The following is a 48,152-nucleotide window of genomic DNA, read 5'->3' as shown; positions in this document are numbered from 1 at the left end:
TTGAATGCTTGCGTCCCCGATCTCAACCAACAAGCCGTATCTTGGTACGATGCGGCAAAGGAAGAGGTCGGCACTGTAGTGAGGGCAGCCAGAGAATACAATTTGCGTCCGAGCAATACAACCGAACAAAAATTGATTGAAGCAGCCGATAATGCTGCCAGTCGCTTGGAGGATATTGCTCGCAAGATTGAAAAGTTAATCGCCGATAACAAGAGTCGCAATGCCCGACGAGCGCAGAGAATACTGACTGATATTCGCGAAGATTTGCTAGTAGAAGTTGGCGGTTACAAAAATAAAGTTTATCAATAGCTGAATGCTAGTTTCTATTTGCTATCTGGCTCAATTGCTTGTTCGGGATAAAGTTGCTCGTCATTTGTTACTTTGTACCACCAATAACCATCGGGAATGTCAGGATGACGGCTGCTATCGTCGAGATCGAACCAGCGACGCACAATGTGAGTTGAGCGTTCTTCACCATTCCAGTAGAGAATAACTGACTGATACATCTGAAATTTTGGGGAGCGGACTTGAATTTTTTCTGTGCTATTCATCCCGAATCGAGTTAATAGAATTTTTTAAAGCTTATACTTCAAGCACTTCTTTCTTCTTCTCGCCCTGCGTAAGTGACGATCGCGTTTATCTCCTCTTCTTCTTCTTTAAGTGCTTGGTATAGCTGCCAATTTTGTTGCAGATTCAACCAAAACTCTGGGCTGTTGCCAAAGAATTTCGACAGCCGCAATGCCGTACTTGGTGTCACGCCGCGCTTGCCATTCACCAACTCGTTGACTCGCTGATAAGGAACGTGGATGTTGTTAGCTAAATCCTGCTGAGTCAGTCCTAGTGGTTCTAGAAAATCTAGCAGCAAGATTTCTCCTGGGTGTGTAGGAGGGCGATATTGGGGGATTTTCATCTATTGATACCTCAACTGCAAACATTTAATGATAATCAACAATTTCAACTGAATCCGCTCCTTGTTCCAACCAGACAAAGCAAATTCGAGGCTCAGTCGTTGATGCGAATACTATATTGACCTGCTCGCCCGCCTTGCAGGGCTTCTAACTTGTTACCTGGTGGAACTCTCAAGTCGTTTAAAGATACAGCGGCATTGAGTTGATCCAACTTTCTACGTGCTACAGCCCACAGGTTAATCGGACAAGTTTTTCGTGCTGCTTTTGAGTCACTACCATCAAAAATCTCTTCCGTGCCTCGATCTTTGAATGAAACAATCATGAGCGCGATCGCTGAGTGCTAACATAATAACACGGATAATATGCTAAATGGAGCTAAAGATTACCGATCTCGCGAGTGCTTTTTGGCAGTTTGGGGTTATACATTAATAAATTGAGCAGGTCTTCATTAGATTACGCGACTAAACCTTACTACACCTAGACAGGACAAAAAGACCTGCTCAATTTATTTTTGTAAGGATGCTTGGGCAATTTTGACTTGAACTCATCAATCGATTCCGAATCTTATGCTGTTTGACTTTGAACCGCTGGTGTATCGAGTTGCGAGCATTTCCAAACTCTTCTGGCAGGAGTATATAAACTATTTTGAAGATGCTCGGACGATGGTGAGAGTAGGAACTAGCAAGCTGTTTGCCTTTCCCAGTTTTACTCTAGAAGTTTTTCATCGACTTTACTACGAGAGCGAACCAGAGGAGCTAGACCCACCACCACCCGAAAGTGCTTGGGCAATTTTATTGCATCGGGAGTTTCAACAGCTCATCGGCTGTGACGAGCTGGTGGAGCAGTGTCAAGGCAACCAACTAGCAGCAGGACTGGCAACGGTAGAGTATTGCCGTCAAGTGTACGAGCGACTGCCACCACCCATGCCTCGATTCTCCAATCCACAACAGTATCGGGAGCTAATTAGGCAGCTGAAGCATCAGCCTGAAGTTCCGCCATCTGAGGCATTGAAGCAGATGTTGACTTCTCCTCAAACAACTACTTCCCCAACTGGGTTGCAACTACCCAAAACTCGACAGCAACAGGAACGATCTCTGTGGTTGAGGCAGATGATTGAAGATAGTGGCGATCGCTCAGATGAACTAATCCAACTCATACAACAGGAGGGAAAACAAGCTGTATGGCAAGCCCAACAATATGCAAATAGTCTTGATGAAACGCAAGTACGGCAAATGCTCAGGGCTGCCCTGAACGCCGCCGATGAAAAATTGAGCGAGGCAACTGGGTGGTTGGAGATGCTGGGCTTGAGCTGGGGAAATGAAATGGGTGGAGAACGGAGCGTCTCTAGCGCCGAAAAAATGGCGCTAGCTCAGAAGATAGCAGGTCATGCCAAGCTCAAGCAGATCGCTGTTGTTGCCGGACGTTTGCAACAGACTGCCGAGCGCAAGCGCCGCAGCCAAGCTCTAGATGCTTTTGGGGAAATAACAACGATTCAGTTAGGAGATAACTTGTCACGGTTGTTGCCCAGCGAACTCCAGAAACTCTCTACTCCCGATCTGTTTCCTCTGTTTGCGCTCTCCTATTACGATCGCTCTCTACTGCAATACAAGACGAGAGGGAAGGAGAAGCAATGTAAAGGACCGTTGGTGGTGTGCTTGGATTCTTCTGGCTCGATGGATGGATTACCTGACACTTGGGCGAAAGCAGTAACGGCAGTGTTAGGACAAATTGCTCGCCGAGAGGGACGGCATTTGCGAGTCATCCACTTTGCAACTAGAGTTTGTCGAGTTGATGATTTTCCACCCCACCACCATGATTTTTCTCGACTGCTGGAGTCGATGCTAGCTTTTTATAATGGTGGCGGCACTGCTTGGGAGCCAGCAATATTATCTGCTACCGAATGTATTGAGCGGCAACAACAGTTCAAAAGAGCAGATATTGTCATGGTTACAGATGGCAGATGTGACGTGAAACGGGATTTTTTAGAGCAGTTAAAAATCAAGAAGCAACAGCGAGAATTTAATATTTATGGAGTCTTAATTGGTGGTGCGAGCGATCGGCTCCTTAAGCAGTTTTGCGATCGCATCTGGGTTGTTAAAGATCTTGTTAGTGATGAGGTAGCGATTGAGGAGCTGTTCTTGCTGTAGTCCAGCTTCGACAGCCGCCGTGTACTAGGTGTAATCTTCCCCCCTCCTCAAATCCAATCAATTTTTAGCTTTGCTTTTTACTTCTGGCTCCCCGCGAAGTTGTCTTGCGCCTAGTCGCCCCACTAGAAGAGGATTTGCGTCTAGCAGAAGTAGTGGTAGAAGATCTGCGTTTTGTAGTTGGTTGGGCAGTAGGTTCTGGCTCTGGTTGGGGCGATCGCTCTTCGGGTATGGGTGCGGTTGTTTGGGGTGATGCTTCAGGCTGTGACTTCTGTTTTGTCGTCGTTCTGGTCGCAGTTTTGCCGTTCTTGGCGGGCTTTGAAGTCTTGGCAGTCGTCTTACCTGGGGAGGCAGATTTAGTAGTAGCTGCTGGCTCTACTGTCGTAACTTCCGCCTCTGTGCTTGGTTGGGTAGACGGCTGGCTGGTCTGTTTTGGCGTGGCTTTGGATTTTGGTGTTGCAGCTACATTTGGCTGTTTCTTGGCTTGGCGCTGTGTTGTTGACTTGACAGAAGACGCGCGTTTTTGTGTTGTGGAGTCAGAAGACTTGCTCTTTGGCTTCGATGCTTTAGATCGACTGCTTGATGATGGCATTTGGGGTTCGGATACTTGAGTGGGGAGTTGTAACTCAACAGCGAACGCGCCTTTAGTCTCGGCTGTGACGATCGCGAGCGTCATTTCTTGTTCGCGATCGTGCTGCTCGAATTCGGTTTGGAGGCTGGGTAGTCCCATTTGTCTAGATAGTCGAGGAATTTGGCTCGATTTGAGAAATCTTGCTTCCATCTGTGCGACTTCTCCAACTGGGTAGTAGTTGACTACCAACACCCCTGCTCCCTGAGAATCAGCCATTTCTCGGTAATATTTAGCCAAGCTAGGTAGATCGGCACTAACTAACTGCTTTAACTGTTGCGAAGAATCCATCAAAAAATCAGCTCAACACCAGAAGATTTATCTTACATCTACAATAACTGCCGATTTCATACTTTTGACGCTCTCGTTCTAGAAAAAAGTTGATGGAACAGTCAGCCTGGTTTTTCTGATTGAGGGAACACGGATACGAGAACGAAAGTCATTCGGCTGGTGTTGCAAATAGATACAAAAAGTGTGGAATTTATTCAAGTCGTGGATTGGCAAACCAGACAGAAGTGGGAACTGCCAAGGATGGGAGAGGGGAGTTACCTGCGATGGCTAGTCGAGCGAGGATATGACTTGGTAGAGCAACAGCAGCGCTCGTAGGGGAGAAATTGAGATTTACCGAGTCACAGGCAGTCAAACGCATGCAGTTTACTTCCCGTTTTTAGTGGAATTGGACGTAGAGTGTTTGTTAGTTGAGATTCCAACCGAGAACGAAGTCCGAGAAATCATTGCCAACGTGCGGCAACGCTGGAAGCAATTGTCAGCGGACGTTGAGTGAGGCTTATGTATCTAGTGAATCAGATAGTGCTTTTATGAGTCGCTCTACTAAGGCGATCGCATGTTGCTTTGCATAGAGCGTGCTAGTCGATCGCAATCGCGACCAAATTGCTCCTCAGTCATGCCAGGATAAACGGCTACATAATAAGTCCCTGGCAGCGGACAGTTGAGAGATGCTGGTGCTTCGTTTGGGTGTTGTCTACCGCCGCTGAAGGGAATTATTGTACCGCTCTGAATTATCTGTGGAGGCGCAGCCGAAGGGTTATTGGTGGGATATGCGATCGCTGAGTAAACATGGGTACTCTAAAATAGGGAGGCTTGACACCTTTTTTCATAAATTAGACTGTAAACCCCAGGGAAAGTGTATGGAGATTTCTCAGCAACGTTTGCATAAGCTAGAGATCGGAAAGCTCAAGAATATCAAAGATGTTTGTATCTCATTTGAGGTGAAAAATATAACTGGTATCCTGGGTCCGAATGGTTATGGAAAATCAACCGTTCTTCATGCGTTAGCCTGTTGTTTTCAACCACTGAATGAAGATCGAGAAGACTATAAATTTAGTAATTTTTTTCCACCACATCCTGATGCACTATGGGAAGGTAGTGAGCTACGCATAGTTCACACTTATCGACAAGGTTCTCAACTACATGAAAATGTAGAGAAGCCTTACGGGAAAAGTAGCGATCGATGGAAACCAATATACAAAAGACGACCCACGAGAAACGTTCACTACTTCGGTGTAGATAGTTGTGTTCCACTTATCGAAGCGGAGAAACGGAATGTAAAAATTAATTACTCAACTAGCAAGGTAAGCGAAGATATCATAAATATAATACTAGAGAAGGCATCATATTGCCTTAATAGGCAGTACACAGCTTACAACATTCATGACCCTGGTAGAGGTAAAAAGTTTATTGGTGTTGAAGCTGAGGGAATAAGATATTCTGCCTTGAGTATGAGTGCTGGCGAGCAAAAAATATTTTTACTGCTGGAGAAAATTTTTAGAGCCAACAAATATAGTCTTATCTTAATAGATGAACTCGATCTGCTATTGCATGACTCAGCAATGAAGAATTTAATTAAAGTTATTTCTGAAAGAGTGCAAAGTCATCATCTTCAAGTGGTGTTCACGACCCATAGAGAATCAATTATTGAATTATCAAATCTCATCAATATAAGACATATTTTTGGTACGTCAGAAAAAACCCTTTGCTTTAATGAGACAAAACCGGATGCAATAAATCGATTAACGGGGAGTCAACCTAAGTTAATCGAAGTATTTGTTGAAGACGATCTTGCTGTAGCAATAGTCAAAAAAGTTGCAGGTCAATTAGGTATTTGTAGACATATTTCGGTGCAGAGATTTGGTGCAGCCATAAATTGTTTTACAATTTTGGCTGGACTACTCCTACGCGGTGAAAGTTGCGAAAATAGTGTCTTTCTATTGGATGGAGATGTCTATAAAACTAAACGAGAACAAGATGAACGGTTAAAGGCTGTTTTAACTGGGGATGATGAGAACGCAAAATCACTTCGGCAAGCTAGTTATGAAAAAATAAAATGCTTAAATCTTCCAGAAGATATTAAACCTGAAAAGTATATTCATAGTATCATTATTAAGTTAGATAAAATGACTAGTGATGAATACAGCGAGATTATCGAAGTAGCACAACAAATCGTGGTTGTTGATGATAGTCATAAGTATGTAGATGATATTATAGATAGGCTTGGTTGGGATAGAGGGGCTGGATTATCAAAAATAATTGACTTAGTAAGCTCTACTCAAGAATGGACTAATTATGTTGCCGATGTGAAAGATTGGCTAACCTCAAAAAAAGTATTGGTTCAAGAGATTGCCTAGAAAGCAGTTTAACAAACCACTGTATTGGAACGGAGCTTTAATTTACCTGTTGAGTTGCATGAGTTGCAAAAGTTATCTCCATCTGGTAAGTTTAGTCGTTAGATTGCCTTTACCCTTGCATTGGAGCAGCCGATTTATTTTTTGTTTGGTACAGTAAGGTCTTCAGGTTATCTCTTATGAAGCTACGTGCCTGGTTACAATACTCAGACAGGGAAAAACCTCCTTACAATCCCACCAAAGGTACTACAATCACCATTGAAGGGTTTTGGCAAAATGAGTCAAGTGAATTTGACTCCCTAGATTGGCGACGCGAAGAATGGCTGATTCACTCCGCTCTTGTTCCAGCCGAGCAGCTAAATATGGCTGCTTGTGAGATCGCGTCACCTCACGATCTAACTTTTGAAATGGGCTGGAATTCTAAGGATCGATTTAGTTTTGGGGACTATTCTCAGTATGGAGAGATTCAACTCTACGCACTAGCTCAATTAGTTAAGCATCCGATTAGCCAGGATTTCTCTATTGAGTTAAGTCGTGAGTTTGTTACCTATCATGCTTTGCAAAAAAGAAATCCATCTCAGTACTATCATCCAATAGATAATATTCTAGTTGCTGAAACTAACCTCGATTCTCATAAAACTTACGATCCAACAGCTAGGGTAATCATCCATCGTGATTATTTACGAGATTTTCTAGCAGCGTTAGGCATGGGATTGTTAATCTCTGTAATTGCTGAGCGTTTTGCAAATGTAGCAATAGAAGAAGCACTTAAGTTCGCTCAAATCGAAGACGAGAAAATTGATGAATTCACTTGGATTTCAACAAATATACATACTCCTGAATTTACTCGTCATGATTACTTTCGTGGACGTTCTACTATACGTCGCAATTTTATAATTGAGCCTTATGATAGACCTAAGTTTGAGCGTAGTCCTTGGTATTATTTTGGAGAAAAACTAGTACAGGAATCCGAACTGCCAAGCTTTATAGTCAACGATGAAGGTAAAAGACAGCCTCTGCCGAAGGATACCTATCTTGGAAACTACATTAATAGTGGTATTGGTAACTTTGGATATTTGTATTTTCGCCCAGAGGTTTTACAAAAGTATCTGCATATTCCTGGGTACAGTGTATTTTTTCACATGCGAAACTGGGGAGTAGCCTCCTTACCTGGTGATAGGGGTACGATTGATGTGGGGATTAATTCTCAAGGCTTGGTTAACGCCTTTGCTCCTGATATTGCTGATTTAAGTCTTGCAGAGCAAGCTTACTGGGCATCATTTTCTTCACTACCAAGCGGCGAGATATGTGAAGAGATGTTTCAAACTAGGATGCAACAGAATCCACCCCACTCACCTGGAGTAGTTGATTTGATTCGAGATGCTCGCTCTCAACTTAATGCTCATTTTAAGCATCAAGTCTCTATCGATTTATTTAGCGATACAGAGCCAAGTAAACAAGAGCTACGTAGATTAAGTGTGGGACCAGTCAGCAACCAATTCATAGAGGTTCTTGAACTCGCAAAACTTCTCTATGAATGGGTCATTGAAACAATGCAGATTGAACCGCTTCGTAATACTTTAAGTGCTTTAGGAGGCGCAGTAGACAAGAATTTAAGACAGATAAAACTTCTAGAAAAGATTCTAATGGCTAAAGGATTAAACGAAACACAAACTCGCTCCATAGCGGCTCCTTTGGTTAGTTTAAATAAACTCCGAATAGGTTCGGCACACATTGGTAGTCCTGAACTAGAGCCTGTTTTTCAGTTGATGGGAGCGTCAACTATGCCCGAAACGCCAAGAGCAGGATGGAGTCTTTGTGTTGAAACTGTTGTAAATTGTTTGTGTTCAATTGCCGATACTTTGCAAACATAGTCGGCAATCTAATAACAATTCGGTTGGAGCAGACTGCTGAAAACCACTGGTGTAGACGCAACGGTTTTTTGCAGCTACTTAACCGCACCGCTGACAAGCAAATTACTGTCAATTAAACAATCGAGCTACTTTGAGAAAAGCTGGCAGCATGGCTTTTGTGCTTGCACCTTGTTTTAGTTCAACCTCCAGTTCAATCAACCAAACCATAGCAGTAGCCAAGGCTTTGATAGAGGCAGCTGCAACATTTTTTTAAGGTAGTAGAGACACATCTATTTCCCAGGAGCGCTTCGCGCATTTGAACTGTTCGGTCTAAGCGCGATCGCCCCTACTAACCACAGAAATCAATGTAGACGCTCGAAAAGACAATATCATCAAGCAGTGCCGACACATCCTGACACAGAGATAGCTCTCTGATCTAGTGGTGGAGATTTTTTTTGCAGCAAACGTATTTTTGAGCATCAACCTTTGGCAACTGAGCTACCATAACGCTAGTACATTAGTTTCTTACTATCACACATAGGTTACTAGATCGGTGCGGTTGCTCTTGCTAGTCACAAATGAGTGGTGTCTGGTGGAGATAGCGATCGTCGGTGAGTTGCTGTAGAACGAAAGCAGCCACATCCGCCCGCGAGATATGACTCGCAGTTACACCCGTTAAATCTGTTAAGACCCGATAACTTCCTTTCGCAGGTTGATTTGTCAGGAATCCTGGACGAACAATAATCCAATCCAAATTACTGGAGCGGATCTCCGCTTCCTGGCGGTCTTTGTCGTCATAGATTCGCTTGAGCACTAGCGGCAAAATCAACTTGTCGTAGAGCCATCCGCCATGTCCTTTCATGTCCTCAGCACCAATTCCGGTAATGCAAACTAAACGCTTGACGTTATAATGCTGCATTGCCCCAAGTAGGTTTTTTGTGCCCGTTGAAAACAGCGTCACGGGTTCGAGACTAATTTTCTTCGTTCCTAATGAACTAATAACTGCTGTTGCTACACGGCAGTTAAGAGTGATTTGGCTATCTAGCACGTCACCCTTGACGGTTCGCAGAGCACCGATGGGTAGGAGCGATTGTCCCAGAGCTAACTGTTAGGAGCGACTTTATCTTTAAACAACTTGCCAGCGGCGAAGACGGGAACGCGAGTGGCTCTGATCTGCATTTTCTCACCAGTTTTGGGATTGCGCCCTTCCTTGGCTTGCCGTTGACGTGGTTCAAAGGAACCAAAACCGACTAGAGAAACTTTATCGCCACTGGAGACGACTTCCACGATCGTCTCAGTTATCGCACTGAGGATAGTATCGGCTTCTCTTTTGGTCACATTAGTTTTAGATGCGATCGCATCAACGAGTTCGGTTTTATTCATAGTAATTGTGGCTCAACACACCGCCGCCATTGTAGTGTAGAAAAAAGATGATGGCAATTGTAGCACCGTAAACTTCATACATAAAAGTAAAAATTTTCTGAAATTTGATTTGTTCACTAACATCTGGATGCCAGATTTAGGGGGGAAGATGAGAGGAGCGATCGCGCAACACGATCGCAATTACTCCATGACGATCTGCCACAGCTATGTACAGCTTTCCTCGCTCCCAACGCCGTCGTGCAAGGAGATGGGTATTGATGCTCGACCCCAACTCCAGCTATTAGCAAGTCAAATCTACTTATCGTCTACTTTGCAACGAATGGCATCCGACCTCAATTCTAACAACCACGACTACGGCAATTATGCAGGCAGTTAACAGAGCTTAAGAACAGTTTGAGCAAGAACAATTTCTACCCCAACGCGATTAAATACGGTTAATCGTTTTTAACTTTCATGGCGATAAACTTTCATGGCGATAAAGCGGCTTAGTTTAACTTTCCCCCGCTACTCGCTACTCACATTTCCTAATCTGCAGGAGAGATACTTGGTAGTACAATAAGCTTGCTTGACAAATTTAGCAAGCTCGATATACTTAATATATGAATCAAGAAGTCAGCAAGTTAGGTTCGTTTCTAGCCTCTGCTCGTCAGCATCGAAAGTTAACGCTACGTGCCGTTGAAACTGCAACGGGGATTTCTAATGCCTATCTCAGCCAGTTAGAGACGGGCAAAATTCGTTCACCTTCTCCAGTTATGCTACGTAAGCTCAGCGATCTTTATGGCATTCCCTATACAATCATTTTGGAACTTGCTGGGTATCCAGTGCCGGACAGTGGAAAGCTAGATTCATCACTTACGGATATCGCTGCTAGATTGGGGCCAGTTACTTCTGAAGAAGCAGATGAACTAGCCGATTACCTCAATTATCTGCGATCGAAACAAAACAAGCGAAAACGTTAATTATGTGGTCTTTATCTGCGGCAAAAACGTTCAAAAGATGCCAACGGCAGTGGTACTACAAAAACTGCCTTAGCAATGCGTTGGCAAAAGATCCTCTCCGCCGTAAGACTTACTTGCTGAGTAAGCTGCACAGTATTAGTTCTTGGCGAGGTAGTATTGTAGACTCTGTAATTAGTGAATTTATTGTTCCTACGTTAAGAACAAAACAAATTCCTTCGCTTGCAGCTACTAAACAAAAAGCTACAGAGATGTTTGAGCGACAACTCAAATTTGCTCGACAACATCTCTTATATCAGCCAGGACTTTCTCCCTCTAAAGTAGGCTCTGACTTTGCTGTATTTCATTGTATGGAATACAGTGGAGAGATTCCGGAGACAGAAATAGAAAATGCAAGAGGAGAGATTGATCGAGCATTAGAAAACTTATTTTCTAGACCTGAAGTTTGGTCGGAGCTGATCGGCGCTCAGTATCTTGTTTGTCAGCGTCCTCTGTCATTTTTACATACTGGCGAAACAGTTAGAGCTGTACCTGACCTTATTGCTTTTTATTCTAATAAACCCCCATTAATTATTGATTGGAAAGTTCACTTTTTAGGAGTTTATCGCTCTTGGAAGCAGCTTGGAATCTATGCACTAGCTTTAATGCGGGGCAACCCGCACAAAGATTTTCCAATTTTGTCACAGTGGGAAGTTACAGACCTTCAACTTTGGGAGGTACAGTTACTAACAAATCAGCTGCGACGTTATGGACTGAATGAAATGCGTGTTGCTGAAATTGATAATTTCATGGCTGAAAGTATCAGTGCAATACAGCTAATTGTGGGAGATACAAAAAAGGCAACACTCGATCCAACAGAATTGTTGACAGCCACCTCTCCTGAAACCTGTCAGACCTGTAACTATCAATCAATTTGCTGGGAGTCCGCGTAATGGGTATTGAAAGTAATGTTTTTCCATTCTTAAACCTTTCCGAGCTTTCAACCCAATACCGACTGTATGAAATCAAGGGACTTAAGCGCCATGCTGAGTACTATCAGAATCGGCAGAACTTGATCCATCGATTGAGCAATCAGTTAAAACATCCTGTCACCATCGTAGAACTCGATGAAAAACCCTACTTGGTTGTTGCTGCTGATGCACCAGAACCTCCAGAACACTACCAAATTGTTCGAGGGATCGTGTATTTCGTATCAACGGGTAATATCTTAACCCTAGATTATTCGTTACGTACTCCACAAAATGATGAGATTTGCTTGCGTTTCCTTCACTTCATGGTGCAATCTGCTCTTTTTGGAAATGCACAACTATGGCAACCCAGTGCTGGAGAACCATTTTTTGAAAAGACCCCGCATCAAATTTTTGATTCGCTCTCGCTATTTCGAGGATTTTCAGTGCGTCCAGTCTTGACTGAGAGTGGAGGTATTGGACTCTGCGTAGATATTCAACATAAATTTATCAGTATAGAACCACTACCCAAATATTTAACAGAACAAGCATTTCAGCAATACAAAGCTAAACATTGCATTTACCACTATGGACATCAATGGTATGAAATTCAATTAAGCGAGGTTTCTGATTTAAATGTTACGGAAGCAATGATTTCAGATGAAAATAATTCGATTTCTTTACTTGACTACGCCATTAAGTATTGCCGTAAGCCAATTCCAGAAGACTTGGCATCCATAGCTCAAGATGCAGCAGTCGTGCATTATTTCAATAATCAGAACGTAGATCGGATGGCGATCGCAGCGTTATGCCACTTGGTCTATGACACAGCAAATCCTGTGACTCAGAAGTATCATCCATATACTATCCTAAAACCTCACATTCGCTATTCTGCAATTCATCAACTAGTTGAGAGATATCTTCAACGAATAAAATTTGGTAATATTGTGCTTAAAGTTGCTAGTACACCTGAAAAAACTTCACTGGCAGCGTTTACACTTCCAGATTACCGTTTTGGAAATAACTATCGGTTGTCGTTGCGGGGAACCACTGGAGCAACCCAGACAACTTTGGAGCAAGTTGGACAGAAAAGATTAGAACTGCTGCGTAGTCCAAATGCTGGAGTATTTGTGCAAGAACAATTCGATCGCCAATATCTCTTGCTTCCTCAAACTGTCGGGGATAGTTTTGGGTTGAAGTTTATTCAGGATCTCAAAAAGGCTGTTGACCAACTCTATCCAGCAGGCGGAGGCTACAAACCTCAAGTAATCTATTACCCAGATCGGGGCTTCCGAACCTATGTCGAGCAAGGCAGAGCTATTCTGAAAACCGTGCAGGATTATCAACTTCAGCCAGGTTACGGGGTTGTGATGCTGCATCGCACTCCTACACTCCCACGTCAACACGATCCTCTCTCTGCTCTAGTTGTGAGGGAACTGAAAAACTATGAGCTATACGTGGCTACAATTCACTCAGCTATGGGGCAAGAGTGCTATGAGTTACGGTACAACGAGCATAGTCAGCCATTCTATACTGCTCGCAACCAGAAGCACGGCAAACTACAAGGCTATCTTCGTGCTGTTGCCTTGAATAAAGTATTACTCACTAATGAGCGATGGCCATTTGTACTGGATACGCCATTGCACGCAGATATCACGATTGGAATCGATGTCAAACATCACACAGCAGGTTACATTACGATCGACAAGGATGGAAGTCGAATTCGGACGCTACCACCAATTACTTCTAAACAGAAGGAGCGGTTATCTAGTAGTCAAGTTAAAGCTTGTTTGATTGAGATTTTGACGAAAGAAGTAGAGCAAGCAGCATATCCACTTCTACACATTGTCATTCATCGTGATGGACGGATTTATGAATGCGAGATCGAAGGAGCTAAACAGGCAATTGCAGCTTTGAAGAAACAGGGAATTCTATCTGAAGGTGCTGCTTTGACAATTCTGGAAATCTCTAAATCTGCTCCAGCTTCCCTACGATTATTTGATGTTATCGATAAGAAAAAACCGTTACCTTTCGTGCAAAATCCTCAAATTGGTTACTATTATATCACTAACAATGATGGATATCTCTGCTCAACAGGGCGACCTTTTTTAAAGCAAGGAACAGTTAAGCCTTTACGTGTCAAGTATATCGAAGGTAAGTTACCTTTTGAGCAATGTTTAGAAGATGTTTACTACTTAACAGCTTTAACTTGGACGAAGCCCGATGATTGTAGCCGTTATTCAATCACGACAAAAATTAACGATCGGAGGCTGAGTGAAGACGCTAGTGAATACGATGAAGATGCGTTGCGATTCGATCACCAAGAAGATATAGAGTCCGAAGATATCTCTGACGAAAAGATTGATGGCGAGACAGCCAGCGAGGAAGCAAACATATGAGTACGATTGGATTATATTCTACTTTGTATACTCGACTTGCAGAATGTGCTGAACTTTTGGATCGAACTCTAATTCACCTTAAACAACGACAGCAGGCAGCTATTTCCGATCAGCAAAGACAGTTGGGGCAGATTTTAGTTAGTTTAGCGCAGTCCTCAAAGGGACTAGATGCCCAGTTATTAGCTGTTTTGCTGCAAGACAGTCCAAAAAATAGCCTTTCTGAATGGAGCCAGCTTGGTCAGATACTTTTATCAAACCAAATCACTCAGATTGAGATAATAAAACTCGAAAAACTAGCAAAAATATTGGAGTACGAGCGGGCAAATACCTTTGCTCGGATGAGAGGTAGTAATGCTTGATATCTATCTTTCAGGTGCAATACCACAAATGATTGAGCGAGGGAGAGTGCTAACAGCGAGCATTCCCAGAGATCTTCCCAGAGATTACGATGCATTGCGGGCAACTTGCAAACAGCAAGTTGATGAAGCAATTCATAAATTACAGATGTTGCAATCCATTGTTAATGATGCCTGTGGCTTAGAACACCTGCGAGCATTCAAGAGAATCGTAGCGGAGATGGATCTAATCGAAACAGTTGGAATAGCTTCATTGAGTCGAGCATTAAAGGCAGATCATCGGTTAAATGTTCTAATTGACAAGATTGCGCGAGAAATTCAGTATCCTCGACTTATTCCAACAGTTACAACTCTGTCTCAGAACTACTTTTGCATTTATCCTTCTTTCAATCTGCTTTGTATTCCTTTGCTTGAAGGTAATTTCTTGCTACATTTGCCAGATTTATATCATGAGCTAGCACATCCTTTCTTTACCGAAAAGAACGACCCCGTTTTGGAGCCGTTTCAAAGCCATTACGAGAGCGCAATTATGGAGGTGCTCTATCACTTTGAAAATGAAAAAACCAAAACAGAGTATCGTCGCGGTCCCCAGCATTTCTACGATCTACTTCACACTTGGCAAAAATCATGGATTAAATTTTGGCTAGAGGAGTTTTTTTGTGATTTGTATGGAGTTTACACGTTAGGTCCCGCATTTGTTTGGTCGCACCTACACTTAGTAATCAAACGTGGTGGCGATCCTTACCAATTGTCACTTCTGCGAGTTACATCACACCCATGCGATCATGCACGAATGACTGCTATGCTTTGTGCGCTGAACTTGTCTGGATTTCAGGAGATAACCGAACAGATTCAGCAGAAGTGGGTTACATTTCTCGAACAAATTGAAGCCCAACCAGAACCCGAATACCATCGCTGCTATCCAACTAACCTGATTGAGACAGTTGCAGATAACGCTTGGAATGCGGTGAAAGAAATCCAAGCTCGAATTGCCACCCCTACGACTCAAGATCGCATCCATAGCTTGTTAAATCAGGCATGGCAGCAGTTTTGGCAGAATTCATCAATGTACATTGATTGGGAAAAGCAAGCAATTGAAACACTTTTGGCTGAGTGCGATCGCCAATAGCGACAGGCTTACATGGGATGTAAATAGCAAATAAACAGAAAGTATCTCTAAAGCTAAAATGCTTACATAATAAGTATTTTAGCCATTCGATCTCGGTGACTCCTATTGAAGTTATTGTTCAATTTCAAAATTTAACTACTTGCTTCGGAGCGCGATGTTTTTGTTCGATTCCTACTTATACCCCTACTCCAAAATCTGTGCGTCACTTTCTTCCCCAACTGCACGGTAGTAGGCAGCGATCGCGCTCGATTGTTCCCCACGCAAAGTATAGCGTCGAAAAGCTTTCTCGCTCTGATGTTGAGTCTGTTTCCTAGCGTAAGTCGGATCGACATCCATGAGTAATAACTCAGTGCTGTAGGTGTGACGGAACGAGTGTGGATGAAGCTGGGGAAATGCTGCCAACTCGCCGATTTTTTCTATAGCAAAGTAGATGCCGTGGTAGCTCAATCGCTCTCCTTTACGAGTTGCGTGATGCGACAGAATTAAAGGGCGATCGCTCGATACTTCCTCTCCCTGTTCTTTGCACCAGGATAAATACCTGTTGAGTGCATCGCGATTCTGTTTTCGCAACAGCACTAGTCGCGGCTCGTTTGTCTTCGTGTCTGCCACGAATCAACCTGTCAACAAATGCACTTGCACTACATTGAGACTGACAATTTCTCCCGCCCGCAAGCCGTGACTCAAGATGTGGAGTAAAGCTAGATCCCGCTGTCGGGTCTCGCCCAGATAATCGGTTGCCACCCAAATTCGCGCTCACTTCCTCGGCTGTCAAACTCTGGGCAGGGGGTAGAGGAATCTTCTCTAGATTGACACTAGCAGTTGAATTGATAGCAAGTATGTCAGAATAAATCAAACTTATCTTTCATACCGACGAGTGTACATAGCATCACTGGCTTTCGCTACCAACGATCTTTTTGTCTTGGGTGTTTCTAGGTAGATGCGATCGCCCTCAATCCGCAGCAACCTCCAAGTACAGCCTTGTTTTGCCCAAGCTAAATGTATCTGCTTACCAATAAAATTAGCAAGTTGTTCTTTTGGAATTGGTAGCATTACCAATTGTGCTTTTTGTTGCTGATATCGCTTCATAACTAAATTCTCTCCAATTAAAATAATTCCCTCCTACTAGAGGTAAGAGGGAAAAAAATATTCGGTGCAACCATCACTGTGTTGAATGCAAATAGCTTAGAGAAGGTTTCGGATAATATCGTTTGGCGTTTTTTTATTCCAGCTAGAAATGGGAACGAGGTCGCTGACAGGATATCGTTTAGCTTTTTTATCGTGTAGCAGTATGAGTTGGTTGCGGATGTCTTCTGGGAAGTGTTTTGATTTGTGACTGACGGCATCGCTGTTGAAGGGGCTGCTCCAGAATAGATTCCAGGCTTCAACAATATTTTGTGAATTGCACTGAGGTACTAAATTGTTGCCAAAGCAGATACTTCCTTCTCCCATGACATTAGGTAGGGGAGCTGCGTACAAATTGCCTGCTGGATCGAATGCTCTACCTTTCATTGCCCAAATGTAGTAAGTTCTACCAATTCCTACGAATAGCAAAGCAGGTAAAGTCACGGCAAGTTGCAAAGATTGATTATTTACATTTTGGAGCAGAATGTTGTATTTTTGCGGCGGGAAATAAAGCAAAATCCATTCACCATTTTTACCTTGACCCCATCTGACAATATTATTTGACAACCATCCTGAATCGATAGCTGGCGTGCTGAATGCCGCAGCGACAGCTTCAGGCGAAACTGGTTTGTATTCAACACCATCTTGAGCTTTGCTCACGAAGATGTATTGCCCGCGTAAAATGAGCAAATGTCCTAAAATTTCATCCTCTGGAACGGTATGGGCAATGGTACGAGCGATCGCCATAGCTGATAGCTGCGGTAGTTGCAGCATGGCTGGGGTTGTAGGTACTGTTGTATTAGTTAAATTCTCTGTTCCTACTTCTGAAGTAGCTATAGAAATTTCTGATGCTTGAATCATGGTTTTGATGGAGTAGCGCAGTTCCAGAGTCCAAAGGCGGCTTTTCTATGGGCGACATCGCGCTCAATCCATTCACCTAGTGCTGCGGCTTTGTCCCAATAGCTGTTGGCAATCTTCCATTGCTCGGCTAGAAACATGATATTTTCGTAAGTCCAAGGCAGGCTCTCGCAAACTTCCGTGCTGACATCGCACCAGATACAGCCAGTGCTTTTGTCAATCAGGGCGATCGCGTCGGATAAATAGCACAGAGGATGCGGTTGTTCGGCGCACAGTTGTTGGAACCGCTCTAGATCGATTGTGTCGGCACGAGGCAACTGTTCGGGAGTAAAACCAAACTTCTGTTCCCAAACTTCCAAGTCGTAACCAAATCCGAGCAGCGAGAGTAAGAATTGGTCACAGTCTTCTAGGTCTTCTAGATCTTCATACCACCAATCATTGGTTTTAGGTAGGATTGGTATTTCGTACTCTCTTGAGGTAGTAGTTTCAAATTCCTCCCATAATTCTATGGCGAAAAGTTGTTCGTTGACTAAGTGTAAAAATTCGATTTCTTTGTCGCAGTAAACGCTATCAAACGTGCGTCGATCTAGTGGAATTTTAGATGCTTGCCACTCTTGAGGAAAAACCTGTTGGTAGAGATGGAGAAGTTGAGTTTTACAAGCTAAATCTTGCAGGTATTCGAGAGCATCGGTAATGCTTACAGGGGTGCGGTATTGCAGAATTTGTTGGCTAAAAGATGACAGCGATGCTGATACTACGTGCATACACGATGGATATTATGCAGCCATTGTTTGGCTGCACGTTTAACTTAGATGAGTTTAGGCGTAATTCGAGCAGGGGTAGCAGGGGCACGACACAGGTTTAGATTCGCGCTAGCGATCGCCACTTCCCACTTTTGACCGTTAGTATATGCTGCTTCAATCTGCGGCTGTAAAGCAATCAAAGCAGTTATATCTAAATCTTTTTGCAGCTTTAATTGTTCGATCTGCCAAGCTAGCGACAAAGCCGGATTGAGCTGCGGTGGTGCAGCACAAAGTTCCTGGCAAACTGCTGCAACAGAACCTTTAGTTCCCGCACGTTTGAGCATTTGAATGCGTACCGTATCGCCCTGAGTTTGGCGTTGAATTTCAGCATTTGCCAGTTGGGGCATATAGGCGGCAATGGTGGTGCGGAGAACATCATCGTTGGCTGCAATGGTTTCATCTAGAGGAGTTTCTTGACCTTCGATAACCAAGACGTATTTCATATCGGTGTCCTAAAATAATTTGAGTTGATTTAAGTCAGACGGTCGCGCTACAGGCGCTTGAGGTAAGTCGGGTACGACAACTTGACGAGTCGGAACTTGTTTTGGCTGAGGTTGCTGGCGCGATGAAGCACGAGCTTGCATCTGCGGCAAACTCTCTTTCAGCTTTTCGATCGCTTGCACGAGCGGTAAACTGCTTGCTTCCAAGGCACTGAAAGTCGAGCCGAATAACAAAGGTGGTTCGTCAGCAACGCCAACTGCTACCAGTAGCTTTCTCTGATTTTCATGCAGCGGTAGTATCTGCAAGTTGACAACGATGGTAGTCCGGTCAAAGTCAAACTTATCTTGTGAGGAGGATTCAGATTCGGTTATTTCCGTGTCGGTTATGCTCGATTGAGTGGAAGCAATGGTGTTTAGGCTGCTAGAGGGTACGATGCCATCGCTAGATTCTTCGTCGTCATCGTCCAAATTCAATTGAGCTAATTCTTCAGGATCGTCAACTGTAGAATCGGCAGAACTACTAGCAGAACTGCCAGCGGATTGCTTGTTGTGAGTAGGTGCAGTCATGATAAATGAGCTAATCTGTATAGAGTTTTAATAGTGATGCCAAATTTGTTGAAGGTTTTCCACTTGTATTGGCATTCACCAGGTTTGTATTTAGGTGATAGTTGACTCCATCGCTCCCAACTAGTTAGTAGGGTAGGACTAACACTATGCAGTGCCATCCCAACATAAAGCCAAGTGTCATAACTATCGGCAAATTTGGGATGGATGACTTCCAGCAGAATCAGTGCTTGTTGGATGTTGCTGTCGATACCTGGGTAGAGGCGAGCATATCTGTGACTAACGCAATGCTGGCGAATGCTCGTACTGTTATGAGCATATCGTCTAGTTTTCTCGGCACTAACGAGCATTTTACCAACGATCCAGTCTGGAGCATTGGCAATTTCAACTTCGCTAGGGCTACAACCTGGAAGCCACTGATAGCAATATCCTTGAGGATGCCTAGAAGGTGGGAGTACGGAAGATAGATTTTTCCCTCTCAACTCCAAACATTCTCGTTCGGGGGTATAAATGCGCTTGGACTTGAGATTTTCTGGAAGGAAGGAGAGATGCAAGGGTATACGGTAGAGATATTGCGCTCTATGAGGGCGACCTGACGTGAAAGCAACCGTATTTGGTAAGTAAGCAAGGGCAGCATTTTTGATTTCATCGGGTGAAAAGTTAGCGAATTTAGAGTTTTTATTGTTTTGTGTCGAGAAGTTAGAAGTTAGAACTTGTTTGTATGCACCAATGCCATCGCAATCGACAGCAACCAGAAATTCTTGAGAATTGGCACCACAGATTAATGCAATGCCTGTAGGTGATACTTGGGTGAAGCCTTCTCTTCGGTCGAGTACTCGAACCTTACCTGTAGAAGCAAGTTCCGATTGCAACTGTTTGGGAGTAAACGGTCGTTGTTCCCAGCGATAGCCTAAAGGTCTTTTCCAGTGCGTAGGTACGAGATGCCAGTGTGTTGGCAGAATTTCCAGGGTAGAAATAATGGTATTGATAGCTTTTGCATTCATATCTGAAATGCAACTTTATGCAAATATGGCACAGCCATTTTCGTTGACTGCAATAGTTGCTTCGCTATTTAACAACTGCAAGTTGAATACATCTTCAGCTATTGGTGGCGATCGCACTCAGAAAATATTAAAGCTATTCTACTTATCCTTAGATTGTCTTCATGCTGTGAGCTGTCAACTTCTTCAGTTGTTTGATAGCAATCCACAGTCAGCACAATAGCAATTAAAGCTAATAATACAGTTTTATCAAGGTAATTTAATAACATATGTTCAACAAAAAATGGGTTTTCTCTACATTCTTTTTAGGATAAAGCTCTTTTTTATTAATAAGTTTGATATATCGAGGACAAAAATTGTATTTTCTAGGCTTAAGTTGAAGCAGCTACTAAGTTTTACAAATACTATAAAAGCGTTATCGCTATCGTAGTAGCAGATTAACGCTCTAGTCAAAAGCAAGTGCTATAGTGATAAATCTCTACTTTGAGAAACGACACCATTAGTGCGATCTGCTACTTTAGAATCCAGATAAAATTCACTTTTAGGAGTATAGATTTGTTGAATAACTTGTTGGCGCTGCTGTTGTAGGTCTTTCATAATCTGTTTTAAGGGAATCAAGTCAATACCTTTCTCAGCTTTTGACTCCGATTCAGCTACCTTAGCAGCCACAATTTTAAAATACATCTCTCGCTGTTCCGCAATAGACAGCTTGCCACTATTTGCTCGAATTTTCTGATTTATTTCGTCGTTTCCTTGCATCATGGCATTAGACGAGGGTTGACCTTCCCGTTGAATATTATTCCATTCTTGGGCTAGGAAAGGATGAAGAGTCAGGGCAAGCTCGCCAATACCTTTGATTTCCTGGTTTTCGTTTAATTGTTGAGACCGAGCGGTAGGTATACTGCTACTATTACTATTAGCACTATTAAATAGCTGTTCCAGATCGAACAACTGGGCTTTTTGAGCCATCAGCTTAATATAATTAATGTCTTGTTCTGAAATATTCATTTTGGTGATTTCTTGAGAAATTCCCTCAGATTTTTTTTCAAGCTGGAATTCAACCAGCTCTTGCCGATCGCCATTAACTGTAGTTTTATATAAAGATAAACTCGCTTTGTTATGCTCTGGGTCGCGGCGGCGAACAATCGTTAATTCACCCACAGTCAGTTTATCTGTTTTCGCCTTTTGTAGAATCCCATTCAGCGTCCCAAGCAATTCAACTTGTTTGAAACTTTCTAAAGTAGAGAGCGTTCCCGCAGGTGCGAGGGAACCTAGAGTATTAGCCACCTCTCTAAGGTCGGATGTAGAGAGCGATCGCAGTGTTTTCCTGTCTGCCAAGCGTTCTGCTACCATCACGAATTCCTGCCGTTCTGCTGGTAGCATCTCCTTCGATCGCCGAGTAATTTTAGGCGTGCCATTTCGCTCTAGTTTAAATTCCATCAAAGGCTGTTTGAAACCTTGTAATTCATCTTGACGGCGATGAATCGTAAACTTTTCACCTTGTTTGATAATTGCGAAGGCATCGCTACGATATAAAAGCGAACCATCAGTTTGAATTTGTCCGTATCGTTTTAGTAGTGCCGCAGCTGTCTTAGCAATCCTTTTATTCTCAGATGCAAGGCGCTGACGCTCTAATTTTTGACTGAGAATTTTATAAATAGGAATGTGGAGCTGACGCACCCACTGCTTGGTTCCTCTTTGTATAGTTGGACTGTCGAGTACTTGCTTGTAAGTATATTCAACAGCATTTTTAGGGACAACTGAATTTTGATTTTTCTCTTGGCTTGCTTGCCTTGGCTGACTGGAAACGGTATTTTTTGCTGTAACGCTATCTTGGCTTACTTCTGTCGATTTAACTCGCTCCGAGTTGCGGTCTATTAGTAAATTTGAGGAAAGCTTCTCTAGTTGCTGTTGGTAATTTTTAATTGTGGCAGCACTTTGGAGAAATACGTTAGCAATCCGCTCGTCAATAGATGCTAAATCTTTCGCTGTTTCTCCCAACCGAGCTGAGCTTTCACTAGCAGCTACAGTCTGACTCAATTTTGTTAGCTCTTCCGCTTTCTGGTTGCGCGTTGCCATTAATTCAACCGCTAACACTAAATTACTTTCTAATTCTTGTTTGAGCGACAATAAATCCTGACTATCGAGTTGTTCGGCAGCTGAAGGATTGCTTTGGAATGACGTACCTTCCGGTCGATCTTCTAATGAAAAAGCTGCCCCAGCAGCAACCAGCGGCTGCTGGACGTTGGAAGTGCAGTCAGTCAATGCAGTCAATTCTTCTGGTGTCAGAAGTTGGGTAGCCAGATTCGTCTTGCAGTTCCCCGTTTCGTCTTGGGTGTAGAGGACAACTTCTTTACCAGATTCAGTCGTGCCAACAATTTGCAAACACAGCTGGCGATCGTTGGTTTGACTGACGCTATCGGTCACATCTGTTGCTAACCGTTGGGAAATAGCCTGTAACTGAAATTCGGTTGGTGTCTCTGCCCGATACTGACCTGCCACAGAATCTAATTTCTCCCACTTCCAGGCATCGGGCAGATCCCGATCGCGGGAAAGAACGTAAGTATCGCTGCCAATATCCGCGCGAATACGCTCGAGTTCTTCTGGTTGTTTCGCTTTATTTTCCCTAAGTTTTTCAAAGATGAGTTTGACAATCTCTGTAATTGAATTTGTTATTTCTCTACCCATAGAGTATATCGTTTCTACAGATTTATCTGTAATTCTCGTGTAATAATGTCCTAATTCTGTGGCGCGTTCGTCGTACATGGCAGTGTAGGTAATCTATCTAGAAGGACTGTATTTTTGTATTGAACGAAGACAAGCTGGCGATCGAAGCGAACGACAATCAGCGATGGCTTAGCACTACCTGCTATGAGGGTGGCGCAGTAGATATTATCCGATCGTTCGCGGTTGTAGTAGTAGACGAGAATGGAATCGAAGTAATGGGTTTCAATGCTGGGAGGAAATTGGTGAGACCAACGGGATAGCCTTTGGTACTTTTCGATTTCTCGCTCTAATGGAAGATCGATCATTTGAAATACATTTTGTTGGGAATTAGTAGAGTTGTGTCAAAATAAACCTTGAAGATTTACTAGGGGTTGATTTTTGGTTGGTTGGGATTGCCCAGGAATAGGAAAGCGTTTGTTCACCTCGGCTATTCTGCTCTCCAAATCTTCTTGACTGGGGCATTTTTGAGTGCTTTTTTTTGCAAATCTCGTCCTCAACTTGTACCAATATTTTTGATTTAGTTCTTCCCAATACTCGATGGACTTGGGAATTTTGATTTTTTTCAGGATCGGCACGGAACCTTCTTTCTTATTGCTGTAGGCTGGGTTAATCAAAACGCATTTACCTTGCGGTAGTTTGAGGAATTGTGCGGGTTCAAATAATTTGCGCGTCTTTTCTTGATTGCTAATAGAAGTACTTGTCTTACCCCCACCGCTGGTACGTGATTTTTGTTTGTATTTAATCTCTTCCTCACCTAAATAGGCAGAGAATTGACGCGCTGATTCTTCTTCACCAGGGTTGAAGATAAACTTAGTACCGCAAGCACCAAGAATAGTTTTGGCAATTTCTTTGCTATAGATTTTTTCCAGCTGACCCATATTCTGCCAGCCTAAAATACCGCAAAAACCTTCAGAGCGCGACTCGTTAAGCCATCTATATAGGTCGGGTAAATAAATTGAGGGTAACTCGTCTAGAGCGACAACCAAGGGGTCTTCGCGCCTTTTGGCAATACTGCGGGAGATCACCATGTGCAGAATGCTGGTCATAAGAGGACTGACAGCATCTCGACGTTCTCGGTCGAGTCCGAAGATAATCATCTGCTGGCGCTTCACTTCCAGGGGAAGGGTAGTCTTACCGACAAAACATCCGAGAGTGTTTTTAGCCATGAAGCGAGTGAACATCAACGATGCCGTACCTGCAATTCCAGCTACAGTTTTCTCCGAATCAGCAGACGAAAATAACTGACCGAAGGCAATCTTGATCCACGGATTCAGATTAGCTGACTTCAATCGCTCTACCATCTTTTCGCTAGATAAAATGGCAGCAGCAGTCATGATATCTGCGTAGCTTTGGTTGGGATTATCTTTACTTTCAAATTCTTTAGCCAGCATCAGAATTGCTTGCGTTAACTGGTCGCCAGCCGGACCAAAAAAAGCATCTTCGTTAGTATTCCCAGCTAGCCTAAAGTTTTTATTGATCACCGTAGCTAGCTGTCTTGCAGTTTCGGCATCGCTACTATCTCGGAGAAAATCAATCGGGTTGCAGACTTCTGATTCGGGGAAACCTGGAGCAAAGATGTGTACGTCATATCCCTTTTTTCTGGCATAACTAGCTATTTTAGCAAGGGAAGGATACTTAAAATCATAAATAACAATACCAAACTCTTGCTCGATCGCGGCATAAATCATCGGCAAAATAGCACTTGCCGTCTTACCGCTACCAGGACCACCAATTGCTGCCGTTCCGCGTTGGATATCTGGTATATATAGATTGTTTCGGTCTAGTTTGTTCGCTCCAATCCATAAAGCTGCACTGTCACATCGCGGTTGTTTTGTCTGTTTTACAGCTATTTTTTTGGCATTTGCTATTTCAGCATTGCTACCCCAATAGCTACTAGCAAGCTTTTTCTTATTGCCCTTATCTAGCACTTGTAATGCTACCAGTGTCAAAATTCCCCCAGCTAATATCAATCCTTGAGTAGAGAGGAAAGGCGAGATTAGCTTATCGGTATATTCGTTAACTGCGCGATCGGAATTACTGACAACCTTAACTTCATTAACAAAGCTTTTGTTAGCTGATTGAGTCATATTGTTGAAAAGATATCTTAAATAAAAAAAAGCCTTACAGTTAGTTACTTGCAGCAACTATCACCGAGGAACGCTGAGGGGACGACCCAGTAAAATTGCATCCATTTCTTTGTAATTGAGAAATTGAACCGGACCGATGCCATAGGGACTGCAACCGAGGTCGGGTATGCCGCGCTTGCAGATGCGGAAGAACATGGTAGTTGTAATGCTGCCGTTCGCTTCGTTAACATTCCAAATTACTTGCTTGAAGCTTTTGCCGAAAGGGTGACGACCAGTAGGTTCTTTATGGTTAAAGAGATTGCCCAAAACTCCGAAACCACCCCTAACTTTTTGGCTCTTTCCAGAGATCCATTGCGCTCCAGTCAACTCGCCGCTACCTGCCAATTCAATATGGGTGCACTTAGAATCGCAGGATACGTTAAACCCCTCTCGGTCGCTACCCGAAATCGATCTATGGCGATCGCTTTCTAGCGTCCCCAGTGGTAGGTCAACTTTACCAACAGCAGTAAGATCTGCGGCGGGAATGCCAGGAAACTTGCTAAATGGTAAGAGTGCTAAACCAGGCACTTTGCCGATGATATTATTTTGCCAGTTAGCAAACTTTTGCAGCGCTGCATCTGTCAACCCTGGAATATCTGTGAGTTTGTAGTTGCCCAGATTGATATATTTACCCAGCTCTACATTCCTTAGTATTGGGTAGGTTTCGAGCAGGTTGGCGATCGTTTGGTTGTCCAAGGCATAGGAGCGAGCGAGCTTAGCTACCAGATCGCGAATTGGCGGCACGTCTGCCACTCGCAACTTGCCTAAGCCAGGGATAGCTTCAGTTAAGTCTGCAATTGTCTGCCACTTGGTTAGCTCCAGGCTATCGAGCTTGAGCGTTTTCAGGTTTACGCCTGTCATGCTGGCAATATTGCGGACTGATAGCTCTTCAATGCCAAACTCAGATGCTTCAAAGTCGCCCAATTCCATCACGTCGGCAACGCTTTGTCCAGCTTGCCAAATCCGTATAGCCTTCATGCCCCGACTTTTGATGTTGGGCAATTCAGTCCCGCCCGCTTCAGAAAACACCATGTTTTTGAACGTAATCTCGTTCCAATCGGGTACTGGAACTCCACTATAGTAGCGAGTTGGAAAAGAAGAATTGCTCGGATTGGCATTAGCAACTACGATCGCCTCCTCTGGCGTAGCAGCTCCAGCTTTGAGGGCGTGCAAGGCGATCGCGGCGACAAACCCTAGAGTCAGTAAATATCTGTATCTTTTGCCGTGCGATCTGGTGTAGCTAGTTGTGGGTTGTTTGGTGGTTGTATTTATATCTGGCTCTGCGATCGGGTCGGCAGTAGCGACGAGGCTCGAACAGTTAGGGTCGTTATACGCTTTTTCCATAATTATCTTCCGTATGAATTAATGACAGTTGGTTTGTGAGTTGCTGAGGTCGATCTAGCAGGCACAGATGGGGTAGGAGTTACAGCTGGCACTGTCGATAGAGCAGGCGGGATAGGAGAAACAGTACCGTTGGGCGGCAACATGGTAGGAAAGCGCCTGCCTCCCAGTTGCATTAGCTTTTCTACTAACTGCATTGATACTCCAGCTTTTGCCGCAGCCGCGTTCGCGTCCGCACCGGATTGGAGTTCGCCTACAAGGTGAGTTAGTCTTTGCCACAACGATCCTTGCGCGTCGATCCACTTATTGGACAGTGCCACCTGCATTCCCCTAGTTACCCATTGAGCATCGGCAGCGGCGTAAGGATTCGGTCTGGGCTTGCTGGATTCCTCTAGCGTTGGTTCTAAATCGTTTTCGATGAGGATTTCGCTATATTCAGGAACGCCAGTACCAGCTACGAGTCGAAAGTGATAGCTTTTTTTCTGACCGTTGGATTCGGTAATCACAGTCAAGTGTTCGCCGTATGGTGCGTTGGGCAATCCTGGAATCGTGACTCCATCGATGGCGCTGATGTGAATCAGTCCCGCCCCTGGATTTTCACAATCCCTTCCCAGTCCTGATAAACAGCCATCTACATCGATGATAAATTTGGACTTTTTGCTGCGATCTAGCCAAGCCCTTCTGATCACTTCTCCCGTCTCGAAGAAGGATATGGATACACCATGACCGGGCCATGCTTTCACTGTTTGTAGTTGTGCTTGCCTGCCCGTTACCTGACTGGCTTTGAGCGAGCGCACCGTACTGGTGGGTGATGCTGTGGCTGGGGAAGGCGCTATACTCGCTAGGGCGATCGCGCCCAAGGTGGTGAGGAAAAAAGAAGAAAAGATGTTTGGTTTCACAAAAAAACCTCTAGTAATTGGCAGGGCGATACGGGTAATTTTGGATGAAGGCTCACAGCTTCAGGGAGCGATCGACTTCAACGACAATTTTGGTATTTTGCGGGACATACCAAATGTCAGGACGCTGGGCAATTTCATCGGTAGCTTTTTGAGTGCGGTTGCCAATCGAATCGGCAAGTTGACCGAAAGCGCCCTGTAGAAACGCACCCGTCATCGAGCGACGCTTGTGCGTGCGGCGCGTGCGGCTGCCACCAAAGGGCAAGTCGTCTACCACTTCTTCATCGGGTTGGTTCACGATCTCGCCAATACTGGCTAGACCTGCAACTGCACCTAGCGTCAGATCGAAACCCGCAATCTCCTTGCCTTTGTTCTGCATTTTTTTGGCAATTAGCGGACTGCTATTCTTACCCGATATGCTAATAGCACCGCTAGGAACGGGATACTCGGTTTCGTCTTTGAGAATGGCAGTTACTTCGGCATGGACTTGGGAGGCACCATCTACAGAAGTCATGGCGATCGTGACGAGCGTGCCAGCGGGGATACCGATTTCACCCGTGTTAGCCATCAGCGGTTCGTCCAGGCGGGCGACAAACCTACGCTTACTACCGCTAGAGCGATCGTCGCGCTGTTGAGAAAGGAAAAGTGGAGTTACAAGGGTAGCACTAGCATGAGAACCGATCGTCAGATATTGCGGTTGCTTGCCTGATAGAATTTGTGCTTCTTCTGGGAGGTAGTCGTAACTAGCTGGCGTTGCGTTAGATGTGGCTGCAATGGTCAGGGGGCGATCGCCAGCGTTTGAGGCAGTAGCTTTCCTTGCAGTAGGTGAGAGTGATGGCTGCCATCTCGGTTTCAGTTGTTCGATCGCGTCAGGGCTGGTGTCATCTGTATCGAAGTCGGAATTGCCGTCACTTTCCCTGGACTTTAGTTCTGGTACGTTATCTTCTGTTTGGGCTGGTGTAGCGCGGGCTGGATCTAAATAGGGCAGCGAGCGATCGCTACCACCAGCACTAGAATTACTACCATCGGCAGGACTAGCACTGGCATATTTGTCACCGTAATCGATCTTGCCGATAGAGCCAATCCTGCGTAAGCGTTCTAATTCGGCAAACGGGTCTTTAGGCGCTGCTGGTGCTGTTGCGATTCGAGGCGCGGGCATTGTTGCTGGCGAAACAACTTGTCGCGGGGCGGGCGGTACTGCTTGTCTGATGACAACAGTACGGGTTGACGCTGGTGCGGCTGCTAGTTTGGGTGGAGTCTCTACTTTGTCGGCTGGTGGTTTGCCCAAAGCAGCCAACTCTTCTTTTTGTTTAGCCAGTGCGAGTTTGGCATAGATATCGCCGTCGCTGTTTTTCGACTCTACAGTGTTATCTTGAGGTGCAGTTGCGGACTTGGCGATAATTGGTTCGCTACTACCGTTCATCACGCTGTTGAGACTGAAGTAAACTACGAGGAAACCAACACCAAAAACACCGCCGACCATACCCAGACGCGAGAAGGGTGACGTAATTGAAGAATGTTGAGTCCGTACTTGGGCAGGATCTTCTATTTCCCAGTCTTCATCTTCTAGGTCTTCATCGAAGTTATCTACAGATGCAGAATTTGAGGAGTTGCTGTCATCTTCTAGCGGTAAAAGTTCGTCTATTGCTTGTGTCATAACTGATTTTTGATACTGCTGAAATTTTGAAAACAGAAGTCAGAAGCCAGGAGTCAGGAGGAACCCCAGAGCGTGAAAACACGGTTTCAATAAATATTGAGTTTTATTGTTTTCCATGCTCTGTATCGGGAGTTTGTAAGCCTATGCGCGTTTATCCAGTCGCACAGCAATTATTCTGAATTCTGGCTCCTGTCTCCTGACTCCTTCTCGGTCAGAATTATTTTGTGTTGGCTGCTTTTTCTGGCGGCTTGCCCAGCCCGAAGTCATAGATTTCGACAATTTCCAACCCCGATTTGCGGGCGCTGTAAATAGTCTTTGCTAAGTCGGTCGTATCTGGCGGCGATTGGGGAGAATGGATTTTTTGCACGACAATGGTTTTGTTGAAAGCCATACCCTTACCAGCATTGTCGCGGCGAGAGAATGTAACCAGCGTGGCGATCGCGTCAACTTCCCACTTGTCCTCCCCAATTTTGCGCGGTTCGGAGAAGTAGCGAGGCACCAACGCCACTTGAGCGTTGCCGTTAAATAAGCCAGGGGGTACGTACTCGGTTAGCTTTCTGAGAAAACTAGCGCGAAAGTCGTGTTTTTCAGATAGGGCAAAGGCTGCATCTCTAGCTTTAGTAGGGATTTTCACCAAACCTTTGCTTTTGACTTCGACATTCACCCCTTCATCTTTTTTAGTCACGACCTCACCGTTTTCGGTGGACTGGAGCAGTCCGTCCCAATTAAACAGCTTCACCATGCTGTCGGAGACAAACTTTTTGATGGTGTTGTTAGTATATTGATTCGGACCGAGGGGCTGAGCGGGAATTGTCGTACCGTCTTGAAGTTGTACGATTGTCATGCCTTTGGTATAGCGATTGAGATTCATAGCAGCACCCAGGTTAGCGAGCTGTACTACCAACGAGATGCTGCTGATGGCAGTTAAGCTGACGACGACAACTCCAACTGAGTTAGGGATCGATTTACCGTAGCTGAGCAGTTGAGGAGCCTGTTTTTTTTCTTTCGTGGATGTCATACGAGCGATACTTACTTTCTTGTTTAACTTTGAATTTTTAACTTCAATCGGGAGAAGTCCCACTCTGTACCGCAGGGTCGAAGCTGGGATGAATCCCGAACAGGGTCTATACTTCTCATGTACAATGTGGTATTATTAGTCACACCAAAACTAGCTGAAATTGCTGTCCGGTCTTACTGAACCTTGACAGGAGAAGATAGGGAGTTCCATCTACAAACAGGCTTTTGCCGAATCCTTGGGTGGGTAAAATCTTCTAGGTACATAGGTAAATGTTTTGTGCTTTTGTACAGAACTGGTCAAGTTATCTTGACTCGGGGCGGCGGGTCATCCCGTCTCGTCAATAAAGCTCACCGTATCCGAAGCGTTGGCTGGAGTTGGTGAGAAGCCCACCCTGTATGCGTAGCATCAGGGCTGGGAGTATGTCACTTTCCTTAAGAGCGCCTACCGAAGCGCGAAGCAGCCGCAGTCGTTGCTATCTTTGCTCCCGATGTCACTCCAGCCGTCCCTGCCGTCATCGCACCACTAGCCACCCATTCAACTCCTTTCGTCAGCGCGTTGAGGACAGCCATGCCGCCGCCAGCAGCCATTGCACTCGCCAGCAGCGGCGATATGATACTGATAAACAGAAGAAAAATCATCGGTTGGTTTGCTTGCGCGGTGCTAATCAACTGAGCGCATAGTCCGAGCATGATGTGGAAACAAAACTTTGCCATGCCTACGGCGAAGAATCCTGCCAGCCAAGCAACGATCGGTTTTTGACCGTAGGGTGTCAGCGAGGCTCCTACCGCCATCGGTGCGAGCAAGGCGACAATGATCCAACAGATTTCAACGCCCCACTGATAAGCATTATTGATAGCAAGCAACCAAGTGGCGGACAAACCAGTGACAGCGGAGCCAACCGTCTCCATGGCAAAATTACCGACCGTGTTGGCGAGATTGCCGCCAGTGGCACCATCTACTGCACCTGCCAGTGGATTTGTCAGCGCGATCGCCGCACCAATAGCCGAGAGCGATCTGAAGAACCAGTCATTCTCGTTAGCATTTTGCTCGCTGGGAAACAGTTGTGGCGCGTATGCCTCTAGTTCTTCTCTTGCTTGCACCAAGCAATCGTTAACTTGTTGCGGCGTACCTCCCCTTTCGTTACAGCGTTGAATCGCATTCCCAACCATTCGGCGCAGTTGAATGTCGCCCATCGCTCGGCTGAAAGCAACGTCCAAATCTGCACCCCTTGCCGCATTTCCTAACATGATTTGGTCTATGTGATTCATGTAGTTACGCAGCGCCAGCGTACCGTTGGCAAGTAGGTAGCCGTTTCCGAAAAGCAAACCGATGACGATGATGGGCCAGAGATAGCTAGCAAGAGCTGGTTGGTAGTCGTCATTCATCCAGTTTCGCGCGAACTGAACCATAAATAGGGCAAGCATGGCAAGCGCAAACGCGAAACCGACGATACATAAAGAGCGGTATAAGCCGCCGTTAATTGTCTCGTTCCACAACTCGTCGAAACTCTCGGCTACCAGTAATGCCCCTCCCTGTGCAGCTTCGAGTACGTCTTGACCGAAGTTAGGGTCTACTTGAAGTAACAAATAACGAAAAACCATATAGTTGTATAGTTTGAATAGTTAAAAAAAATTCTCGCTCGCTATCTCTGCACGCAGAGATAGCTGCAAGCATGGCATCGCGTCTGCTAGTTGCTTTGTGATGCAGAGTCAGGAGTCGTAGCGCGGAGGCGAGTCCAGCCTCCGATTGATATTTGGGTTGCCAGTTCGCCATCCATCGCCAGACTTTGACGGCGGCGATCGCTAGCACCATTTTCGGCAATTTGTTCCAGCATTAAGTTGGTATTAGCTGCATCTTGGCGGGCTTGCAACTCGTCGGTACGAGATTGTCCGAGCATCGATACAACTTGAGCGTTTTGGGCGGCGATCGCTTTGAGGATGTTTTGCGAAGCATCCATTTCTTGGGCATTATCGCCGAGACTTTTAGCTTCATCCACAGTTTTTTGGGTAGATTCAATTTCTTTACTGGTACGAGCTTGACCTTCTTCGCCCAAAACGCTGGCAACAGATGCACGGACAGTTTGGCGTTCGAGTTGACGACCAGCTTCAATCGCGCCGACAACCGTGTTACTCTCCATTGGCGTTCCTTTGGTTTTCAGCTTTTCACGCAGTTTTTCAGCACCGCTTACTGGGTCGGGAACATTCATCTCGCCAATTGATTCGTTAATTGCTTCTTTAGCATCTTGTTTCAATCCACCCCAGTCTGCTTCAATTTGTTGGATCAGTTCGTTCTTCAACTCGTCAAAGTAACCTTTGAATTCATCCAATATGTCGTTGAAGAAATCACTAATATTCAGCGACAGAGCGTAACTTGGCGTTGACTGTAGCAGGATGCCAAATACCAGCATGGCTCCGATTAACTGTATTTTTCTTGGCTTAAGTTTAGATTTCATGTAGCTTGAATATGTAGTTACAAACGCGGTTTTTATTTACCGCTTGGTTATAAATATTTGCTAAACCCTCATTTTTTGAGGTTCAAAATCTGGAGATTCTTCCGGTATTTTTACTTTTCTAAAAGAGACTATACTATTAGCAATTGCTAATAGCTCTATTGCTTCATCTGTTAGTTGTTCGCCGCGAATCATCTTGACATAAGTTTCCGAAAAGCGCACGATACCGAGCATGGGGTCGTGACGATATTTATTAAGGTACAGACCGCGCAACTCTTGTTCGTCTGGATTGTTAGCAACAGTAGCAAGCAAGCAGTGTGGTGGATAGTAACGACAGAATGTGAGTTTGCCATTGTCGTCGAGCAACCATTGCGAATAAATGCTTTCTTTTTTCGGAAAGAATGCTTCCGTACAGTTACGAGAAATAATTTCGTAAGGATACTTGAAACGCTCGACAAACGGATCTACAGCACTCGGTTGAATCCGACCGATCAAGCGCGTCGTCAAGTTAGCAAAGATTTTAGCTGCGGACTTGCTCTTGTAGATACTTTCTGGCTCTTGTGCCGATAGGATGACGCGAATTCCTGCTTTGGCTCCGTTGGCGCATAAGCGACCGATCAGTTCGGCAATGGCTTCAAACTCAAATAGAATTGGTGCTTCATCTAGAAAGAAAATGGAAACCTTGGACGAGAGAGCGCGGCGTAGAGCAGCAGCGTAGGCACTGAGGGCGAGGATTGCCGCATCCTCTTCGCTAGAAAGCGATCGCAAGGCAAATACGAGCAACCTAGCATCCGTTCTGAAGCTGGAGGGGCGAGCGACTGACTGACCGACACGCGAATTGAGCCAGAATTTTAACCGCAATCTGATTTGGTCTAAAGCCTCTAATACTTCTTGACTATGAGTAGCGATCGTATCCAGCTTGAGATAGCCAGGGGAGCAATAGTGATAAAAATCTTCCAGCGTTGGCGTGTCTTGCCATTCGGCAGTCCCGACTCCCTTTTCTATTGCTGACTTATAGCGTAATTTGAGATCGTCATCGTTGAAAAATGTCTCCAACGCTAAAGTTAATATGCTTTCAATATTAGAAATTCGAGTTGAATTAGTGCCAGTTGGTTTAGTCCCAAGTACCATTGTCATGAGTACGGATTTCAAAAATTCCTTGAAATCTGTCATTCTTTCTTTAATTGTTTCCCAGTCGTATCCTCTTAAATCCGGTAACTCAAATAAATTATTCGATTCTTTAGTAATATCGAAATACGCACCATCGTCGCCCAAAAAGTTAGTGTAATCGGTGAGGGTGGAAGTGCCGTCAGGTTTGGGATAGTCGAGGGCGACGACGGGAGTTCCCCGTGCTAAAGCTGGAGTGAGAATTCCCGAAACAGCTACAGATTTACCGGAGCGAGTCGTACCGAATACGGCAAGATTTTTGTGTTGTTTGTATAGATCGATGTGGACTGGCGTACCGCCTTCCTCAGCAATCAATTCAAAACCTTCTTTATCGCCAGTTGCAGTTTGCATCAAAGGCATCAAACCTGGTGCTTCGCAGGAGAAGTATGGCAAGCGACGGTTGAAAGGTCTTGTCAGCAATTTCTCCCAGACGAGCGGAGTGCATTGCAACCACGTCTTCCAAGCGTATTCAACTTCTCTATTCACGACTGCCGGACGTAGAAAACAAGTTGATAAGTAGCGGCAGGCATTGTCAAGTTGTTTTCTAGTCTTTCTATGTACTAGAAAAACTACTGCGGTGTGGATGGGAACGTTGCCCTTGTATATGGTTTCTTGTGCTTTAATCCCTTCCTCGATATTCATGTTAGATTTAACGTCAACCGAGTTGCTATCGGCAGACATTGCCGAAGCTGTGAGTGACTGTTTGGTAATGCGTTGTAAGGCAACTTTGGCTAAACTTTGATTGGCTTTGGTCAGTTGACAGATAACTTCGGTGTCAATGACTCTATCTTTAGCCAAAACTGACCATAAATAACGCAGTTGCGAGTATTCATCAACCCATCCACCTGGTTTTTCACTGAAGTTGAGAACGCCGATGTATTCGTCTTGAAGCTTAACCCAAGCGCGGTCTAGATAAGGTATGGAGTTTTCGTTTTCGAGTAGATGATGGCGAATGTGAAAGTCGCTCGTCTGAATTTCGCTCAGTTTATCTTCATCCAGGTAGAGCGAGTTGGGAATCGGTGGTATTTGAGTGCGATTGAATTGCTGCCATAATACTTCCCAAATATTTTCGCCCGTGAAGGCGCGGAGATTCAATCCCATCGTATTGCTGAGGATTTGTTCCCACAGTTGAAAACCGTTGGCGAAGCTGTTGCGGAGAATATTTTCAACTCGTCCGGCACGAAAACCGTGGATTTGTCCGGTAAATTGCTTCCAGCTAATTTGCAACCGCTCGATCGCTCTTTCGATCGCGTCGTAGTTGCGGCTTTCTTCTGATGCAGTCACAGTATAAGTACACCAGAGACGCAAAAACTTATTTTTCCGAATACCTTGTTTAGTTAGTTCGCGCGTCCGCAGACGCTCGGAACGCATCAATAGTTGCAACTGTTCTAAATCGCAGTCTTGCTCGATTTTCAGTAATTCCTGCTGGCGGCGATCGTCGTCAGCGAACGAACCGACATGAATTGTCAGCGTTTCACCTTCAGGTAATTCTTTGAGTCCGCCTTCGATTCTTTCAAAAATCGGCAGAATTTGTTCTTCGGGTAAAGATGAATGAATTCCTTTAGCTTCAAAACAAAATTTGATCTGAATGTCTTCATTTTTCTTGAGGACGAGAGCGCCTATGTTTTGGCGCTCGGCTAGGGAGATATTCACAATCCCTGCTAAATGAACGATATCTTCAAAAGGAGTGAGATTTTTGACAACTCCTATTTGTTCGGGATCTAATGCTTGTCTGCCAACTTTGTTTTTTGATTTTGCTGTCTTCGTTGCAGTCATGGCGGAAATATTGTTGTTTAAAATGCTCTAACTTGGATCGATCGAGAGATTAGCGACGGCGACGTAGATGCCGTTTTTTCTTTGTTTTTCTATTAGTTGGCTTGCCAGTTAGCGAAGCGAACGGTTTATAACCTTTTGTGACTCGTGGCGTGCCGATAAATTTACCGAAAAAATCTTGATTGGCGCTGACCGTCCACCATGTTGCCCAACCCCAAGCGATCGCGATTCCAGTTGCCAGCCATGATAGTTGCAAAAATCCCTTGACTGCTATGTACATAATTAAGGCGATCGCGCTCCAGGGAAGAATTTGGTCGGCGGGAAACGGACCGAGGCGGGGTTGCTGTCCCAAAACGCGGTTGACGCTGCGAAATTCGCGTTCTTGCTTGCTCATCTATGACTTGATTTGTTTTAATCTTGGGAGGGAAACTCTTTTTAGGAATGCTGCTATTGACTCGAATGAGGAGAAGTGGAACCAGGAATGTCAAAATTTGAGAGAAACTTACCGTTGCGGGATCGGTTGCGGCGACGGTGTGGTTGAGAACTGGGAGCAGATTTTCACTGCTCCTTGTCAATCCCATCAGGCTTGTGCTTGGGTTGTCCGATCTTAAGCAGCACCACCGCCAGCACCACCTACTATGAGTCCAGCGAGAATATCTCCAATCACAACAGTAACGGCAACAATGATTGGCGTTCTGGCAAGGATCTGCCAGTCCTCGTCATTTCTAGCAGCTTGAACGATACGTACTAAAGCAATACCCAAGTAAATTAAAAATAACCCGCGCAGAATCGCAAAAATGAATCCCACGACTTGTGCGTTAATCCCAGGAAAGTAAGCGGTATTTCTGAAAAACGTCTCGGCGTTGTTCATGAACTGGGCGCTGGCGGGTGCCGAAGCAAAATCTATGATAAAGATCGTAGAGACAACTAAAAATATAATCGTATAAATGTTGATGCCGTATTTTCGCTGTAATTTTTCAAAGTTGAGTAGTAGTACATTGGCTTCTTTAGGTAGCATCAATACAATTGAAGTGAGAAACATTAAACTGGACAGCACCAGATTGTGAATGGAGATATCTACAATCATCAATCCACTAGCTACAGCCATTAGTAATGCAATTGAACCCTTTTCTCGCCATGTTCTTCTACTGCGCTGTGGTTTGAATAAATAATTACTAGCTTGTGTATAGCTAGATTCGTTTCTTGTGTAATCAAACTCGTAATGGTTTTTCATGCTGGAAATTGTCAGATAACTAGTTGTGGTGAAGTGAATTAGAAGAGCCAGACTTATCGAGCTTTCTGTTTAGAGGGTTTCGATCACAATCATTTTGGCTTTTCCCACCGTCAACAACAGCTAATAAACTTCTGATTTTCCTTCAGAGTTCTGCGTTGAGAAAAACTACGAATCCAGTTGATACTGTTGTAGATCTTCAATACGCATAAATGCCCAAACAAGAGCGATCGAGATCGCGCTCGCGCTCGCGCCCCGATCGGTTCTACGGCTGCATTTGCAAGAGCGAAGAAGCAAAAGCTAACTGTCTATCTGACACTGCTGCCAAGGCTCTCGGATGAAGTAAAGGGCATCGCGCCCCCGAACTTCCATACCACCTCGATTCTGCGTTCCCCAGCGAGTGACAAATTTCTTGCCATTTTGACGACGTTGAACGGCAACCGTAAAGTTATTTCGCAGTTCTCGATAACATCCTTCTATATCTGTCAGGGTTAAATCCAACGCTGGAATATCGAATTTACCTGCTGCTTTATTCACCACAAAAAATCCTTCATTGCCTCGTTCCATCAACAAGACAGTCGAGCTGTCAACGGCAGCCAAAACATTTTCTTTGACGTTGCCACCTGCTTTAAGGCGCTGGCGCATAATTTGACGGAACTTGACACCAGTTTTGATGTATGGCGCATCAGCATTATCCCAGTTGAGTATTAAAGGAGTACCGCTTTCTCTAGCTAGTACGTAAGCTGTCGCCAGGTAGGAGTCAGAAGGATCGTCGTAGGGGTTAATCGCACTAGAATTAATTTCTCGAATTGTATCGTGGTTTCTGCCAAAAGTGACGCTACGCGAATCATCTACGGCGATAGGAATTCGTAGCGATCGCAAATCTCCACCAAAGGTAAATGCTGCTTTCATGGAATTGTAGAGAACAAAATCTGTTACGGCAGCAATCCACTTGTAATTGTCTGCACGGGTATCGCTATCTGTAATTACCTCCAGATAATTCCAGATCTTGCCTTTACTTTCGCGATTAATATAATCGACATACTCTTTGACAACATTTGCTGGCATGTGCTTGGCAGCATCAAACCGAAATCCATCAATTCCCAGGTTGAGTAGTTTCTTTAAATGCGCTTTTTGAATCTTTTTAACAGTGGCAGTATATTTTAGATCTGGAAGTCCCCCCAGCCAACAATGTAGTTCTGAATTTCTGTTGCCATCGTTATAGTTGATGTCACAGGGTTTCTTGCCAGGATTGCCTGGAGCGGAATGAAAATCATCTTTAGTTAAACCTGGAAATTTAGACAAGTTTTCAAAATCATCGCCACCACTTAAGTTAGCCATGTGGTTGAACACAACGTCAGCAATGACTTTAATTTGACATTTATGAGCTTGAGCGATTAGCTGTCGTAAATCTGCTTGGGAACCTTTGCCTTCAATAACACCGTAATCTACGGGTTGATATCGCGCCCACCATTCTTGGCTAGAATTAGATTTTTGTGCTGGAGCAATTTGGATGTGAGAGTATCCTCGATCAGCGAGTTGGCAGACAAATTTTTTGACATCATTATAGTTTTGATGAAAAGCATGAAAAATCGCAACTGGCTGTTCTGCTACTTGCGCTGAACCAGGCAAGTTAAAAGCTATGACCAGAGAAATCGCCAAGACAAAGGCAAACTTCCTGAAATGCATAGATTTCTCGAAAGCTGAATGCAGATGGATTAAAAGCAATTTATTTACTGGGATAGTCGAGATTTTCAGTTAGTTTTTAGATATTTACTATTCTTTTTAAGAAAATCCTGTTGTAGAAAAAACTAATGTGCCAACTTGCAGGCAGCATAGTTGAGGCAAATTTTAATTTCCACAGGTCAAAATCCCTGACTTAGTGCCGTCGGCTTTCGCTTGCACCTCCACCTTGGGTTGCTGTCCTGGGTAGCAGCGGACTAACACTTTATCACTACTACGGGTCAAGTACAAAACGTAAACGGCTTGACCGTTTAACTTAGCTGGGACGAGTTGTGGCGGGGCAGGTGCAGTGGCGATCGCGGGCGCTAAGCTGGCAATGCCAAGAAATACAATTATTGCTCCTGCGATCGATCCCGAACAACGGCTGATAGATTGCAACATCGGTCTAATACCTTGAGTAACAGTTTTGACTAGAGCCTTTTCATTCACTCTTTCGCTCTAAAAGATAGTAATTTACCCAGAAGTATACGATGCAAAATTAGTGAGCGATCGTATTCTTCATTAACAAACTTGGTGAAGAAAAGATCGTCAACTTGCGCGATCGCTCTCGATAGCTTGCTACAATGTGACCACATAGTGACCACTTCTGAGGAGTCAAAATGAAAAGCGTAGGCATACGCGAGTTTAGGGACAAAGCTTCTCACTATCTAGCAAGTGATGAAGCGATCGCGGTGAAACGTCACGGCAAGATCGTCGGGTTTTATCTTCCAGTTAGGGAATCAGAAGAAGGGGAAGTTCAAGCAGCATTGATGCGACTTTCTCGAACGGTGGAAACGGCATTAGCCCAAAGTGGCTGGGATGAAGAAAAACTCAGTCAGGCTTTAGATTTGTCTCAACCAGAATAGTATGCGCTTAGTTGTTGATGCGAATATTCTAGTGGCTGAGCTAATCCGCAAACGAGGACGAGAATTAATCGTTCATCCAGAGCTAGAACTATACATGGCACAGATGGTTTGGGAAGAGACTTGTCACGAGTTGGATAAGCGGGTGGAGAGGATGGTACAAAAGGGAGTGTTTTCCCAGGAGATCGGGCAAAATCTATTAACTGAGGCGATCGCTTTAGCTGAAATCAAAGTAGCCGTAGTGCCTCATGAAGTCTACGCCTCATACGAAACCGTAGCAAGACTTCGTATTCCTCGCGATCCCAACGATTGGTTTACCGTAGCTCTGGCTTTGGTTTTGTCAGCAGGAATTTGGACGAACGACGGAGACTTTTTAGGGTGCGGTCTACCTACCTGGACTACAGAAACGCTAATTTCACACTTATCTTCCTTGTAGGAGAGCGGTTGGTAGTTGTACGTGAAAGATCGACAGCGTTACACTATTTCTGGCACAGCGGTTAGTTGGCTTGAGCCAGTGACACAAAGCGATCGCCATGCTAGATCGTGCTTTAGATCTAGCTGGATGCAACAATCAAAGGTGTGATGAGGTAAAGATAGAACACCCACACACCCAAGTCTTATTGCTCATCCACCCATAGCCGTAGTTCTGCTATGTAAATGTATAATTAAATACATTGTTAGGGAAAGGAAGAACATTGGTGCAGAATAGAGAAACAAATCAATTGAGATTAATAGAACACTCAATCAACTTACACATAGATCGATTACCCTATGTCGGGTTTCTAAAGAAAGAATGGCTGCCAGAATCAGCAGGTATCTATTTTGTCATGGATGGAGATAGGAAAATCTGGTACGTTGGTAAAGCACAGAACTTGAAAGCAAGGTGGAAAGGACATCATAGAGCCGACCAACTTCAAAAAATCCACAAGAAAAATCCTCTTAAAATCTTCTGGCATAGCTGCGAGCGTGATGAAACTATTCTTTCCCAGCTAGAAACATTCTGTATTGAAAAATATTACCCTGTTCTAAATCAAACTAAGGTAGAGATAAAAAGAATTACTCCAGCTGAAATCGAATTAAGAAATGTTTTAGCTAAAATTAGTCGGTACGTAATTTTAATTGGTTACGAAGAATACAGTCGAGAATTTGAACTACCTACTGTATTTCTAAAATATGACTGGACTTATAGAAATCCAGCTAGAACCTTGAGGAGTATATTTGATGCTGTTAATAAAAGGGGGAATCTTCGATGGAGTTATTATCGAAGAGTAAAAACCACACCAATATGGAAAACTAAGTGTAATGGAGTAGCTATAGTAGTTTGTTCTGATATGGGTACAAACCAGTTCATTCAACAAGGAGAAGAAGCAACTTTAGTTGGAGTGAAGTTAATAAATATATCAGCTAATGACTTTCAAAAATATATAACTGAAACAGACTGGTCGCAGTCATATCATCCTACTATACAAAGGTACACCAAAGACCCCATACCTTTATTGTGGTCAAAAGATTTAGAGATTAATCAACCAGATGTAGAAGCGTTGAAGGAGCTAAATCAGCGAAGAACAGCAAGTAGAGAATATAGACCAAGGGGTAGAAGGGTTAAAGTTGTCTGCAATGCTATAGGTTGGAATGTTGAGTGTGTCATACAAGCATATCAGGAAGCAATTGATTGGTTTGGAGGCTATGAAGCTTTAGGATTGCGACAGGCTTACAGCTATTCATTTTCAATTAAAGGCTGGAGAGCGCCCAGAGTCACTGTCAGGATACCAGAAGTTAATGATGGCACTACAACTTATAGATCCATATCTGCGCCAATAAGTGCTTCTACTAAAGAAGAGTTGCTCCAGCGTTTTGAGAAGATAAAACAACTTAGCTCCTTGCATCAAAAAGCAAAACTAGAAATATAAACATCCCTGAAATCTTACAACGATCGAGTACTTTTTAGTAAGGGAATATGTCATCTGAGTTATCAACTTTGTTGCTACGTTAGTTCTACTTTTGGTTAGCAATTACTCATGCTATGGCATTTTGATAGAACGCTTGCATTTGGGCAAACCATTGCTGGCGTGATTCAGCCCAGGTATAAAACATATGTCCCCCTGGATAATGTTTCAACGTCAGATTGCTACGAATTTCAGAATTGAGTTTCATCTGACTGACTAGATGGTTGGAGGCAAAATAAGGCGTAACCAAGTCAAATATTCCATGCGAGATCGACACCTGCATGTATGGGTTGAGCGTCATTCCCACCCGTAGGTCATCCACCGATCCTTGAAACCCTTGTTTCCAATCACCTTTAAAATCAAATTGCCAAGCTTTGAGCGTTTCTAAATTCAGCAGACGGTAGGTTAAATCAGTTTCAACGCCTAAAGTCTGTCGCAAATGACTGTTAATTGCTCCGGTAAACAGTCGATCTAAGCCATCTAGTGTTGGGTCAGTGCCTTCGTAGGTCATGCGATCGGGAAACGGATCGATCGCCGTAATTGAAGCATCGTACAACCCGACGATCCGAGTGCGATCGCGCAGCAGCTCCCTGGCAAAGACTTCGATTCTCATTCGTCCCCCAAGTCGTTCGACAACCGATAGCGGTAGTCCAATTAATCCAGCCAACTGCTGATAAATCGCCTGACGTTCATCTTCAGGAAATGCCTCTCCCATTGCTAGCATTGGGATTAAGCTTTGACGAGCAAATTGTTCGGCAGCAGCCATATGAGCTGGTAAATCTCCTCTTTGCCCTACCCATTGAGCGCGATCGTGATGCGCGGCTGCGGCTGCTAGTGAAGGTAATACAGTAGCCCAAGTCGTGAGGTTGTAATCGTTTGCTTCTAATAAGCTAAACTCTAAAGCTGGAGAGATTAAAATCGCACCAGAAAGACCAACGCCAAATTCTTGTTGCAGCTGGCGAGCTAACTTAGCGACGCGAAAACCGCCATAACTCTCACCCGCGATGAAGATAGGAGACAGCCAGCGGTGGTGGTGCGACAGAAACCGCACGATAAACTCGCCAATTGCCTTCAAGTCTCGCTCGACTCCCCAAAATTGAGTTTCCTTAGATGAGTTTTGCTCGTTGGAATTGGATTTCTCGCTCTTGTTCTCTGAAGTTTCTTTTTCTGGTGGCAAAGCGCGGCTGAAGCCCGTACCAATGGGATCGATAAAGACTAAATCTGTAAAGCTTAACCAACTTTCGGTATTTTCTACTACTCGCACGGGTGGCTTTGGCAGATCGCCGCGATCGCCAAAGTCAAGTCGTTTGGGACCTAGCGCCCCCATGTGCAAATAAGCAGAAGCAGCTCCAGGTCCACCGTTAAAAACAAAAGTCAGCGGTCGTGGCGAGGCGGCATTGGTCTTGACGAGATACGCCACATGAAACATTTCGGCAATCGGCTTTTCTCGCTCGAATAATGTTTGCCATTGAGCCAAGGCAGTGTAGCTAATCTGTTGCGATGGCAACGATAGTGTCTGCTCGGTCTGACTGGATTGACGATTCACTGATAGGTTAGATGTATCGGACATAGGAGGGGCGATCGGACTGCACACATCACATGGTAGGCGATTGAGCGATCGCGAGTGAAAGATTTATTGAAGAAGCCAGAACTCGCTGGCATGAACAGTTGTACAGTTGAGGAGATACCGCTCGCTTGTATCTAGCTATGAGAGCTGTCAGAAGATTAGATTTAGGGGTTATTCTACTTGCTAGTTGGGGAATATTTGGGTTGCCTTGCGCCCAAGCAGTTAAGCTCAGAGACGGTACTGTTCAATTTGTACAACCGCCCCAACTAGTTAAAGCAAGAGTCACAGATATCAGCCCTGGAGTACCAGCCAGCTACTACTTCACGATTAACTTGCCTTCCTCGGCTGGAGAGCCATTGCAGCGAGTGATATTGACTCAACAGCAAGGGAAAGAAAATTTAGCATTTAACTTAAAACGTATTCGTGCAGAAACAGAAGTCGAACAAGAGTTAACTTTAGCAGATGTGACGAGCAATCGCGAACAAAAAACTGTCTCAATTGCCTTCAATCCTCCCATCCCTCCAGGGCAAACAGTCAATATAAGGTTGCGTTCTGTAAAAAATCCCTCCTTTGGTGGTGTCTACCTATTTAGAGTTACCGCATATCCAGATGGAGAGAAGGTGCGCAGTCAATTTCTTGGCTTTGGTCGGTTTCAGTTTACTAGTCCTGGCGGAGCATTTTGAGCGATCGCCGCGTAATTTATTCTCAAACTGGCTTTAGTTGTTGACTTACCATCATAACCAAATTATCTAGCTCAAGCTGCATCTAGGTACAAACCCTTTTGTAGCAAGCATCTACGTAGTTGCGATCGCGAATGGCAGCACGACCGTAACGCTCAAACATAACTGGCGCACAGACACGAGTATGAATCTCAACGAGGAACGGGAAATTGGGAATTGTACTAATCCCTATACCTCAAAGTAGCTCTAGGTAAAGGGAAATTACGCCTGTATTAACCATCAAGTGACAAGGGAAAACCCCAGCCCTGTAACTGTTGAATGCAAGAGTAAAGAGCAGCTAGCACGATTAGAGTTTCATCAGCGTCAATTGTGTTGATGCGCTGCATTAGCTGCCAGCAAAGGATCTATTTATCAAGTTTTTAACCTATATTTTTTAAAAAATACTAGTTTCCTTGCCAATTAAGCGATCGCCATGTCAAGTTGAGAATTCATCTATATTTTTACTAGCAGAGTCAGATACTATGAGGGAGCGAATTGTCTTAAATTTGCCCTTGAATACTAACTGAACTGGATTGGAATAGGGCGGCATTAATTTGTAAGACACCAAACAATTTATTAACCGAAAACATCTTTAGCTAGCAATATTTGCCATAGCAACTGCTGGCAAACAAAGATGACGATAGAACTCTTTTTGTTACGTTCTTACTAAGAACTAGGAACAAAAGATGTAGCCCCTAGCTCTTAATACTTAAGCTGTTGTCATTTAGCAGGGGAAAAATTTCATATGGTTAGCCGCTTTTCAGGAATCGCGATCGCTTTTGTTATGACCAGCTTTACTATGGTGGGTACGGTTCTCGTTGTCCCTACTCAAGCCTCAGCACAGCAGGTTGTAACTTGTGAAAGTAACAATCGCGAGCGCAATACTTGCCGAATCAATACCAGAGGAGATGTGAGACTCATCAGGCGATTATCTAATGCTAGTTGTGACGGAAATTGGGGCTACAACAGGAATCGGATTTGGGTGAGGAATGGTTGCCGAGCTAGGTTCTTAGTAGATAATCGTAGAGATCGAAGATACAACAGACGCGATCGCAATGACAGATATGACTGGGACGGTAGATATGACAGACGTAACAGGGATGACAGATACGACAGACGTAACAGGGATGGTAGATACCGCTAGTTCCTTAGCTATTGCTTTACCAACCAATAGGAGTGGGAGCAATCGGTGCGATATTAGAATCGTAACCGCCTACCTGATTGGTACGCAGCACCCATACTGATGCTCCTTGCTCGATAAACAGCTTGGTAACAGTTTCACTAGCAAGACGAGGTAGCATCGTGCGCCAACTACCTAGCCCGATTAGAAGCCCGCTCAAAGCATCCTCTTCTGGACTAATACCTAGAGTATTCTCGTTGTTGTGCCAATCGGCACGGGCAGTTCCAAATGGCAGTAGTTTACGCCTAATGTATTTCCCTAACTTCATCAATCGATCGAAACGTTGCGCTTGCTCTGGATTCTGCGCCAGCCAGTCTTGCATCTCAGAATCAAAGGTAACGGCGATCGAGATCTTTTTGAGTGCGGCATAGAGTGCTTGGTTAGAATCTTGGGAGCAGCTATGAGCAGGTCCAACATAAGTTCCTCCAGTACCGTCCCCAATTCGGTAACGTGCCATCATCACCTCTAACTGCTCGATCGAGATATCTAAAGCAGACCGCTTCATCTCCTGAAATTCATACTCTTTGGTAAAGGCATCTAATTTAATGAGGATGTCTGCAACCGGACGAGTACCCAGCCAACCAAAAGAGCGATCGCCCATGTAACGATTCCAAGCCAACGTCCCTGCAATCAGCCCATCAGTGTTGTGGGTGTAAACCTGGCAGTATTTGATGTCAAACTGTAACTCGTCAGCCAGTGGTTCCCGCACCACTTGCGCTACCCCATAAGCAAAATGACCGAAGAATATCGGCGTTTGGGCAGCTTTTTCTCGCTGGGAACCGCCAATCCCACCGTAGACATGCACGAGTAAGGCGCGATCGCCTTCTTGCCATTGGGCGATCGCCTGCTCATTTTTTCCCTCTTGAGGAAACAACAGCACCGAGCTAGTTTTACTTTTTTGTGCCACCGCATTTCGCCATGTTTCTTTCTGGATATAGTTCAGTGCTGCGTTTTTACCAAAAACTACCCGATCGGGCTGTAGGCGCAAGAGGGCGCGGGGGGCTAGAGACTGCACCACAAACATTCCAGCGCTATCTTTTGCTCCATAGATGTACCAGCCGCTTGAATTAAGTGGAGATTTTTCGATGTCTCGACTGGTAGAAGGAAAAATACCTTCTCGATCTGCCATTACCTGGGGCAGACAAACGATCTCCTCAACTCCATCAAAGCAGCCAGAAGTACGATTAAAGTGAACTACGCGAAAGCGATCGCTATTCTCTAGAGGCGACAAAAATTTCACCAATCCATAAAAGCGTCCGGTAATTTGCACTGGTTCGCGCCAGATAATTATAGTTGGGCGATCGTCTCCTGCATTTGTACGTACCTCCACGCGATCGCGCAGCATCACGATAACATCGTCATGCGGTCGCGCTCCAGCTAATGACTCTAACGGATCGACTTGTTGCCAGCGATCGAGACGATTCGGATGAATAATTCCCTGACGAAGACTGTAGCGAGCCTCATCGCTGAAGTGAAGGTCTTTGGTAACGGTTCGGACATACGCTTGTACTTTTGGATCGTCACTCCAGCGCAGATTTACGATCTGACCTACCAAATGTTGATGAGCGGGATCGGTATGATGAACTTCAAACAAAACTCCTTTAACAAAGCGACGCTGCTCGAAAGCAGGCAGAATTAAACGTCCCATCCAGCAGGCAACTGGGCGATACAGTTGAGGATCGACCGAGCGATCTAAGGGGTAGTAACTGGGTTGATTAAACGCTGCTTGCTGATAAAGCTCGTAGTTGCTGGTTTTATTGCGGCTGGTTGTCTGAGCTAGCGGTGACTTTCCTTGAAGAATTCCCGCCACTAGATCCACTGTTTGCTGTAAATAGCTGCGATCGTCTGGCAGAAATTTATTTGGGTCGAGCGGTCCCCCAGCACCGTTATGACCAACTGGACCGAGAGAAGTCATACTGATTTTTCCCCGCCGCTTCGCCCGATTCCAATAGGATAAAAAGAACAGTTGCCAACGCTTGGGAAAGAAGATCGGACCTGCGCGTTCGACCAGATCTTGGTCACCAACTAAATGGTGCAGGTGTTCCAGTTTCAAAACATTGTTATTACCGCTGATGACCCCTGCGATGGAAATGACATCAATCGGTGCAGCCAACGCCTGTTTGAGATAGGTTACCGCTCCCATTGCTATTTGTCCACCACCGCTATAACCGATCAGCGTAATTGGTATCTTGCTACCAGGCTCGTAACCGTGACCGAGCAGACTATTATAGATGACTTGGGCTGTCCCTTGGTTGTAGATCGGACCGTAGCGCCCGTCGGCAGAAACAGCAACAACGGTGAGGTTGCGAAGTAAAATCGCCACTAGCAGCAAAGCACCAATGATGCCCCCAGATTTAGATGCTTGCAGGCGATCGGCTAAGCGCCAAAGAAATGAAAGCATCCGCCCTTGCGTCAAGGGGCGGTTGATAACAGAATACGGCATCAAGCCTTTGATAATTAAGATGTCGTCTGGTAAGACAGCCGCCAATTCATTGAGAAATACATCTACCTCTGGGAGGTACTGAAAATTTGTCTGAGCAATGCCATCCAGGTAGACTGCATAGCGGACGATCTTTGTTTTAGTCGGAATCGGTTCTACTAATGTCCCTGGCGCAACAGTGGTATCCAGGCGATCGCCGTACCAACCAGCCCACCAGCCTAGTGCTTCCAAAGGAGACAGCAAGCCTGCAAAGATAAAAGCGACGAACCCAATCCCTACTAGATCGATCGCCAATTGCCACATCGTACCTAAAGCTTTATATGCCCTCAACAACAACGTGCTTGAAGCAGAGGAGAAAAAGGCAACACCCAGTAGGACAATTAACCCAATTCCCACTAAGTCTTCATGAACTGCGTTCACCACCAAGAATGAAAATGTGGTACATTGCCTCGTAAGGCTGACTGAGAGGTTGCGCTTATCTGGTGCCAAGAGCCTGCCACTAAGTCTAACCCGGATACCTACAGGCACCGCCAACTGTCGCTCCGATTAAGGAAGCACGCGAGTCAGACTCTGACACACGAGGTATCCCTATCAGCCTTGACGGTTAGTAGTAGGGAGAACACAAACAATGCAAGTCGTTCACCCCCATTGTGCCGGATTAGATGTGCATAAGAAAACAGTGGTAGCTTGTGCGATTACACCTAATCACAAAGGAGGCTGGCACAAAGAAGTTGAAACCTTTAGTACCATGACTTGTGACTTACTGCGGTTATCGGACTGGTTAACGCAGCGTAGTTGTAGTCATGTAGCAATGGAGAGCACAGGTGAGTATTGGCGACCTGTGTTTAACATTTTGGAAGCAAACTTCGAGGTGATACTGGTCAATGCTGCTCACATCAAGAATGTACCAGGGCGCAAAACAGATATCAAGGATGCACAGTGGATTGCTGAGCTGCTACAGCATGGACTTGTGCGTGCCAGTTTTATTCCCTCAGTAGAGCAGCGAGACTTGCGAGATTTAGTGCGTCATCGTGCCAACTTTATTCGTGAGCGAGTCAATTTGGGAAACCGATTGCAGAAGGTATTGGAGGCAGCCAACATCAAGCTTGGTTGTGTGGCTTCCGATGTCATGGGTACATCAGGACGTGCAATGCTCAAGGCAATCGTGGGCGGAGAAGCGAACCCAGAGGTGATGGC

Annotated in this window: 46 protein-coding genes and 2 pseudogenes (1 of these 48 only partly in view); 18 read left to right on the top strand and 30 right to left on the bottom strand. The window is 44.7% G+C overall.

What is annotated here, in order from left to right; translation table 11 throughout:
- A pseudogene (locus tag DSM107010_RS39265) lies at positions 1 to 309 on the top strand (AAA family ATPase); the annotation flags it as partial.
- Between the two features lie 14 nt (positions 310 to 323).
- Here the strand turns inward: DSM107010_RS39265 and DSM107010_RS00790 are convergent.
- From DSM107010_RS00790 to DSM107010_RS00780, 3 genes and pseudogenes are all read right to left on the bottom strand, one after another.
- Entirely contained in the window at positions 324 to 551 is a 228-nt protein-coding gene (locus DSM107010_RS00790) for a hypothetical protein (RefSeq protein WP_106166327.1), read from the bottom strand.
- A 38-nt stretch (positions 552 to 589) separates the two neighbouring features.
- Positions 590 to 910 carry a HigA family addiction module antitoxin gene (locus tag DSM107010_RS00785; RefSeq protein WP_106166328.1) on the bottom strand — a complete coding sequence of 107 codons (321 nt, stop codon included), beginning with the start codon at positions 908 to 910 and terminating at the stop codon, positions 590 to 592.
- 25 nt (positions 911 to 935) lie between these two features.
- Positions 936 to 1,230: pseudogene (locus DSM107010_RS00780) on the bottom strand (type II toxin-antitoxin system RelE/ParE family toxin).
- A 244-nt stretch (positions 1,231 to 1,474) separates the two neighbouring features.
- Between DSM107010_RS00780 and DSM107010_RS00775 the strand changes: the two are divergent.
- Complete coding sequence (locus tag DSM107010_RS00775; protein ID WP_106166329.1) at positions 1,475 to 3,055, top strand: vWA domain-containing protein; 1,581 nt, start codon at positions 1,475 to 1,477, stop codon at positions 3,053 to 3,055.
- Between the two features lie 64 nt (positions 3,056 to 3,119).
- On the opposite strand, the gene DSM107010_RS00770 is transcribed toward DSM107010_RS00775, so the two are convergent.
- The gene (locus DSM107010_RS00770) at positions 3,120 to 3,974 is read right to left on the bottom strand and encodes a hypothetical protein (RefSeq protein WP_206751808.1); all 855 of its coding nucleotides are present in this window, start codon (positions 3,972 to 3,974) and stop codon (positions 3,120 to 3,122) included.
- 156 nt (positions 3,975 to 4,130) lie between these two features.
- Between DSM107010_RS00770 and DSM107010_RS38065 the strand changes: the two genes are divergently transcribed.
- The 3 genes from DSM107010_RS38065 to DSM107010_RS00760 all read left to right on the top strand — a co-directional run bounded on the left by DSM107010_RS38065 (position 4,131) and on the right by DSM107010_RS00760 (position 8,196).
- Positions 4,131 to 4,286, top strand: coding sequence for a hypothetical protein (locus DSM107010_RS38065; protein WP_158631711.1), 156 nt, complete (start codon positions 4,131 to 4,133; stop codon positions 4,284 to 4,286).
- Between the two features lie 542 nt (positions 4,287 to 4,828).
- Positions 4,829 to 6,325: an AAA family ATPase gene (locus DSM107010_RS00765; RefSeq protein ID WP_106166345.1), complete on the top strand. Its 1,497-nt coding sequence runs from the start codon at positions 4,829 to 4,831 to the stop codon at positions 6,323 to 6,325.
- Between the two features lie 176 nt (positions 6,326 to 6,501).
- Positions 6,502 to 8,196, top strand: coding sequence for a hypothetical protein (locus DSM107010_RS00760; protein ID WP_106166331.1), 1,695 nt, complete (start codon positions 6,502 to 6,504; stop codon positions 8,194 to 8,196).
- Positions 8,197 to 8,743: 547 nt separating this feature from the next.
- Here DSM107010_RS00760 and DSM107010_RS00755 read toward each other — a convergent pair.
- Complete coding sequence (locus DSM107010_RS00755; RefSeq protein ID WP_258183824.1) at positions 8,744 to 9,244, bottom strand: NAD(P)-dependent oxidoreductase; 501 nt, start codon at positions 9,242 to 9,244, stop codon at positions 8,744 to 8,746.
- Positions 9,245 to 9,276: 32 nt separating this feature from the next.
- Positions 9,277 to 9,558: an HU family DNA-binding protein gene (locus DSM107010_RS00750; protein WP_106166333.1), complete on the bottom strand. Its 282-nt coding sequence runs from the start codon at positions 9,556 to 9,558 to the stop codon at positions 9,277 to 9,279.
- Between the two features lie 109 nt (positions 9,559 to 9,667).
- Here DSM107010_RS00750 and DSM107010_RS00745 point away from each other — a divergent pair, with 109 nt between their 5' ends.
- The 6 genes from DSM107010_RS00745 to DSM107010_RS00720 all read left to right on the top strand — a co-directional run bounded on the left by DSM107010_RS00745 (position 9,668) and on the right by DSM107010_RS00720 (position 15,345).
- Positions 9,668 to 9,934, top strand: coding sequence for a hypothetical protein (locus tag DSM107010_RS00745; RefSeq protein WP_127022090.1), 267 nt, complete (start codon positions 9,668 to 9,670; stop codon positions 9,932 to 9,934).
- A 223-nt stretch (positions 9,935 to 10,157) separates the two neighbouring features.
- Positions 10,158 to 10,517 carry a helix-turn-helix domain-containing protein gene (locus tag DSM107010_RS00740; protein ID WP_106166334.1) on the top strand — a complete coding sequence of 120 codons (360 nt, stop codon included), beginning with the start codon at positions 10,158 to 10,160 and terminating at the stop codon, positions 10,515 to 10,517.
- Positions 10,518 to 10,519: 2 nt separating this feature from the next.
- Positions 10,520 to 11,446 carry a PD-(D/E)XK nuclease family protein gene (locus tag DSM107010_RS00735; RefSeq protein ID WP_106166335.1) on the top strand — a complete coding sequence of 309 codons (927 nt, stop codon included), beginning with the start codon at positions 10,520 to 10,522 and terminating at the stop codon, positions 11,444 to 11,446.
- Positions 11,446 to 13,860 (top strand): Piwi domain-containing protein, encoded by a 2,415-nt coding sequence (locus tag DSM107010_RS00730; RefSeq protein ID WP_106166336.1) that lies wholly within the window; start codon positions 11,446 to 11,448, stop codon positions 13,858 to 13,860. The genes DSM107010_RS00735 and DSM107010_RS00730 overlap by 1 nt, the downstream gene beginning before the upstream one ends.
- A complete protein-coding gene (locus tag DSM107010_RS00725; RefSeq protein ID WP_106166337.1) occupies positions 13,857 to 14,219 on the top strand; it encodes a hypothetical protein in 363 nt (120 codons plus the stop codon). The genes DSM107010_RS00730 and DSM107010_RS00725 overlap by 4 nt, the downstream gene beginning before the upstream one ends.
- Complete coding sequence (locus DSM107010_RS00720) at positions 14,212 to 15,345, top strand: hypothetical protein (protein WP_106166338.1); 1,134 nt, start codon at positions 14,212 to 14,214, stop codon at positions 15,343 to 15,345. Before DSM107010_RS00725 ends, DSM107010_RS00720 begins: the two co-directional genes overlap by 8 nt.
- A 183-nt stretch (positions 15,346 to 15,528) precedes the next feature.
- Here DSM107010_RS00720 and DSM107010_RS39260 read toward each other — a convergent pair whose 3' ends face one another.
- From DSM107010_RS39260 to DSM107010_RS00685, 8 genes are all read right to left on the bottom strand, one after another.
- Positions 15,529 to 15,954, bottom strand: a complete 426-nt coding sequence (locus DSM107010_RS39260; protein WP_199755336.1) for a site-specific integrase — start codon at positions 15,952 to 15,954, stop codon at positions 15,529 to 15,531.
- A gap of 3 nt (positions 15,955 to 15,957) precedes the next feature.
- A complete protein-coding gene (locus DSM107010_RS41915; protein WP_258183823.1) occupies positions 15,958 to 16,086 on the bottom strand; it encodes a hypothetical protein in 129 nt (42 codons plus the stop codon).
- 114 nt (positions 16,087 to 16,200) lie between these two features.
- Positions 16,201 to 16,431: a hypothetical protein gene (locus DSM107010_RS00710; RefSeq protein WP_106166339.1), complete on the bottom strand. Its 231-nt coding sequence runs from the start codon at positions 16,429 to 16,431 to the stop codon at positions 16,201 to 16,203.
- A 96-nt stretch (positions 16,432 to 16,527) separates the two neighbouring features.
- Entirely contained in the window at positions 16,528 to 17,328 is an 801-nt protein-coding gene (locus DSM107010_RS00705) for a hypothetical protein (protein WP_106166340.1), read from the bottom strand.
- Positions 17,325 to 18,089, bottom strand: a complete 765-nt coding sequence (locus DSM107010_RS00700; RefSeq protein WP_106166341.1) for a hypothetical protein — start codon at positions 18,087 to 18,089, stop codon at positions 17,325 to 17,327. The genes DSM107010_RS00705 and DSM107010_RS00700 overlap by 4 nt, the downstream gene beginning before the upstream one ends.
- 44 nt (positions 18,090 to 18,133) lie before the next feature.
- Complete coding sequence (locus DSM107010_RS00695) at positions 18,134 to 18,571, bottom strand: hypothetical protein (protein WP_106166342.1); 438 nt, start codon at positions 18,569 to 18,571, stop codon at positions 18,134 to 18,136.
- Between the two features lie 9 nt (positions 18,572 to 18,580).
- Complete coding sequence (locus tag DSM107010_RS00690) at positions 18,581 to 19,135, bottom strand: hypothetical protein (protein ID WP_106166343.1); 555 nt, start codon at positions 19,133 to 19,135, stop codon at positions 18,581 to 18,583.
- Positions 19,132 to 20,136, bottom strand: coding sequence for a bifunctional DNA primase/polymerase (locus DSM107010_RS00685; RefSeq protein WP_106166344.1), 1,005 nt, complete (start codon positions 20,134 to 20,136; stop codon positions 19,132 to 19,134). Before DSM107010_RS00685 ends, DSM107010_RS00690 begins: the two co-directional genes overlap by 4 nt.
- Positions 20,137 to 20,161: 25 nt before the next feature.
- On the opposite strand from DSM107010_RS00685, the gene DSM107010_RS38060 reads away from it, so the two are divergent.
- The gene (locus DSM107010_RS38060) at positions 20,162 to 20,356 is read left to right on the top strand and encodes a hypothetical protein (RefSeq protein WP_158631710.1); all 195 of its coding nucleotides are present in this window, start codon (positions 20,162 to 20,164) and stop codon (positions 20,354 to 20,356) included.
- Positions 20,357 to 20,595: 239 nt separating this feature from the next.
- Here the strand turns inward: DSM107010_RS38060 and DSM107010_RS00680 are convergent, their stop codons facing one another.
- The 14 genes from DSM107010_RS00680 to DSM107010_RS00615 all read right to left on the bottom strand — a co-directional run bounded on the left by DSM107010_RS00680 (position 20,596) and on the right by DSM107010_RS00615 (position 38,690).
- On the bottom strand, positions 20,596 to 22,899 hold the full coding sequence (locus tag DSM107010_RS00680) for a hypothetical protein (RefSeq protein ID WP_127022087.1): 2,304 nt from the start codon (positions 22,897 to 22,899) through the stop codon (positions 20,596 to 20,598).
- Positions 22,872 to 23,165 (bottom strand): hypothetical protein, encoded by a 294-nt coding sequence (locus DSM107010_RS00675; protein ID WP_106167572.1) that lies wholly within the window; start codon positions 23,163 to 23,165, stop codon positions 22,872 to 22,874. Before DSM107010_RS00675 ends, DSM107010_RS00680 begins: the two co-directional genes overlap by 28 nt.
- A gap of 36 nt (positions 23,166 to 23,201) precedes the next feature.
- Positions 23,202 to 24,947: a type IV secretory system conjugative DNA transfer family protein gene (locus DSM107010_RS00670; protein WP_106167571.1), complete on the bottom strand. Its 1,746-nt coding sequence runs from the start codon at positions 24,945 to 24,947 to the stop codon at positions 23,202 to 23,204.
- Positions 24,948 to 25,007: 60 nt separating this feature from the next.
- Positions 25,008 to 26,330 carry a hypothetical protein gene (locus tag DSM107010_RS00665; RefSeq protein WP_106167570.1) on the bottom strand — a complete coding sequence of 441 codons (1,323 nt, stop codon included), beginning with the start codon at positions 26,328 to 26,330 and terminating at the stop codon, positions 25,008 to 25,010.
- Positions 26,331 to 26,332: 2 nt separating this feature from the next.
- On the bottom strand, positions 26,333 to 27,226 hold the full coding sequence (locus tag DSM107010_RS00660) for a hypothetical protein (protein ID WP_106167569.1): 894 nt from the start codon (positions 27,224 to 27,226) through the stop codon (positions 26,333 to 26,335).
- A 52-nt stretch (positions 27,227 to 27,278) separates the two neighbouring features.
- Positions 27,279 to 28,880 carry a TrbI/VirB10 family protein gene (locus DSM107010_RS00655; protein ID WP_106167568.1) on the bottom strand — a complete coding sequence of 534 codons (1,602 nt, stop codon included), beginning with the start codon at positions 28,878 to 28,880 and terminating at the stop codon, positions 27,279 to 27,281.
- Between the two features lie 217 nt (positions 28,881 to 29,097).
- The gene (locus tag DSM107010_RS00650) at positions 29,098 to 29,898 is read right to left on the bottom strand and encodes a hypothetical protein (RefSeq protein ID WP_106167567.1); all 801 of its coding nucleotides are present in this window, start codon (positions 29,896 to 29,898) and stop codon (positions 29,098 to 29,100) included.
- Between the two features lie 431 nt (positions 29,899 to 30,329).
- A complete protein-coding gene (locus DSM107010_RS00645; RefSeq protein ID WP_106167566.1) occupies positions 30,330 to 31,499 on the bottom strand; it encodes a hypothetical protein in 1,170 nt (389 codons plus the stop codon).
- A gap of 86 nt (positions 31,500 to 31,585) precedes the next feature.
- The gene (locus DSM107010_RS00640; RefSeq protein ID WP_106167565.1) at positions 31,586 to 32,350 is read right to left on the bottom strand and encodes a hypothetical protein; all 765 of its coding nucleotides are present in this window, start codon (positions 32,348 to 32,350) and stop codon (positions 31,586 to 31,588) included.
- Between the two features lie 60 nt (positions 32,351 to 32,410).
- Positions 32,411 to 35,290, bottom strand: a complete 2,880-nt coding sequence (locus tag DSM107010_RS00635) for a hypothetical protein (RefSeq protein WP_106167564.1) — start codon at positions 35,288 to 35,290, stop codon at positions 32,411 to 32,413.
- Between the two features lie 49 nt (positions 35,291 to 35,339).
- Complete coding sequence (locus DSM107010_RS00630; protein WP_106167563.1) at positions 35,340 to 35,681, bottom strand: hypothetical protein; 342 nt, start codon at positions 35,679 to 35,681, stop codon at positions 35,340 to 35,342.
- 213 nt (positions 35,682 to 35,894) lie between these two features.
- On the bottom strand, positions 35,895 to 36,521 hold the full coding sequence (locus DSM107010_RS00625) for a hypothetical protein (RefSeq protein ID WP_106168026.1): 627 nt from the start codon (positions 36,519 to 36,521) through the stop codon (positions 35,895 to 35,897).
- A 297-nt stretch (positions 36,522 to 36,818) separates the two neighbouring features.
- Complete coding sequence (locus tag DSM107010_RS00620; protein WP_127022084.1) at positions 36,819 to 38,207, bottom strand: alpha-amylase family glycosyl hydrolase; 1,389 nt, start codon at positions 38,205 to 38,207, stop codon at positions 36,819 to 36,821.
- Positions 38,208 to 38,369: 162 nt separating this feature from the next.
- Entirely contained in the window at positions 38,370 to 38,690 is a 321-nt protein-coding gene (locus DSM107010_RS00615) for a hypothetical protein (protein WP_106168024.1), read from the bottom strand.
- 170 nt (positions 38,691 to 38,860) lie between these two features.
- Here DSM107010_RS00615 and DSM107010_RS00610 point away from each other — a divergent pair, with 170 nt between their 5' ends.
- The 3 genes from DSM107010_RS00610 (at position 38,861) to DSM107010_RS00600 (ending at position 41,013) form a co-directional block, all read left to right on the top strand.
- The gene (locus DSM107010_RS00610) at positions 38,861 to 39,106 is read left to right on the top strand and encodes a hypothetical protein (RefSeq protein ID WP_106168023.1); all 246 of its coding nucleotides are present in this window, start codon (positions 38,861 to 38,863) and stop codon (positions 39,104 to 39,106) included.
- A gap of 1 nt (position 39,107) precedes the next feature.
- A complete protein-coding gene (locus DSM107010_RS00605) occupies positions 39,108 to 39,539 on the top strand; it encodes a PIN domain-containing protein (protein ID WP_106168022.1) in 432 nt (143 codons plus the stop codon).
- Between the two features lie 262 nt (positions 39,540 to 39,801).
- The gene (locus DSM107010_RS00600; RefSeq protein ID WP_127022081.1) at positions 39,802 to 41,013 is read left to right on the top strand and encodes a GIY-YIG nuclease family protein; all 1,212 of its coding nucleotides are present in this window, start codon (positions 39,802 to 39,804) and stop codon (positions 41,011 to 41,013) included.
- A gap of 106 nt (positions 41,014 to 41,119) precedes the next feature.
- Here DSM107010_RS00600 and DSM107010_RS00595 read toward each other — a convergent pair whose 3' ends face one another.
- The gene (locus DSM107010_RS00595; RefSeq protein WP_241994068.1) at positions 41,120 to 42,619 is read right to left on the bottom strand and encodes a S10 family peptidase; all 1,500 of its coding nucleotides are present in this window, start codon (positions 42,617 to 42,619) and stop codon (positions 41,120 to 41,122) included.
- 137 nt (positions 42,620 to 42,756) lie between these two features.
- Between DSM107010_RS00595 and DSM107010_RS00590 the strand changes: the two genes are divergently transcribed.
- Both DSM107010_RS00590 and DSM107010_RS00585 read left to right on the top strand, forming a co-directional pair.
- Positions 42,757 to 43,299 carry a DUF2808 domain-containing protein gene (locus DSM107010_RS00590; RefSeq protein WP_106165818.1) on the top strand — a complete coding sequence of 181 codons (543 nt, stop codon included), beginning with the start codon at positions 42,757 to 42,759 and terminating at the stop codon, positions 43,297 to 43,299.
- 781 nt (positions 43,300 to 44,080) lie between these two features.
- Positions 44,081 to 44,479, top strand: a complete 399-nt coding sequence (locus DSM107010_RS00585) for a DUF3011 domain-containing protein (RefSeq protein WP_106165819.1) — start codon at positions 44,081 to 44,083, stop codon at positions 44,477 to 44,479.
- 16 nt (positions 44,480 to 44,495) lie between these two features.
- Here the strand turns inward: DSM107010_RS00585 and DSM107010_RS00580 are convergent, their stop codons facing one another.
- Positions 44,496 to 47,375, bottom strand: a complete 2,880-nt coding sequence (locus tag DSM107010_RS00580) for a hypothetical protein (protein ID WP_199755335.1) — start codon at positions 47,373 to 47,375, stop codon at positions 44,496 to 44,498.
- A 208-nt stretch (positions 47,376 to 47,583) separates the two neighbouring features.
- Between DSM107010_RS00580 and DSM107010_RS00575 the strand changes: the two genes are divergently transcribed.
- A protein-coding gene (locus DSM107010_RS00575) for an IS110 family RNA-guided transposase (RefSeq protein ID WP_106165820.1) crosses the window boundary here: on the top strand, positions 47,584 to 48,152 show its 5' end (the start). 673 nt of this gene lie beyond the right edge of the window; the window shows 569 of its 1,242 coding nt (coding positions 1-569); the start codon lies at positions 47,584 to 47,586; the stop codon falls past the right edge of the window.

The organism is Chroococcidiopsis cubana SAG 39.79 (assembly GCF_003991895.1).
In the GTDB taxonomy this organism is placed as follows: Bacteria; Cyanobacteriota; Cyanobacteriia; order Cyanobacteriales; family Chroococcidiopsidaceae; genus Chroococcidiopsis; species Chroococcidiopsis thermalis.
The sequence above is the reverse complement of the archived record's forward strand: the minus strand, read 5'-3'. Positions and strand labels throughout refer to the sequence as shown.

Excerpts from the sequence above, each read along its gene's own strand:
- DSM107010_RS00790 (WP_106166327.1), bottom strand. The coding sequence starts at position 551 with ATGAATAGCACAGAAAAAATTCAAGTCCGCTCCCCAAAATTTCAGATG.
- DSM107010_RS00785 (WP_106166328.1), bottom strand. The coding sequence starts at position 910 with ATGAAAATCCCCCAATATCGCCCTCCTACACACCCAGGAGAAATCTTG.
- DSM107010_RS00775 (WP_106166329.1), top strand. The coding sequence starts at position 1,475 with ATGCTGTTTGACTTTGAACCGCTGGTGTATCGAGTTGCGAGCATTTCC.
- DSM107010_RS00765 (WP_106166345.1), top strand. The coding sequence starts at position 4,829 with ATGGAGATTTCTCAGCAACGTTTGCATAAGCTAGAGATCGGAAAGCTC.
- DSM107010_RS00760 (WP_106166331.1), top strand. The coding sequence starts at position 6,502 with ATGAAGCTACGTGCCTGGTTACAATACTCAGACAGGGAAAAACCTCCT.
- DSM107010_RS00750 (WP_106166333.1), bottom strand. The coding sequence starts at position 9,558 with ATGAATAAAACCGAACTCGTTGATGCGATCGCATCTAAAACTAATGTG.
- DSM107010_RS00740 (WP_106166334.1), top strand. The coding sequence starts at position 10,158 with ATGAATCAAGAAGTCAGCAAGTTAGGTTCGTTTCTAGCCTCTGCTCGT.
- DSM107010_RS00735 (WP_106166335.1), top strand. The coding sequence starts at position 10,520 with ATGTGGTCTTTATCTGCGGCAAAAACGTTCAAAAGATGCCAACGGCAG.
- DSM107010_RS00730 (WP_106166336.1), top strand. The coding sequence starts at position 11,446 with ATGGGTATTGAAAGTAATGTTTTTCCATTCTTAAACCTTTCCGAGCTT.
- DSM107010_RS00725 (WP_106166337.1), top strand. The coding sequence starts at position 13,857 with ATGAGTACGATTGGATTATATTCTACTTTGTATACTCGACTTGCAGAA.
- DSM107010_RS00720 (WP_106166338.1), top strand. The coding sequence starts at position 14,212 with ATGCTTGATATCTATCTTTCAGGTGCAATACCACAAATGATTGAGCGA.
- DSM107010_RS00710 (WP_106166339.1), bottom strand. The coding sequence starts at position 16,431 with ATGAAGCGATATCAGCAACAAAAAGCACAATTGGTAATGCTACCAATT.
- DSM107010_RS00705 (WP_106166340.1), bottom strand. The coding sequence starts at position 17,328 with ATGATTCAAGCATCAGAAATTTCTATAGCTACTTCAGAAGTAGGAACA.
- DSM107010_RS00700 (WP_106166341.1), bottom strand. The coding sequence starts at position 18,089 with ATGCACGTAGTATCAGCATCGCTGTCATCTTTTAGCCAACAAATTCTG.
- DSM107010_RS00695 (WP_106166342.1), bottom strand. The coding sequence starts at position 18,571 with ATGAAATACGTCTTGGTTATCGAAGGTCAAGAAACTCCTCTAGATGAA.
- DSM107010_RS00690 (WP_106166343.1), bottom strand. The coding sequence starts at position 19,135 with ATGACTGCACCTACTCACAACAAGCAATCCGCTGGCAGTTCTGCTAGT.
- DSM107010_RS00685 (WP_106166344.1), bottom strand. The coding sequence starts at position 20,136 with ATGAATGCAAAAGCTATCAATACCATTATTTCTACCCTGGAAATTCTG.
- DSM107010_RS38060 (WP_158631710.1), top strand. The coding sequence starts at position 20,162 with ATGGCACAGCCATTTTCGTTGACTGCAATAGTTGCTTCGCTATTTAAC.
- DSM107010_RS00680 (WP_127022087.1), bottom strand. The coding sequence starts at position 22,899 with ATGTACGACGAACGCGCCACAGAATTAGGACATTATTACACGAGAATT.
- DSM107010_RS00675 (WP_106167572.1), bottom strand. The coding sequence starts at position 23,165 with ATGATCGATCTTCCATTAGAGCGAGAAATCGAAAAGTACCAAAGGCTA.
- DSM107010_RS00670 (WP_106167571.1), bottom strand. The coding sequence starts at position 24,947 with ATGACTCAATCAGCTAACAAAAGCTTTGTTAATGAAGTTAAGGTTGTC.
- DSM107010_RS00665 (WP_106167570.1), bottom strand. The coding sequence starts at position 26,330 with ATGGAAAAAGCGTATAACGACCCTAACTGTTCGAGCCTCGTCGCTACT.
- DSM107010_RS00655 (WP_106167568.1), bottom strand. The coding sequence starts at position 28,880 with ATGACACAAGCAATAGACGAACTTTTACCGCTAGAAGATGACAGCAAC.
- DSM107010_RS00650 (WP_106167567.1), bottom strand. The coding sequence starts at position 29,898 with ATGACATCCACGAAAGAAAAAAAACAGGCTCCTCAACTGCTCAGCTAC.
- DSM107010_RS00645 (WP_106167566.1), bottom strand. The coding sequence starts at position 31,499 with ATGGTTTTTCGTTATTTGTTACTTCAAGTAGACCCTAACTTCGGTCAA.
- DSM107010_RS00640 (WP_106167565.1), bottom strand. The coding sequence starts at position 32,350 with ATGAAATCTAAACTTAAGCCAAGAAAAATACAGTTAATCGGAGCCATG.
- DSM107010_RS00635 (WP_106167564.1), bottom strand. The coding sequence starts at position 35,290 with ATGACTGCAACGAAGACAGCAAAATCAAAAAACAAAGTTGGCAGACAA.
- DSM107010_RS00630 (WP_106167563.1), bottom strand. The coding sequence starts at position 35,681 with ATGAGCAAGCAAGAACGCGAATTTCGCAGCGTCAACCGCGTTTTGGGA.
- DSM107010_RS00625 (WP_106168026.1), bottom strand. The coding sequence starts at position 36,521 with ATGAAAAACCATTACGAGTTTGATTACACAAGAAACGAATCTAGCTAT.
- DSM107010_RS00620 (WP_127022084.1), bottom strand. The coding sequence starts at position 38,207 with ATGCATTTCAGGAAGTTTGCCTTTGTCTTGGCGATTTCTCTGGTCATA.
- DSM107010_RS00610 (WP_106168023.1), top strand. The coding sequence starts at position 38,861 with ATGAAAAGCGTAGGCATACGCGAGTTTAGGGACAAAGCTTCTCACTAT.
- DSM107010_RS00605 (WP_106168022.1), top strand. The coding sequence starts at position 39,108 with ATGCGCTTAGTTGTTGATGCGAATATTCTAGTGGCTGAGCTAATCCGC.
- DSM107010_RS00595 (WP_241994068.1), bottom strand. The coding sequence starts at position 42,619 with ATGTCCGATACATCTAACCTATCAGTGAATCGTCAATCCAGTCAGACC.
- DSM107010_RS00590 (WP_106165818.1), top strand. The coding sequence starts at position 42,757 with ATGAGAGCTGTCAGAAGATTAGATTTAGGGGTTATTCTACTTGCTAGT.
- DSM107010_RS00585 (WP_106165819.1), top strand. The coding sequence starts at position 44,081 with ATGGTTAGCCGCTTTTCAGGAATCGCGATCGCTTTTGTTATGACCAGC.